This is a genomic window from Candidatus Thermoplasmatota archaeon (assembly GCA_018814355.1).
GTDB lineage: Archaea > Thermoplasmatota > Thermoplasmata > UBA10834 > UBA10834 > COMBO-56-21.
Genome location: JAHIZT010000037.1, coordinates 1 through 57,671 on the forward strand (window position 1 = coordinate 1; position 57,671 = coordinate 57,671).

Below are 57,671 nucleotides of genomic sequence, written 5' to 3' on the forward strand. Positions count from 1 at the left end.
GACATCTCCACGAAGGAACCTCCATTCGACGTCGCTGGAAAGGCTGACCATCATCCGTACTCGTACCTCAACGATGATTTCGTGCAGCCTGGCAATCTGTACAGAGATGTGATGACTGATCGAGACCGCGAGAACCTGGTGGGCAACATAGTGAGCCACCTGAGCGGAGCGCAGAAGCGCATACAGCTTCGACAGACCGCCCTGTTCTTCAAAGCAGACCCAGACTATAGTCGACGGGTGGCCAAGGGGCTTGGTCTTGACACGAAAGAAGTTGAGAAGCTGGCGCACATGTCTCAGGAGGATCGGGTGAAGGCAACCAAGTAACATTGCGGAGTTGCTGTTGCGTGTTCTGAGCCGCGACCTCTCTGGACACTCTCAGAAATCTCCTTGATTCAGCAGCTCTTGCGAATCCGCGCTCGAATGCTGGCGAATCTAATGGGCATGCGAAACACCCGTTTCTTCTCCTCATTGCCCTTCACTTTCCGAGAGTTCTCCTCTCATCAGCCGTCCTCGTACGGATTTCTTGCCGGGAAAGAATTCGCACCTGGCTTTTCAAGCTGGCATCTTCAACTACCGGTAGATTCCAGGCCATAATCCGGTCGCTCGCACATCATTGATCCATGGAACAGACCGATGCTCAAACCATAAGTGGCGCATTGAGCTGAGGGGGGAACTGAGGAATCTGGCCATTACGCGATGAGGCGACTTTTGCACTGAGATATGAATCCCTTCAGAAACTTCGCCGTCTTACTGGGATTACTGGTCTTCCTGATGGAAGACAATCTTTCCGCCAAGTATCGTCATGACAGGCCTGACCCTCGGGATCTCATTCACTGGTATGTTGAACAGGTTTTGCGATAGCATTACCATGTCCGCGAGCTTGCCTACTTCAATCGAACCCTTGATGCCTTCCTCGAAGGACGCGTAAGCCCCGTTTATAGTATATGCCTCGATCGCATCGTCAAGGGTGACCGTCCTCTCGGACTTGGACACACTCTCCCTCGTCATCGCAGCGTAAATCCCGCCGAGCGGGTCCATACTAGCGACTGACCAGTCGCTCGAGAACGAAAGTACCGCGCCCGACTGTCGGATCTTCCGCCACGGAAACGAGTTCAGGAATCTCTCTCTACCCAGCACGCGCGCGCACACAGAATCCATGGAAGCGTCTGCGTGCTCAGGCTGCATCGAGGCAATCGCCCCGAGCTTCTCGAACCGAGGGATATCGGCGTGGGACATGGTCTCAACATGCTCCACGCGATGCCTACTGTCCCGGCGACCATTGGCCAATGCCGCGTACTCGTAGGCATCGAGGACGGTTCGAACCCCCCTGTCACCGCACGCATGCGTGACCAATTGGAAACCTCGCCTGTCCAGTTCCCTCACGATCTCCCTGAATTCGTCCGGCTCGTACTTCAGTTCCCCTCTCGAATCCGGCCTGTCTGCGTATGGCTCGAGCATCGCCGCGGTGTGGGACTCCAGGACTCCATCAATGAACAACTTGACAGCTCCCGCATTGACCCATTCGTCCTTGTGGTCCTCCCGTGCACATTCGAACTGGTCAAGGTCCTTGGCGGTCATTTCCTTCCGGTACCCGAGCGCGCAGTAGACACGTGCCTTCAGCATCCCATCCTCCTTCAGGCGACGGAAGAGCGGCAGATCGTCTATCGCCACATAGGCATCATGAACGCTCGTTATGCCATACGACGGTGCCCGGGCAACGGCCTCCCTGATTCCTCCCATGACGTCACCCCTCACCAGCCTCGAGACCTCGCCACCGAGGTTGTGAACAACTGAAGAATCCAGGAACACGCCCGTGGCCTCTTGCGTCCTTGGATCCCGCTCCACCCCTGGGGCGGGGGGCCTGTTTGTAAGCTCCCGATCGATCAAGTCCGTGAGCTTGCTGTTCGCGAGGCACACCCAGCCGTCGAACGACTGGAGCAACAGATGTCTGTCGGCCACAACTTCGTCCAGCTCGCGCTTGGTCGGCAGCTTTCCGTCGACCAGCAAGGCCTCGTACCTCCAGCCTATGCCTCCCACTAGCTCCCGTTTAGGGTGCTCGCTAGCGTGCTTTGACAGGAGACCGTAGACTTCCTCACGGGACTTGATGGATCCAAGCTGGACCCATGTCATATCCATGTCGCCCATCGAGAGGTGGAGGTGGCTGTCGATGAACCCTGGGAGCGCCAGCCTCCCCTTCGCGTCTATGACTTCGGTGTCCTCACCCAAGTATGCCTCCAGATCCTGATCGCTGCCGACAAAGACGATTCTGTCCCCCTCGACGGCCACCGCTTCAGCCCACATCTGCGTCCTGTCGACGGTATACACGCTCGCGTTACGGATCGCTAGACTGGCTGAGCCCGCCATTGTTCACACCTGAGCGCCTCCGCGATGCGAGGACGAGATAAATAAGTATCGCAGAGGGCGGGTCTTTCGCCCTCGATTCCCTAGACAGGCAATCGTCCAGTTGCCCACAATCGTGCGGGAGAGAGGATTTGAACCCAGGTCGAGCTAGACATTCTTTCTATGATTTCAGTAGAAATGAAGAATGCAGAGTTGAATTCCGGATTGCGACTATTGCGCCGAGCCAAGTTCCGTCATCTCATAACGTTCTGGATTCTCATTTCGCAATGATTGCGCTCTCAGAGCCTCCGCTTCAGTCATATCGATGTGATTCGCAGGTGTTCGAAGCTCTCGTAGGCTGCGAGTATGATCTGCAGGGCACGGAAGCCATCTTCCCCCGTGACCTCAGGCACTTCATCATTCAGAATGCTCCGGGCGAAGGAGTCGATCTGAAGCCCAAACTGAGCCGGGTGGGGGCAATCCAAGACCTTAATCGGTTTCTGCTCGTCTTCCTTGAAATAGAACAGTTTGTTAGGATAGGGGTAGACTCTGAGCGCTCCCTCCGTGCCATGTATGCGAAGATTGACAGGATGCGGATCCCAAGCTGGCCCCCCAGCACCTTCGTATGGGCCCCAGCTGAACATCCCTTCGCCCGGCAAGTCGGAGAAGTAGGTGGCCTCGTTGCACACGAGTTGCCCGATCGCCCCGCCTGCGGACTTCATTGTCAACAACTCCGTAGCTGGCGGCTGACCTGCCCTGTTCCCCCGGCCGAACACCCATTCGACCTCGCTTGATGTGAACCATCGGAACAGATCCACGAGATGTATGCCGTGATCGGTCAGCCCCATCGGGCCTGCGCCAGGCGCTCCGCTCGGATAGATGTTGTATGCTTCGTAGTTCTTAGTCCCCGATCCGCCTACGAAGATCTCAAGGACCAAGGATACGTCTCCGAGCTGACCTGCATCAATCATCTCCTTCGCTTTCCTGCAGGTTGGGAAGAATCTGAACGACTCGCCATAGAACAGCTTCACTCCGTGCCTGGAACACACCTCTATCATCGACCTGGCATCCTTTAGGGTGAGGGCCATAGGCTTCTCGACGAGTACATCCACTCCAGCCTCAGCTACCTGCTCGGTCACTGCGCGAGAGAACCTGGGCCCGGTGGTAACGCAAGCGATGTCCAGGTCCTCCTTCCTGATCATATCCTGGAAATTCTCATAAGGTTTGATTCCCCACTTTTCGCAGACGCTCTCACGCAAGTCCATGCGCAACTCAGCCCCTGCTACAGTTTGAGCGTTCGTAGCTGTCTTCATCCCGGGTAGATGGCATGTCTGTGCGACGTGACCAAGTCCTATGAACCCAACCTTGAGTTTCCTCATCGGGTCATTCTCCCACCTGATTGTTCCTTGGCTCAAGAGCCGTCTACCGAATTCCCAGGAGAGTCCTCGCCTGCGTCGCTGACCCGACCTCCCTGCCGAGCTCGCGTGCGATCGTGGCGATCTTCCGTACTGCCTCTGCATTGCTCATGATTTTCTCGTCACGCTGCGGATACATCCAGAGATGGTCTTCCATGCCTACTCGGACGAAGTCGACTCCAAGTAGTATGGCGAAAGTCGTCATTGGGAGCCAGTTCCTCCCGCCAATGCTCACTCCGACCACGGAATCGGGAGGGACCATCTTCATCAGCCCAAGCAAGTAGAGCATCCCCCAGGGATCGGGATATGTCTCTGCCGAGTTATGCATGCCCGGTCCCAGAGAGATGAAATAGGGTTTCTTGAGAAGTCCTGGCCTTATGAGCCACTCCCTAACGTTCGAGATGCCTTCTCCGTCATGCGCCATGAATTCCGGTTTGATTCCGTGCGACTCGAGGTATGTGACAGTTTTGACGGTGTTGTCCTCGGTTGCGAGGCAGATTGACTCGTCTAGATAGTAGGAGATCGGTGTGAATATCGTTGACTGCATGTACCTCTTGTCGATGCCGTGCAGGGCCTCGACCATTGGCTCGATTGTCTCGTAGCTGTAGTCTCCCGACTGAGGGTTGTATCCCTCTGCAGAGCTCGGCTGGATTATCATGTCCGGGCATTTGTCCAGAATCGGCGCTAGAGTTTCAGTCAGGAGTTTCGTGTTGGACACAGACTCCCCTTTTTCGTCCCGGGTGTGCAGATGCGCCAAACATGCGCCTTCGGCATAGGATGCGATTGTTGCCTCTGCGATCTCCTTGGGACTGTATGGTTGGCTAGGGTTCTGCTTCCTGGAGAAGAGCGCGCCTGTCGGACACACAGTTATGAAGAGCGGTTTATCCATGGTGAGGTTCTTCTCTTGTCTCTCAACCATCTTCGCCCACGACAGCCCCTCGAATTCCTTGTCGGCCACGTTAATCACCAACCCTTCCTTGCAACGGATGGGCGAGGTAGGGTTTATGCCGACATAATCCTTGTCCTTGTCCATGAGCCCAGCGAGTGAGGTGAGGTCTTGCCAGAATACGATATTCTTGTTCGCGATTCTACCGTGATAGACGGCACTGGCAGGCCTTCCTTTCGCGCAGATGTTGGCGTAGTAGGCGAGATGATCTCTGCGGTCGGCCACGTCCAAGGGGATACGAAGCTGGAGATCGACGCAAAAGGGATGGTGCTCTGTCCGGGGTTCATCGATCCACACACCCACGGCGATATCGGCATCTTGAGGCATCCGCTCGCGGAGAACTTCGTGATGCAAGGGATTACTACCATAGTTGCCGGTCACTGCGGGGCATCGATGGCCCCATTGGTCGGGAACTGCCCCTCCGACCTCATAGATGCGAGTGACTGGTGGCAGGAGGTCGAGCCAGAATCAGAAAAGCCTCCAGTGCTGCTACCGCTGGACCGATACGGTGCCATTCTGAAGACGAAGCTGGGTTTTGCTGTCGATTGGACCAAGTTCGACGAGTTTCTGTCCAGAGTCGAGCAGATTAGAACCTCGGTGAACTTCGCCTCGTTCGTTGGCCACAACACATTGCGTGTTGCCGTCATGCGGGAAGAATTCAGGCGCGTCGCAAACAGCAAGGAAATCGATGAAATGAAGCAGCATGTGTCGGAGGCTCTTCAGGCCGGTGCTCTCGGCCTCTCGAGCACGACTGATCCTGGCCCAGGCGAATACGCGGATGTGAAGGAACTCGCAGAGCTTGCACGGGTGGTTGCAGATCATGGAGGGCTGTACGTCCCTCATACCAGGCATACGCAGAGCCAATGGCCTGCGGACTCACCCGACGAAATTGGCTACGGTATCTTTCACGGCCCGATGGAGGACGTATGGGTGGGACGATACCGGGGAGTCCAGGAGGCCATAGAAGTTGCCCGTAAGTCAGGGGTGTCGTTGCACATCGCCCATCTGTCGAACGTGTTCAAGATCCCACAGCCCCACCCGGATTACCTGGAGGAAGCCGCTGCAAGAGCCACCCTTGAAATCGTGGACGATGCCGTTCGCGAAGGACTCGATGTCACGTTCGACGTAGTCGCCTCTGCGAGCAGCATTTCTGCTGCGGCCCTTCTTCGAGAGGAGTTCAGCCAATGGATCGGGCAATCTGAAGGAGAAGGTCTTGCCGCTCGGGTGAGGTCGGCGGAATTCAGGAAGGAAGTCAAGAATGCTCATAGAATTGGAAGACTGAAGCTCGGTATGGTTCACACGAAAGCGGATCCATACTGGATGAACTGCTTCAGGATATTGAGATGCAGGAACCGCGAATTCGAGGGCAAGACAGTCGGGCAGATAGCCGCCGCCAGGGATCAGGATCCGATCGACGCGACTCTCGATATTCTTGCAGAAGACATCGACACGATTTGGGTACAGTTTCTCGACGACAGAGGGACCGAGACGGCCAACTCTGTTTTTCTCTCCCATCCCTCAGCCATGCCCTGCACCGATGCAGAAGTATACGGAGAGTTTAGGACAACGGACTCGATGCATCGGCCGCCGCCAACTGCCTATGGCATGTTTCCTCACTACATCAGGACCATGGTTCGGGAGAAGGGGATGCTGAGCATCGAGCATGCATTGATGAAGGCAACATACCTTCCGGCACGCAGGTTCGGATTGATGGACAGGGGGATTATCGAACCTGGTGCATACGCTGATATCGTTCTTCTTGACCCCAACTCCATCCGAGAGGTGAGCGACTTCATGGAACCTGTGAGACACCCGGAAGGGATCGAGCTTGTCGTAGTGAACGGCAAACTCGTGTCTCGACGACAGAGGCAAACAGAGGAGAGGCCAGGGAAGGTATTGAGATACAGAACAATCCGTCAGCGGAGTTGAGTATTCTCGAGGCAGGCCCAGCATCGGCTTGCAGAGTAGCCAAGTCGGTCTCGATTTGATTGATCGGAAGAGGGGATTTGAAATGAAGTTGGGCCAGACATTCCTTTCTTGACATCAATTAGCAGGGGATTGAGATGCCCAATGTTGGGCTTTGCGCCAAGTCTAATTCCTTACTAGTAGTATATGTGCCAGTTTTAGTCACCGTCAGATTCCGAGCCATAATCCGGGCCCTCGCGCATTGCTACTTCTCCTGACATACTAGCTCCAAAACCGTTCTTCACGCTGAACTCGAATGAGGAGCGTGACCGCACAGGGAGTCGTGTGTGAGTGCGAATCTTTCGTCAATCTTCACCTATGTAGTTCATGGTTCTCCCGCCTTGGGCCAGTTGTGCAACGGGCACATGGGCGGGGAGCCTCTTTTAGCATGCCATCAATCATAGGATCATTGCACCCAGTCAGAGTCCATTCCGTTTTTCGTCTCACCGTTATTTTCATCAAATGAGCAGTCCGGTTTGAGCCTGCAGGTTCGAGTCAACGCAATCAGGATGTTCTCTCAAGGGATGGGTTTGTGGTACCAAGTGAAATGCTTCACGACTCTGAACCCCATGCCCTCGTAGAGCCTCAGTGGGTCGTGAGGATTCTCGACTTCCATGCCCAACATAGCTTCTCTCATCCCCTTGTCCTTGAGGATCTTGAAGCTTCTCGCAAGCAGTGCGCGGGCCAGTCCTCTGCCCCTGTAATGCTCCCGGACGAAGACGTGTTCAGTATGCCCGCGCTTTCTTTCGAACTGCTGATTTTCCTCTTCTGCGATATAATTCAGGACCATTCCTGCAAGTGTGTCCCCGTCCCATGCTACCTGCCATAGATCAGGCTGGAAGCTGCTCGATTTCTTAAAAGCCTCAAAGTGCTCATCATCCCATTCGTTCTCGGAGAAGTCCCAGTCTTGCAGGCCGGCTTCCTTGTTCGCCTCCCATATCTTGCTGTATTGCCCGGGCACGACAGGGCGTATTTCGAAGCCAGCGGGGAGTGGCATCTGGGGGATCTCGTCTAGGCTTCGAACCATGTCAAGCTCGTGCTGGACGGGTCGATAGCCGTTGGCCAAGACAATTGACTTCCACTCGTTTTCTGAGTCGTTGGCCCAGAGCTCGAAGAAGCTCACACCCTGTTTGCCATCCTTTTTCGCTCTTCCCCGAATGTGTCTCTCATTGTACAGGAACAGCTCTTCACGGATCCCTCTGTCACGCCATTCCAGCAGAAGCTCCACTGAGTGGGCATACATCCTCTTGTCGTCTTCTCGATCTTCCCACCAAACCCTGGCGAGGGCGATCATCTTTCCCTCTGCCTCGGCAACGAGAATATCCGCTTGGGGGTCGAAGTCGAGAGGATTGTCGAATTGAGCTGTCAAATCCTCCTCTGTCGTTACATAATCGACGCCGTCGGCCTCTCTGCTGCTAGTCATAAGTGCAGCCATCGCAGGGAGCTCCTCCTTTCCTCGGTATCGGCGAAGCGTCAGTCCTTGGATTATGGGGAAGCCCGCGTCCTCAGTCCTATCAGAGAGTCTCTCTCCGTTTGTCATTTCATTCACAACGTGGTCGGATGCTCAGAGTGACCAGTCGTCTCCTGCCTGAACAAGGAATTGACAAGCTGTTCGGAGTTTTTGAAACTTCTGGGTTTCCCTCCAATCAGCAGCCCGATTTTGCGGGCAGCTTTGTGCATGCCACACGCATTAGGTCTTTTTCCATCCGAGGGCTATTGCAGCGCACGAGACCCTGTCCAAGTCTCTCTCTCAATATAGCGATATTGCTCTCTCCGGAGATCAACGATTTGAACGAGACAAGTCTTGTCCGTAGACCGAAGGAAGTAGTAGGCCCCTTGCCCTAGACAGCTCTGAGGACGTACATTCTTGTCAGGAACTGCCCTCTTCTGCTCTCTCTAACTTCTTTCATGCGACACTCATTCCCTCGGACGGTCCTCATATCCGAATTTTCATGGATGTTGAGAGTCAGGATCAAGCGGATTGTATGGATCTAGGGGCTTCATCGTTATGAGGGAATCGCCAGGCACGCCGTCGGTAGACACCAGCAGATGGCTATCTTATCAGGAGTCTGCATTCTCTCGTAGACTCCGTGAAGGCAAATGCTATATCTCTGTTGGCGGCTCACCTTCCGCGATGGGCCAGATACGGTACAGACACCCAACTGAAGCAGACGTTGGCTCGATTGTCCGGGCGTGGAACCTGTCTCGACGCGGGATTCCGCTAGAACGAGATTTCACAATCGGGGAGCTTCGCGCCGAAATATTCGATGACGAGGACTATGACATCAACGGGAGCTGGGTTGCCGAGGCGAAAGGCGAGATCGTCGGGTTTGGGTGCGGTACCGTTGAAAGGAGAAGAGTTGAATCTGGTCTGTTAGAAGGATTTGTTACGGTCGAGGTTGTCCCCGAGCACAGAGGACGTGGGATAGAGAAAGAGATAATGAACCGGGTGCTGGCTTATTTGCGGTCAAGACGCCTGGAGCGCGCTGAGCAATTCTGTCCAACGCTCACGGGATGGAGGAACACGCTTTCTGAAGAATATGGATTCAGAGGCGTAAGACATTTCTTCAGGATGGTGCGCAAGGGAGGCAATCCTCCGAAGGACATCAGGATTCCAGCGGGTGTGCGTTTTGAGAGGAAGATGTTCAAGGACGCAGATGAGGGGGATGTCTCTCTACTGGTAGCGACCTTTAACGACACATTTTCGGAGCACTTCGGTTTCTCACCCGTATCGGCGAAGAGGTGGCTTCGGCTAAGGGATGCGTATGAGGATGTCGGCATGATCACATTTGCTGTGCGAGAAGGTCGGACTGTCGGGATATGCTTCAGTGATGAGAGCGTCCTCTACAACAAGGAGCACGCCTCTGACGTCGGCTGGGTGTGGATGATCGGAGTGACGAAGTCGGAGAGAGGAAAGGGCATAGGACGCGCGCTACTTGCAGATTCCGTCGCATGGCTTGCTGGAAGAGGAATTGGCACGGTCTACCTGGGACTCGACGCTGAAAACAGGAAGGCTTTGATTCTCTACACCTCACTGGGTTTTGACGTAATCCATGAGAGTGTTTACTACAGACTTGTTCTATGACTGCGCAGTCTTTTCTTGCCGGAGGCAAACCTTCTGGAAGAAGCGTTTCCGCTGGGGCAGATTCCTACACTCGAAATCGTCGAGAGTTGATATTGATTGCCTGGGCAAACAAGATCCTGGCTGCTTACAGGCACTTGCAGCACAAGAGGCCTCGTCCGAGTCTCTTACTTAACATTTCCGGGATATCGGTCAGCGATTCTGCTCGGTCTAGAAACCTCTCTTCATCCCGAAGCCGGCGTGCACATCAACAAGAAGAGCAACCTCGATAGGCTGGTGAAGTAAGTGGAAGCAGGTTTCATGTTGTTCGGATTTGCAGTAGTGGTCATCGGAATGGATTCAGCGCTATCATGTGGTGCTCTAGATTCTCCGCTTAGTATTGAGCGTTAGTAGATGGATAGTCACTCCGATAGCTACGGCGAGCATGCCGATTCGAACGATTACGCTTTCGGTAGCGAACACAGCTGAGAACACAATGACGCCCCAGAGCACTGAAAGGGTTACGACCTTGGTCTTGATTGCCAGACCCTTTCCTTCCAGGTAGTCTCTCAGATAAGCGCCAAAGTACCTGTTCATCATCATCCAGTTGTACATCCGCATGGAGCCTCTGAGATAACACGCTGCTGCGATCAAGAGGAAGGGCGTCGTAGGCAGGAGGGGCAGGGGAATCCCAATCAGTCCTAGCGCGAGAAAGAGAGTTCCAACTGCATTCCAGAGAAGCCTGACGAGCTTGCTCTGGGCAACCGATATCCCTGGTGAGGGAGCGTCGGTCTGCGGCTCAGAAGAATCTCCTTCAATCATCAGTGACCTTGTCAGGACTGATTCACGAGGTATGATAAGTGTTTTTCTTGCATCCACTCGATTGGAATGATTCCTAGACCTAGTGCCGGAGAGATGCTATCCCAATCTCAGTGAGGAGTCTGCTCATGTCAACGTTCCTTCCATGACATTAGTCTGCTAGAGAGTACGAAGAAGACTGCACCCAGCACCATCAGTATCCCAAGGTTCGCCATTGCGCTCGCGGTGTTATCGAATACCATCGTGTCTCTGAGCCCGTTGTTGAAGTAGGTCAGGGGCATGAAGGCCGCTATCGCTCTGATGAAGGTCGGCATCGCCTCCAACTGGAAGAACGCACCAGAGAGGAACATCATTGGGAACCCAATCACGTTCGCAAGCGCCACACTCGACTCCGGGTCCTTCACTACTACGCCGATGAGCATCCCGAGGGACACGAATAGGAACGCCCCAGCTGGAATGAGGACAAGCGCCATCGGTGTCATGTTGGATCTCATGTCAAAGGCGATTCTGCCGACCGCGAAGGTGGCGAAAAGTGATACATACAACAAAGCGGAGTAGAACATGAATTTCGAGATCAGCCATTCGTGCTTCCTCAGTTTGGTCGTTGCCAGGAGCTTGAAGTATCCTCGTTCTCTATATGACGCGCAGATCGAGGACATCGAATATAGCGATGTGGTCATGACCGTGATGCCAACCACGCCTGGCAGGAAGAAGTCCATGTATGACATGCGCTCCTTAACAGGTTGAATGTCGAACGAGACCGTGGGCTGGGCTTCCTCCAGCACGTAGTTCAGGCCAGTAGTCGCCGCACCAAGTACCGCTTGTGCGGTCCCGAATGTCGATCCGGAGCTATCTCCGAAAAGTGTTACATTGACCAATCGACTGTGGTTCTGAGCCATTGCCCTCGCGACATCCTCGGTGAAATTGCGCGGTATGAGGAGCGCTAACGAGAGCGACTTGTCGCTGATGTACTTCGTCAGATTCTCATGCGGGGATATCATCTGAATCTTCACCACGCCTGTGTTGTTGAGCGACTGCAGCAAGGCCACCGAGTACGGACCGTCGTCCAGATTCTGAACCGGCATGGTCAATTCCGTACCTTCTGACGATGTGAAAATCGCCCCGAAGAGCAGTATCAGAAGTACTGGGAATGCAAAGGTGAAGAACGCGCCTATCTTGGACCTGAGATACTGCGTCGCAAACCCTTTCAGATCAGCGATTATCCTGCTCATTCCTTCAGCACCCCCTCTTCCATCTTTGCTCCTACAAGCCCAAGGAACACGTCCTCGAGGGTCTGCCTCCTGGTGTACATGTCCTTGACGTTCAGTTGAAGCGCCGAAAGCTTGGCGAAGACGGTCCTCATCTCAGAAGGATCTCTCACTGGAACCATCACGTCCCCTTCTTCCTCGGTCGCAGTGATCCCTCTCCGAGAGATCTCCCTCAGACCATCCTTGCCCACCCCGACCAGCACGACCACCGTCACCTTGCTGTATTTCGCTATGAGCTCCTCTGGGCTCCCTCGTGCGATGATCTTCCCTTTGTGCATGATGGCCACATCATCCGAGAGCTTCTCAGCTTCGTCGAGATAGTGAGTAGTAAGGAATACCGTGGTTCCTTTCTTCCTGATATCCTCCACCAATCGCCATAGGTCTCTACGCGCCTTCGGATCGAGACCAGTCGTGGGTTCATCGAGAAAGAGCAGCTCAGGGTTGTTGATGAGCGACAATGCAATCCCCAGCTTCCTCTTCTCTCCTCCGGAGAGCTTCTTGGAAATCAGGTTCTTTCTGTCGGCCAAGCTAACGCTCTCTAGGAGGTCGTTCACCTCCTTCTTGGACATCCTTATGTCGAAAAGCCCCGCCCAATACCTAACCGCCTCCGGCGGTTTGAGCTCGTCGAACGGTTCGAAGTTCTGAGGCAGGACACCGACTCTGCTTCGGATCTTGGTGTAGTCGCGAGTCACATCGACTCCGAAGATAGAGGCAGTTCCCGATGTCGGGCTCCTGAGCCCTTCGAGGATCTCCACGGTCGTTGTCTTGCCAGCGCCATTCGGGCCTAGCATGGAGAATATCTGCTTAGGTTTGATCATAGAAGAGATGTCATCGACTGCTTTCACATCTGGTGGATAGTGCTTAGAAAGATTCTCTACCTGGATGATCACTTCACTCAAGAGCGGTCACCGTTCTGGAGGAACCACATTGCATAACGAGTATAACTCATCTAGTGAGAACCCCCAGAGCTCCGCTGGCATTGTTCGTCATGTGCCAGATGAGAAGAAATCAAGCAACGGTTCTATCCTTTTCATTCGGAGACCTCCCAAGGTCCATCACCAGCCGAATCCCCATCGATCGATTCTTGTTGAAGTATGAAGACCAGTTGTCGTAGAAGACACCCGCCCGTTTGAAACCATAGTTCTCATAGAAGCGCCAATTGCTTGCCTGATCGTCAGCGTACACCGAAATCCTGGTAGATCCTTTCTGTTTGACGACGTCCACGAACCTGTCCATCAGGACGCTGCCTATTCCTTTGCCCCTGTACTTCGAATCGACGAGGAATAGCATGACCTCGGCATCCGCATCGGGCCGGTTTACCAACAACTTCATCTCGACCATCAGGAAGTTCCAGAGCACGGTGGGAAGCCTTTTGATCCTGCCATACCTGCCCAGGACGAGTTTGGCGCCTGCTTTCATCTCGGAATGGACTATCCTTGTAGGAAATCCCTTGACGTGTCGTCCCCTAATCTCCCCGAATATGAGCCCAACCAGTTCCCCGTTGTCGAGACACGCGACATCCGTCAAGTTGGACCACGAAACTGCGATTTCGACATACGCTTCCATGATGCGCCACCTCTCGAATCCTCCAAGGATGTGATCTTTGACCGGCCATGCTTCGGCTGCAAGCTTCGCGCATCTGATTAGGTCATTGGATGTGTACTCTCTGAAGTGCAGGTCCTTCAATGTATCGTTCGGGATGAATGCCCGATTCGGGCTTAAGCGTTCGCCAATATATGAGCAAAAAGCACCGAAAAGCGAGGCCACCTATTCCTCTTCAGGCATGAGGTCGAGCAACTTGGCGAGAGCTACAGTGTAATCCTCTAGTTTCACGTCAATCATGGATGGGTCAACGGGCACTTTGTCCTGTATCGCACACATCATGTGTATCAGACACTTAGGGCAGAACATGAGAAGTCTCTGCGCCCCAACTCTCTTCGCTTCGACCACACGGTCCACCTGGATTCTTTTCGCGTTCGCGTTGCAGTTGGACCACGCACTCACACCGCAGCATACGGCTTTGTCTCTCGTGTTCTCCATCTCGACGAACTTCGCTCCAGAGAAAGCCTTGGCGAGTTCCCTCGGCGAGTCATAGACACCAGAATGCCTTCCGAGCCTGCATGAGTCGTGATAGCTGAATGTGAACGAGGGCTTCCTGACCGCATCCAGCTTCAGGGCTCCTGAATCCGCGAGCTGCTTGACGTAGTCCGCCATATGAACAAGTTCGAACTCCAGGTCGCCTGACAAGTCCTGGTAGTCGCTCTTGAAGGTCCTGTAGCATTCAGGACATGTGAAGACCACCTTCTTTGCTCCCGACTTTCGGATGAGCGCGATGTTTTGCTCCATGAGTCTCTCAAAGTTTGCCTCGTCACCGGTCCAGTTCAGGTCATGACCGCAACATTTCTCTTCGTTGCTCACCACAGGGACTACTCCAGCTTTGTTCATTATTCTGACTGCGCTCTCGCAGATCCTCTGCAGTCCGAGGTCCTTTCTATCATAGAAGATCGCGTCGTAGTGCGGCAGGCAACCTACGAAGTAGAACACATCGCCTTTCTCTGCTACCTTCAGATCCCTACCAACCCAAGCGAGCCTATTCTGCTTCTGATCTCCCCTTGCCATCATCCTCTGGACGGAGTGGATCAGCCCTCCTTGGGAGCAGAGAGGCGCGGCGCCGAAACGTATCGCCTCCTCTCGCATTCCTCGGATGAATCCGGAATAGTCCACCTTGTACGGGCACATCGAGTTGCACTGTTCACATGTAGTGCATGTCCAGATGTCCTTGTCCTTGGCTATGTTGTCGACTATCCCCTCCATGGCCCTCATGACTACGGTCCTGGGCGCAAAGTTGGTATCGAGCGTCGCAATTGGGCAGACGGTCGTGCACTTCCCGCATTCGACACAATCGAAAGCGCCAGTGTCCTCGATCAGCTGCTTCACCATTGTTACGGTCTGCTCCTTGGTCCTGGTCTTCTTGACCTTCGTCTCCTTCAGAAGGGGCGACGGTCCCAGAGCCCTCACTTCCTCGACGAACTCCTTGACGGCCTTGGCGAACCTCACCCTCTCAGAGGCGTTTATCCACTCAGTCCTGAGCCTTCTAGAATCCAGTCCCATGATGTCGAAGAGTTTCTTCAGTGCGTCGATCCGTTCCTGCGCCCTCTTGTTCCCGGATACGTAGTGGCAGTTGTCCATCAGGCATCCTATCACCATGACCCCGTCAATGCCGTGTTCGAATGCGTCCATTATCGCTGCGGGCTCGACGCTTCCGCTGCACATGACCCTGACAACGGTCACATTCGGAGGATATTCGATCTTGTTGACACCGGCCAAGCTGGCCGATGGATAACCGCACCAGGTGCAAGCGAACGCGATGATCCTAGGCTCGAACTTCTCACTCATTGACATCCGCCTCCTCCGCGATAGCGCGAATCATCGCCTCGACCTGCTCAGGTCTGAAGTTGTTGACAGTGATTGCCTTGTTGCAGCAAGCGACGGCGCATGCCCCGCAGCCCTCGCACCTGATCTCATCGATCTTTGAAACGAGGATGCCACGTTTTGCGTCTTCGGTGACCTGGATGGCCTCGTACTCACAGGCCTTCTCGCACCTTCCACAGCCTCTGCATCTCTCCTCATCCACGAATGCAACGATTCTCGGGAACTTCGTCTTGCCCCTCTTCATGAGATCGATTGCGTTCGCGGCAGCCGCCTTCGCGTCTTCGATCGAATACCTAATCCCCTTCGGACCCTGCGCTGTCCCAGCGACATAGATCCCCCTTCTGAACTCCGACGGGAACATCGGGTTTATGTCCTTCAAGAATCTGTCGATGTCCGTCTGGATGTGCAGCATCTTGGCGAGCTTGTCGCTGCCATCCGCAGGTTCCTGGCCGACGGACAGCACCACGAGGTCGGAATCGATATTCAGAAGGGTGTCTGAATCGGTGTCAGCAGCCCTGACGAACAGCTTGTTCATGTCCTCAACCACCTCAGACACTCGTCCTCTGACGAAGTTGATGCCCTCCTCCTTGGCAGCCTGATAGAACTCCTCGAAGCCTCTGTACGGTCCTCTGAGATCGATATAGTGGATGTACACATTCGCATCCGGGTTCAGCTTCTTGATCTCCCTTGCTTGGCCTATGGCATATGTGCAGCAGACAAGTGAGCAGTGGAGATTGCCCTTGGTCTTGTCTCTGGATCCCACACACTGGATGAAGTTGACGGTCTTGGGGACTTTACCGTCGGATGGCCTTACCAGTCCCTCACCTTTCTCGCGCTGTGCCACGAGGATCTGCTCCAGTTCCACTGTCGTGATGACGTTCGGGTTCCCGTAGCGCAGCTCGGGTATGCGTTTCGGGTCGAAGATATTTGAACCAGTCGCGACGATTACCGTCCCGACATCGATCTCCTTCAGTCCTGACGGAGTCTTGATCTTCACATGCCTGTTTCCGAATCCTCCGCTCATCTCTTCGATTTCAGAGTTGAGCATGACCTCTATGTTCCGGGTCTGGAGCACATCCTCGATCTTCGGCGTGAACACACATTCCTTGCAGTACTGGATGCAGCAGATCCCGCAGTTGTGTGTCGGGAAGGTCATGCTCAGCTTGTAGGTCCTGCCTCCAAGCTCTCCGGTCCTCTCAACCAGATGGACCTTGTACCCTGCGCTGGCGATGTCAAGCGCAGCCTGCATGCCGGTCACCCCACCGCCGATGACAATGGCGGAGTCCCTGATAGGTATCTCGATGTCCTCGAGAGGAACAAGCTTCTCTACCCTTGCAACGGCTCCCTTGACAAGGCTCTTTGCCTTGTTGGTGGCAGCCTTTTTGTCGTGATGCACCCAGGCACAGAGCTCGCGTATGTTGACCTGTTCGAACAGGTACTTGTTCATGCCCATGTCCTCAAGGGACCTGCTCACTATGACTCCCAGAATGTTGGGGGAACATGCACCAACTGCCGCACGCTCGAAGTTCACTTTCTTGAACTGGTCCTGGAGGAACTTCTGCCCCTCCCGCGAGCAGAGAGCCTCGTGAACGCTGACTGAGACCACTCGAGGGTCCTTCCCAATCCCATCCGCGATCGCCTGGAGGTCCACGTGCCTTCCAATCTCGTTCCTGCACGAGCACAGGAAGACGGCGATCCCCTTTCGTTCCACAACCTTTTCCTCTGAGCGTTCAGCCATTGTGATCGGTCCCCGTTGATTGATATCGGCGTACCCTAGCAGATCATGATGTTGTCTTCGTAGTTGTCGGGTCAGTCATTCGTTAGGGAATGCACTAGCGACCGGTCATCAGATTCTTGTCGTATGCTTCGATTCCCCTGAAGTGCTCCCTTCCGGGCGACGCGAGAAATGGGCCAACAGACTCGTTCACCTCTTGCGAGCATAAACGTCCTCGTCTCCCCCGATGCACTGAGGGATATTGCTGTCACAATATAACACGATTATGATACATGGGTGTGTGGTCGCTGGCGCTAGAGTGCATCGAGTTTCCGAGTGGAAACCCCTGAGGTGAACATGCTGAGAGACCGCCATCTAGTATCGTGTTGACTAAGTCGATGCGCACCATGCTATGGGTAGTGCTAAGACGGCTCGACTGGTCTAAAGGTAATGGCGAACGCTTAATGTACGAAAATGTACGTTTACTTGACTGATGTTCCCAGAGCGCGTCTCTTCTCTGAAAGTGTCCGGGATTCGGAAGCTGTTCGAAGCAGCACCGCCCGGTTCAATCAACCTGGGCCTTGGAGAGCCGGACATACAACCTCCAAATGAGATGATCAAGGCATTCTGCGACGCGCTCCATAAAGGATACAACAAGTATGGTCCAAGCGCGGGCATCAAAGAGCTCAGGGAGGCGATTGCAGCTTATCTGAGGCAGTATCGGCGGGACGTATCCTATGAGAACATCATCGTGACTGCGGGAGCTACCGAGGGCATGAGGATTGCGTGCGAGACCATCCTCGGCGACGGTGACGAAGCCCTGGTGCCAAACCCAGGGTTCATCATCTACGGTCCGGATGTCCGTCTCGCTGGGGCTAAGCCGGTCGAGTACTCACTCCTACAGCGGAACGGGTATCTGCCGGACATAGAAGAGATCAAGTCGCTGATCACGCCGCGCACGAAGGCGATCATCGTCAACAGCCCGTCCAACCCGCTGGGGACGGTCTTTCCGAAAGAGACAGTGAAGGCGCTTAGCGAGTTGGCAAAGGACAACAAGTTGTACATCCTCTCAGACGAGGTCTACGACAACTACGTCTACGAAGGCGAGCATCTATCGTTTGCTCGTTTCCACAACGATACAATAATCGTTCAATCATTCTCCAAGTCCTTAGCAGCAACAGGATGGAGGATCGGATATGTCGCCACCTCCAAGGAGATCGTGCAGCAGCTCTCCAAGGTCCAGTACTACACACTCGCGTGTCCCCCGACGGCCACGCAGTACGGTGTCCTCGAGGGTCTGAAGATCCTCGACAGGTTCCAGGAGACCGTGCTCCAAGAGTTCAGGATGAGGCGGGAGATCGCCATGGAGAAGTTATCGGAGATCCCGAGTTTCACGACCGCGCCCGTGAACGGCGCGTTCTATGTCTTCCCCAGGTTCTCCCAGAAGATCAGCTCGGAGAAGTTCGCGTTGAAGATACTCGATAGGGGCGTCATATGCGCCCCGGGTTCGTCTTTTGGCTCCCACGGCGAGGGACACATGCGGTTCTCCTACGCGAATTCTCGAGACAACATCGCAAAAGGACTGGAAGTCGTGAAGGATGTCGCAGCCCAGCTGTGATTCGTCCTGACCAGCAGATTCATATTGCGTGCTATATGATAAGGGACTATGCCCGATGAGGGCTCTCGGGGAGCTTCCGGAAACCACAAGCTCATGAGCCCGAAGGCCGCGATTTCTGTTGTAAACAGCGTGGTCGGAGCGATACTGAGCACGGCCGCTCTGGTGTTCATTGCGAAGAACATGGGGCCGTCGGTCCTGGGCGTACTCGGATACGCGATGGCCACCGTCGGCATCCTGAGCTTCCTCTCAGACTTCGGAGTGGGCTCGGTCCACAAAAACCACATCAGGAGCGGGGAGGACCCTGCGAAGTGCGTCGGGGCTTATGCTGCCATCAAGCTGATCCTAGTCGCGATCTTCGCCGCAGTGGCGTTTGCTCTGATCGTGCTCTGGCGGAACGGCATGCTCGGGGGAGCTATGCCAGAGAGCTACTTCTTGATCGACTCTCTGCAAGTATTCCTCGTCTACTACGTATTGCTGGGGATAAGCCAGATCGCAACTCACACCTTCGACGCGCAGGGGGCCGCGGCAAAGGCCCAGATCCCGACTCTGCTCGAGCTGGTCGTCAGGGTCTCGTTCATCATCTATGTGGCGACCTCATCCTTCGGGGACTCCCCAGAGGGCCCGGCGCTGCTCGCGGCGTCGTATGCAGCCGGCATCATAGCCGCAACTCTTCTGGTGGCCATCCTCATGAGCCAGGTCAAGATATCAAGACCTGACCGCGGAATCCTGATGAAGTACATCAATTCCCTGACTCCAGTCTTTGTCGTGTCCATGATTATCATTCTCGACCTGTATCTCGACAAGGCCCTAGTGGGTTACTTCTGGGGCGAGACCGAGGTCGGTCTCTACTTTGGAGTTCAGAGAATGGCCATCTTCGTGGGCGTGTTCTCCCTTTCGGTCGCGACGCTCATCCTTCCGTCCGTTACAACATACTTCACGAGGAAGGACATCGCTGCGAGCTGGGATGTTGTGAACCAGGCTGAGAGGTATGTATCGCTGGTCGTCGTGCCAACTGCCGCCTTCTACCTCACATTCGGCTCTGACATCCTCACTGTCTTCCTGACACCCGAGTTCGCCAACAGCGTGAGCACGATGGACGTGCTTGTGATAGGAAGCGCCATCGTCGCCCTGGCGCTCCCCCTGAGGTCTGCCATAGCTGGTGTTGGAAGGCACAGGACTTTGTTCTATGTGGGTCTCGGAGGGATACTGCTCCAGCTCGGGACGATGCTTGTTCTTGTGCCCGATCAACTGCTTGGGATCAAGATGCTGGGCCTCAAGGGTTTTGGTGCCGCCTCTGCACTCCTCGTATCGTCCATATACTACTTCTTCATCCTCAGATACATGGCGTGGAGGACTGCCAAGATTGTCCCCAACTCACGTTCGTTCAGACACGTTGTAAGCGCGATCTTCATGGTCGGCGTAATCTACTCCATCGATTGGCTCCTCATTCCAACGGTCGATTGGCTGGCACTGATCACACTGGCAATCATAGGAGCCGTGACCTACGGAATCGCTGCATACATGATCGGAGAGCTGGAGTCTTCCGATTACAGATACTTCAGGTCCCTGTTGAATCCCCAGGACACATTCCAGTACGTCGTGAACGAGCTGCTCGGTAAGCGCGGCCATTGAGTTGGCTCGATTTGGTTATAAGCCCAAAGGCGGATTACAGAGTTATCATGACAGGCGACCTTCTGATACTCCACGCTTCAGAGCTTGTCACGCTGAAGGGGCCCAGGCGAGCGCGCGCCAAGGCGGAGATGTCCGACCTCGCAATCATCAGGGACGGCGCTGTGGTCATCTCGGGCGGGGTGATCCTGGACGTTGGGAGGACGGAATCGATCCGGAAGGAACACGAAGCTACGGGCATCGAGACGGTCGACGCCTCAGGCAAGGTCGTCATGCCTGGTTTTGTTGACCCGCACACACATCTCGTCTATGCAGGTTCGAGGGAGTTCGAGATCGAGTTGAAGGCCAAGGGAAAGAGCTACCTCGATATACTTCAGGAGGGAGGGGGCATACTGAGGACTGTGAAGGACACGCGAGCCGCCTCGCCAGAGGATCTCTTCCACGAATCCTCGCGCCGGCTGGAATCCATGATCTCTCACGGGTCCACCACGGTCGAGGCAAAGTCCGGATACGGCTTGGACAAGCAGGTCGAGCTGAGGATGCTTGAGACTATCAGGAAGCTGGGGAACGATTATCCTGTGACCCTGATCCCGACCTATCTAGGCGCTCACGCGGTTCCTCCCGAGCTCAAAGAAAACCCCGATCAGTATGTCGATTTCATGGTGAGCGAGGTCATCCCTGAGGTGGCCAAGCACAGGTTGGCCGAGTTCTGCGATGTGTTCTGCGAGAAGGGAGTCTTCGACGTCGAACAATCTAGAAAGGTGCTCATGGCCGCGAAGACGTTTGGAATGAAGCTCAAGGTCCACGCAGACGAGATTCATTCATCCGGAGGGGCCGAGCTCGCAGCTGAGGTGGGGGCGCTGTCGGCAGACCATCTTGCGAAGCCGACGGATGACGGGATAATGGCGATGGCCAGGAAGGACGTGGTCGGCGTCCTGCTTCCCGGAACCCCGTACTCATCGATGTCCAGAGAGTATGCCGATGGACGTCGGCTGATAGACCTAGGGGTCCCGGTCGCCCTCGGGAGCGACCTTAACCCGAACTGCTGGAACGTTTCCATGCAGTTCACGATAAGCCTCGCATGCCACAAGATGCGTATGACCCCGGCCGAGGCGATAACCGCAGGGACTATGAATGCAGCAGCCGCCCTCGGCCTGGAGAAGAAGATCGGCTCGATCGAACGCGGGAAGCACGCTGACTTGATCGTCCTGGACGTGCCCTCACACGGGCACCTGCCCTATCAGTTCGGAACGAACCTCTGCTCCCTCGTCCTCAAGGACGGCAAGACGGTCTGGGAGAAGCAGCCCTTCTGAACCTTTGGCAGAACGATACCCTGCGCGTCAGCGCCTATGCCAGCCCGCGTCTGGCGGATTCTTGTGACCTTCTGGCGGACCGAACCTCGGCCTTCATCTGGGTTACATATATATGCGCGGATTCGCATGGTCGCGCGAGCGTTTGACGGCCTTCAACAAGGCCTGGACTACGGGCATCGTGGCGCGTGATTGTTATGGTCTCGGTTTGCATGTTGACGGAGCTCGAGAGGTACCGGGCCATCATCCCGTTCAAGAACCCTGGCGGCATGGGGACCAATGTGCCGATGGTCGCGCGAGAGCTGGAGAAGGTGGGCGTTCGCGTGCTGCTCAACCAGCCGAAGGGCGAGTACGATGTCCTGCATGTCCACAGCCCTTTGCCTGATTCGTTTCTGTGGGCTTTGCGGCGTAGGAAGGAGGGCAAGCCTCTTGTCGTCCATGGGCGGCATCTCCCAGAACTCGTTAAGGGCGGCTTCAAGGGTGGTTCGTGGATCTATCCGTTCGTTCGCTCCTACTCGGTGAAGTTCTACAACCTTGGCGACGTCGTGGTTGGGGCGACGCCATACGTCGCGAAGTCCCTGGCTAGGGACGGAGTGCGGGGTCCGTTCAGGGTCATCCCCAACGGGGTCAGCAAGGAAGTGTTCAAGAGGAACGAAACGCTCCGCATTAAGTTCAGGGAACGCTGGGGCCTCTCAGAATCCGACAAGCTGGTGCTCAGCGTCGGCCTCCGCATCCCGAGGAAAGGCGTCGACACCTTCGTGAACATGTCCTCCAAGTTCAAGGACAGGAAGGATGTGAAGTTCGTCTGGGTGGGGGCCTCCGAGGCTCTGCTCAAGGACGCACTTGACCGGACGTCACCGGGCAATGTGATGTTCCCGGGCCATGTGCCGTTCGAGGAGATAGTGGGTGTGTACTCTGCCGCGGACGTATTCGTGTTCCCGACGAGAGCAGAGAGCTATGGAAACGTCATGCTCGAGGCTGCGAGCTGCGGTTGCCCGCTGCTCATCAGGGATATACCGGTCTACGAGGAATGGGTCCGTGACGGCCAGCACTGCCTGAAGGCTAAGGACGACGAGGATTTCTCCAAGAAGCTCGGTGCCATCATCGACGATGCCGGTCTCCGCAGGAGGCTGGTCGATGGGGCTGGTCAGCTGGCCAGTGAGCACGACATCAGGAAGACGGCATTGATGCTGAAGGAGCTCTACGAGTCGCTGTCGGCGGGAGGTGGAGCTGCACGTTCGACCTGATGACGGTGGGAAGAGACATCATCGACCTGTTCTCCGACCTGGGCGATGCCGGAATGCTACTTGCCATGATAGTGATCATCTGGATCGATGGCACCGCGTTCCCCACATTGCCCGAGGTCTGGATGGTGTTCATCTTCGGCGCGCACCCCGATTCCTTCATGTGGGGGTTCAGTCTCGTCCTGGTCGCGACCGTTGCCAGCCTCGCCGGCAACTTCACGCTGTACTCGCTCGTGAAGGTGGCGAGACTTCCCGGTTGGATCCAGAAGGGCATGAGGAAGTACACGGACTTCCTGATACTGAAGGACGAGAGGCTGTTGATTCTAAACAGATTCGCCCCGCTCGTCCCTTACACGGGAGCGTTCATAGCGGTGTGCAACTGGAACGTGAAGAAGTCCGCCATCTATCTCTTCGTGAGCGCATTGGCGAAGTTCTCGGCCTACACTATCATCTTCTGGCTGAGCTACGGCAACCTCAAGGACGAGGTCGCCCCCTGGGTATCCCTCGGGATAGTGGTGACCGTGATCACGGCCAGCCTAATAGCATCGGTCATCTACAAGAGGCGAGGCAAGACAAGGGGTGAGCCAGCACGATCTCCGTAGTGGTCCCGACCTACAATGAGAAGGACAATCTCGATGACCTCGTCCGGAGGATCACCGATGCCTGCTCAGGCGCTGGCATCGACCCCGAGATCGTCATCGTTGATGACAACAGCCCAGATGGGACTGGGAACCGCGCTGAGGAATTGGCTAAGACCCACAGAATGAAGGTCATCCACAGGACTGGGAAGATGGGCCTTTCCTCCGCAGTCATAGAAGGGTTCAGGGTCTCGTCTGGTTCCATCTTCGTCGTAATGGACGCTGACCTGAGCCATCCGCCGGAGAAGATACCGGATATGGTCAAGATGATACAGTCTGGAGAGGCGGAGGTCGTGGTGGGCAGCCGGTACGTCGAAGGTGGCAGTGTCGAGAACTGGCCATTCTATCGGAAGGCCATCTCCAAAGGCGCCACGTTTATTGCCAGAGGACTCACCAAGGTAAAGGACCCGATGTCCGGCTTCTTCGCTTTGAAAAAGGAGGTCCTAGGCGGCGTGGAGCTAAACCCTGTGGGCTACAAGATCGGTCTCGAGATACTGGTCAAGGGCAAGTACTCCAAGGTCGTCGAGGTGCCGATACGCTTCGCGGACAGGAAAGCGGGGAGTAGCAAGCTCGGAGGCCAGGAGATGCTGAGGTACGTCGACCATGTCTCGATGCTCTACGAGCATCGCAGGTTCTGGCTCGGGAAGTATCTCAAGTTCGCCTTCATCGGCGGCATAGGCGCCATCATAAACCTGGCGGTATTCTGGACGGCCCATGAGATATTCTTCTTAGTCCCGTTCTGGGCCATCGCGATAGCATTCGTCGTCGCGGACACCAACAACTACATCTGGAACAGGCTCTGGACCTTCAAATCGAAGAGTCAGATCAAGTTCCAGTATCCTCAGTTCCTCATCGTGAGCTTCATCGGCCTTGCCCTCAACGAGCTGCTCTTCGATGTGATCGTATACGACCTCTTCCCGGAACTGAACATCACCACGGACAAGGCCAGCGCACTTCTGGTGGTCGTGCAGGCGCTCTGCATCTTCGTTGTCAGCATATTCAATTTCCTGGCGAATTCGGCGTGGACCTTCAGGCACGACATAAGGCGCAGCAAGAAGCTACAGTAGCTTCAGATGCTCCAGCCCTCGGTCGGGAGATTGAAGGCTTCGATAATGTCGTCCCTCACGAAGACCATCGGCGCATCCACATTCTCGAAGGCCCCGAATGCGGATTCAGACCACACACCCATGAAGTCAGATGAGACCTTGCTGTACCCGAGGCCCTCCAGGAAGATGGCAACGTGAAACAAATCGTTCTCGACGAACCGGTAACTGAACAAGAAGACTGCCGGACGGTATTCAAAGACGGCAGCGTAGATATCATCGCCGGTCAGCTCGGGGTACACACGGGTGCCCACGTTGACCATGCTCGGAGGTGTGAGTCTCTTGGCGTAAGAGGTGATGAGCGGGTCTCCACTGATGATCCAATCGTTGGGTGTGGTCCACGCTGCTATCTTCTCTCCGTAGGCCAGTTGACCCGGCTTCTCTTGTGCTGCGAGTCCGTACGATGCCAACCCCGCGGACACGAGGATCCCAACCAGCAGAACGGCCATAACGGCCTTGGATTCATATGTCCTCTTTTTCCTATCAATCATCTCAATCTTCTCTATGAACAGCCCCTTTTTAGTTTCATATCCATGCGCTATGAACATTCCGGAGAGTATGGCCAACCCGGGGCTCATCAACACCATGTGATGAAGGAATACCAGAGGCTGCAGGACGAAGTCTGCGAGTAGCACCACGGTCAGGATGAGCAGGAACCTCGCCTCCTTCGAATGCGACCATACTCTGCGGGCGTACACGAGGGGGAGCGCGTACGCGAGGTTCAATCCGAAGAAGACGGGTATCGAGAGCTTCATTGCGAGGTCGAATTCCCGGTGCCCCTGGTCGAACAGCATACCGTTCAACATGTCAGAGGGGCCTAGGGCCAGAATCAAGACGGCCAGTGGCACCGCCGCTGCCCCTAGTAGAATGACAAGGTCGATGATCGTCCTTGTGGCTTTCTTGTTCTCCTTGTCGCCCTGCCAGAACTGAAGTAGCATGAACAGGAGCATCCCCAGGAGGGCGACTCCACCGAACAGCTTCGAGGCTGTCGACAGTCCCACGAGCAGCCCGGCCAAGATGAGCGCGGCCCTGGAACCTTTCCTCAGATAATGCAGGAACAGCGGCAGCGAGATCGCGAGGAAGGAGGTTGAGATGCCATCGAGCGAGAAGAGCCTCGACTCACGGAGCAGGGCGAAATCGATCGCTAGCAGAACGCCAGTCACCAGCATCGCAACATTGCCATGCTGCTTCTTTGATGCGAGCATGCAGGCAGCGATGGCCACAAGACTCAGGGCGGCGGTCAGGGCCCGCAGGACAACGACATCGCCGTCGAACACGGAGCCGATCAGGAACACCAGGGGTGCCTGGTCGCACGGAAGCTCTGTGTAGAGCCCGTACCCTTGGCTGACCATCCTGGCCCTCTCCAGCATTATGCCTTCGTCGACACCGTTGTTCGAGAAGCTCCAGTTGATGTTGTAGAACCTAAGGAATGCTGCAGCCGCCAGAATCAGCACCACCGCAATGAGAACCTTCCTCTTGTCGGTGGTCAGGTTCTCCAGCAGCTTCATGGGTCCCGCTTCCCTAGTCGGGAACAGCGACGGGGCTTATTGATTCTGCCGGAAGGTCATAGGAATTCCTGGAACTCCTTGACCAATTCGGGGTGCTTCGTCTGGATGGCCTTGAGTATTGCGAATGTGGACATCTTCTCCACACCCACCTGGTTGAGGGTCATGATGATCTTGTTGAATGCATCGTCCGTCAGCGTCACGAGCTTCTCCTTGGCCATCCAGTTCCTGTACAGGTTGTTCTCCAGGAGGTCTCTCCAGCCCTTCTCATAGCGCTGGAGCGACTGGGCGCTGAAGTTCTTCTCCGTGGTGGCCTTGGCCAAAACCTCTCCCGCGACCTTGCCAGCCTTGCAGCTGTTAGAGATTCCTCCACCGGTGATGGGGTCTATCTGCCTGGCAGCGTCCCCTACCAGTAGCACGCCGTCCCCGACGGTCTTGTCGATGGGGGCACATATGGACACTGCCCCGCTCACTAGTTCAAGAGGTTTGCCCTTCTTCAGCCTGGGGTCCGCCAGTACGAACCTGTCCAGGTGTTTCTTGACGTCCGCCGGGTCCTTGAGCTTCGTCAGTTGCATGCCTATGCCGACATTCGCCGTGTCCTCGTTCTTTGGGAATATCCAGATGTACCCGCCTGGGGCTTTGCTGCCGAGAACGAACTCGCAGTAGTCAGGATCGTAGTTGATGTTGGTGAGCCTGTACTGGAAACAGGTCGTGATGTCCCTCGGCGCGAGGTTGGTGTTTATGCCTGCCCATCTTCCGACCTGGGACTCGTATCCGTCAGCACCGACCACGCATCCGCATTTGATGTCCTTCGTCTCACCGAAGGATTTGATCTTGACGCCGGTGACCTTGTTGCCGGACTTGAGAAGCTTGATGGCAGAGGTCTTCAGCACCAAATCGGCGCCGGCCTTCGCGGCGTCGTGGGCCAAGAGCTTGTCGAAGAAGACGCGGTCGAGCACGATCCCAACCTCGTTCCCGGCCATCTTCTCGGAAAGGTAGAACGACGTTCCGTTCGGGGCCACGATATTCGCGCCCTTGACTTCCCTGGCCACGCTCTTGGAATCCAGTTTGACCCCTACCGAGTCAAGCCAGGGGCGGGATATGCCCTCTCCGCATCTCACAGGAGAACCGATCTCCTGTCTCTTCTCTATCATGAGAACGCGGGCGCCGCCCTTGGCCGCCCACTTGGCGGTCATCGAGCCGGCTGGTCCCGCCCCGACCACAACGACATCGTAGTCTGGCATCTACTTCTCCCCCGCGATCTTGATGGCGCCCACAGGGCAGACCTTGATGCAGCGCATGCACATCGTGCAGTCGTCGTTGAACTCCAGCACGACCTCGTTCAGGTATATGGCATTCACGGGGCACGAGCCCACGCACGCACCGCAGTGCATGCATCTGGGTATGTCCACATCGAACTCGTCCAATTCCTTGTCCATGATTATCAACTCATGTGTACTCTTCGCCGTGCTTCTTTCTCCACTCGGCCAGCGGCACCGAGAACTTCTTCTCGACCTCGGTCCTGTAGACCGGGCCGGAGTTGTATGCGCAGAACGGGATGATCTTCCCATCCGGCGTTGTGTAGTGTATCATGCACCTTTTGACCCGCTCGATATCGTAGTTGTACGAGTCCATGAAGTGCATCGCGCCGACGTACATCATCTTCCAGCTGAACCTGGCTAGCTCGCTCTTGGTATCCTCGGAGATGATCCCTTTCAGGGACCTCAGGAAGTCCATCTTGCTCATGCCCTCGGGGAGCTCGTTCTCCCTGACGTACTTCTTCAGCAGGTTGTACGCCTTCACCTTGGACAGCAGCTTGACCTTCTTCCCCTCGGTCTTCTTGGCAAGCTCGTAGACCTCGGTGAACAGGTTCTCGACATCCACGAACCTCGTCACGGGTACCACGTGGTCCGCATCCTTGACGAACATGTAGGTGGCCATGCCGCAGTGGACGTGCGTGGTCAGCGTGACCTTCGGGTCACAGTACAGAGCCGCCCATAGCTCCGAGACGGAGGCAACGGTCGGGACGGGGTACCAGTCGGTCGTCTTGATCATCCCTTTCGACTGCTTCTCTATGTCCTTCGCGAGGTCGGGGATCGTGTACCTACCCTTCTCCAACTCCTCGTTGCTGATCCTGCCGGTGAACGCCACGGGTTGGAAGTTCACACCCCTGACGACGTCCATGTTCTCAAGGGCGTAGTGCAGTATCGGCCAGACCTGGTCGTCGTTCAACCCCTTCACGATGGTCGGGACGAAGACGATCGACGGATGCCTCTTGACCTTCCTGCAGTTCTCGATGACCTTCTTCTTCGTGTCGAGCAGGTCCGCGCCCCTGGCGCGCTTGTAGATCTCCGGTCTGAGGCCGTCGAACTGCAAGTAGACCGTGTTCAGGCCAGCATCGCTCGCCTTCTGGAAGAAATCCACATCCTTGGCGAACAGGATGCCGTTCGTGGCCACCTGGACTTGTGCGAACCCCAGGTCATGGGCCGCCTTGATGATGTCGATGAACCTCGGATGGATGGTCGGCTCGCCCCCGGAGAACTGCACGGCAGGCGTTGGGACAGGCCTCTGGGCCCTGAGGACCTTCAGCATGCCGACGACCGTGTCGTAGTCCGGTTCGAACACATATCCTGCCTGGTTCGCGTTCGCAAAGCAGATCGGGCACTTCAGGTTGCATCTGTTGGTGAGGTCGACATTCGCGAGTCCAGTGTGAGAGAGATGGAGGTTGCACAGGCCGCAGTCGAAGGGGCATTGCCTCGCATTCGGTATCAGGGGCTCGCGGACACCTACACCATCCTTGGCCCACTTCTCGGCCCTCAGATACATGTCCACATCGGACCATACTATGTCCCTGAAGTTGCCGTGTTTGGGGCAGTTCTTCTCCATAACCACCTTGCCCTTGTCCTCTCGTATGGTGGCGGGTATGATCATCAAACATTCCGGACACAGGCTCTCCGTCTTCTTCGGAAGCCCCAGCGGAATAGCGGATTCCCTGGTCAGCATTCTATCGCGTCCTTGGTATACGAATCCGTGCGAATCATTTAAACCTTGTGTAGCTCATACAGCTACATATGGACATGAAGAAGGCCGTAGAGATGCTCGGGGGCGACTATGAGAGGCTGGCGCAGGACTATGCTCAGGTATCCAGTGTGTTGGTTGGGATGGGGCTCTCCGACTACGAGTCGCGCGCCTACATCGCGCTCGTCGCCTTGGGACCAGCATCTGCTAATCCTGTAGCTGACATCGCGAACATACCGAGGACATCTGCATACAAGGCGTTGAGAGCTCTGGAGAAGAAGGGGTTCGCGATTGAGAAACCCGGACGGCCAAGGTCCTTCGCCCCAGAGGACCCTTCCGTGCTCTCGAAGCAACTCGTCTCGCGGGTGGAAGAGGCCTTCGCCAAGTTGTCCAAGCTCAAAGACCTGCTCTCGCAGAAGGGAGTCCCACAGCTCATCTACACCATCATGGGGAAGGAACGCGTCGTGGACAAGATCGGCGAGATGCTCGACAGGTCAGAACACACATTCGTGATGTCCTCTCCGACCCTTTCGGAGATAAGGAGAAGGCTGGGCAAGCGCTTCTCGAATGCGGCTGCCAGGGGAGTGTCGGTCTCGATCATGACGAGCCCGTTCGTGAAGGCGCCAAAGGGCGTTGCCGTGGTAAGAAGAAAGGCGCTGATAGCAACCGATGTGATCAGCGACGGAAAGACGGCGCTAATTGCCGCGCCCGACCTCTCGGCCTGCGGATACACGGACAACGAGGCACTGTCCAAGCATCTCGAGGATTTCCTGAACATAATGTCCGAGAGGCGTGACTAGGCTCTAGATTATCAGCACGAAAATGAGGACGTTGGTCACAATCATCGTGACGATCGTCGCCGGTATGGCTACCTTGCAGTACTGCGCCCAGGTGAACTTGATGCCGTGCTTCTCGGCGACGGCCAGCCCGACCACGTTCGCTGAGGCCCCGATGGGCGTGGCGTTTCCTCCCACATCGCACCCCAACGCCAGCGTATACGCAAGCGAATTGAGCGGTATGCCTGTGTCCGCGGAGATTGTCTGTATCACTGGGATCATGGCCGCAGAGAGCGCGACGTTGTCCAGCAGGGCCGAGAGCAGGGCCGAAATCCATAGGACGACTAGGATCACGAGAACGACGCTGTCCCCGGTGAAACCCACGAGAGAGTGCGCGAAGCTAGAGAGCACACCGCTGCTATCTAGTCCCCCCACCATCACGAACAACCCGCCAAGGAAGACGATTGTGTGCCAATCGATCTTGTCTATCAGGTGGTCCATCTTCCTCCCGCCGAGGAACAGGACCAGCGTTGCCCCGAGAATCGCTGCGTAGGCCACGAACATGTCGATCGCGCTGTGCAGGGTCAGGAGAGTTACCGTGAAGATGAAGACTATGAGCGCAATCCTCATCAGCCTGAGGTCCTCGATTGCACTGAAGGGGTCCAAGTCCTTGTGCTCCTCCATTATGTCCTTGACGTCGTGGTGCTTTCTGTTGAGAAGCTTCTCGTAGATTAGCCCAAAGACAAGGATGTTGACTGCGAAGGCAATCATCGCGATCGGGCCCGTGTTACTGGCGAAGTCGGAGAAGGTGAGGTTGAGCGCGGTCCCGATTATCACGTTGGGAGGGTCGCCAACCATGGTCGCGCTGCCTCCTATGTTCGCCGAGCAGATCTCGGCGATGAGGAACGGTATCGGCGGCACCCGGAGGATGGTGCAGACCTCGATAGTGAGCGATGCCATGAACACCATCACGGTTATGCTGTCCATGAATGCTGCCAGGAACGCCGACAGCCCGCAGAATATGATGAAGACCTTCAGGGTCTGGAACTTGGTCGCCTGGAGCGCCAAGAGCCCAATCCATCTGAAGAAACCGCTTTCTTTTAGGGCAGCCACGAGCACGAACATGCCGAAGATGAGCCCGAGTGCCTCCCAATGGATGTATTGGATGACCTCTTTCTCGCTCAGGATTCCCAGGCCGACCATCGTGAGCGCCCCGAACAGGACCGCGACGGTCCTGTCGACAAGGTCGAAGACCATTGCGACATACACCGCCGCGAATATGAGTATGGCTAACGAGCCCTGCTCCACGAGTGCATCCCGAAGGGTCTAATGCCAATGCGGTCTAAGAACATTTCTACGTGCTCTGCTCGGCGCCGGCGGTTCTTTGAAGAATCTCGTTCGGCCAGATGTACGCTGCATGTAGCTGATACCATTTACCCTCTGGAGGCCGGTCGCGAAGCTGGTATGGCTATGAGTATCAGGACCGTCGGGCTGGGAAGCAGTCTTTCGAAGCTCAGAAGCATGAATAGGGACAGGGCGGGACAGGTCTCATTCGCTGTCATCGCGGTCGTTCTGCTGACCGCCTCTGCGATAACCGGAACATACATGGCAAAGAGCCAGCTGGATCGGGCCCAGGATGAGAGGCGACAGAAGCTTCTGGACGCCATGGAGGACGCCGCTGGGGATGTCATCCAGGAGCTGAGCTTGTGCGGTGCATCAAAGGCCCACGAGACAGTCTCCTCATGGACCAGGTTTCCGGTGAACGAGTCCGATATCTCGGACGCTTACTCGGACAAGGTGTCGATGTACATAGGCACGAGCTATCCGCGATCCGAGGGGAAGTTCGCGGTCGAGGTCTCCAACTGGACGGGGGGACTATTCTTCATCGAGCGAAAGACGCTGGACCTCGTCCCTCAGGAGGCCAACGGCACAGAGGAATTGGAAATCGACGGTATCAAGATGGACTACGAGAAGCTTCCATCGCCGTCCGCAGAAGTGATGGGCGAGACGACCGCGAACCCGTACTACGTGGCTCTTGGCAACTTCTCAATCAGGGTGTCGGTCAAGAACGTCGCGCTCGTCAAGCAATCGTCGTTCCAGAGACCGATTGTGTCCGCCCTCCCATTTCTGGAGTCCAAGCTTAGGGCGTTCGAGGGGGCATCCGATGGCGAGCTTTCCGACCTGGGTCGACTGCTCGGGTACATGCTGAGCACTCTCTGCGAACTGAGGGTGCTCGAGGGCTATGGCCAGCCGATGTACTCTGGCAGGGAGACCTCTCAAGTGCTCACGGAGGACGATGTGTACCGCGCGGTCGCCGTCGGGCTGCTCCTCGAGCAAGCTAGGGTCTTCAGGACTGTGGACCATGGATTCGCGGCCCAGGTCGCGGATGCCTGCGGAGGCGGGTATCCCGGCATCGACGCCTTCCTAAGTCCCAAGGAGCGAACGCTCGACGCAGCCGAACTCTTCCTGTGGTTCTTGGGAATCACCAAGCCTCAGATCGATTCTCGGATGATCATCGCCCAAGCGGTCTTCGGCTTGTCCGATGCGCTCGCGCTAAGGATCATGGACTACATGGGCTGGCTAGGTCAGCTGGACTTGGCTAAGGGCCTGTTGGACTCCATGCACAGCACGATCGATTCGTTCGTCTCGTTCCTAACGGGCGTCGACAAATCCTGGATCGCCGTCGTGTCATGGATAGGCAAGACGCTGAAGATGACTGGGGCCGACCCAAGGGCGTACTCGGAGTTGTTCTCCTCGCCCGAGGACTTCTCAGTACTCGTGCCGGAGAGGCAGTACTTCGTGGAGGACGCCTCTGGGAACCTGTATCCTGTCTGGGTCGGGAACATGTCGTGCCCTGTGAACGTCCCGCAGTACGACCTCCTTTCTTCAGCCAAATGGAAGGACTTCTATGCTTCCTACAAGGAATGCCAGGCGAGTTTCAGAACGCAGCTGGCGGACGGCATCACAAGACTGGCGTTCGACATCGCCGACCTCGCTCAGCTCGACATGAATGAGACCGTCGTCGACCCCACTGACGGCCGGGACATTTTCGAGTCGCTGGTTCACGGTTCGGGGGAGGTCGACCTTAGATTGGAGCGGACATCACTTGCCCAAAGAGGGAAGAATCTTCCTATGTTCTCGTCGAACTATCAGCTGGCCACGAGGTTCGGCCAGTTCGTGAATGCGAACGGCCTTTCGCTCGTGAACCGGACAGGCCTGCTCCAGGCGACCTATTCCGACCTGGCAACCTCCGTGGCCGCCTCCGCAAGGTACGCCTACATACCCGACCTTGTCGTTCCAGTCGAGCAGCAGATCGAGGACATTGTGAGGCACGACGTCGAGCTGGACGCGGGCTGGGGCGTGGGCGCGGCGACCGCCTCATTTCTGGATGGCATCTCTGCAAGGGACCTCGAACGGCTTGTGGCCCTTGTCAACATGTCCATCGTGAAGGCTGATGACGGCTTCATGGGTCCGTTGGTGGATTCGGTCGCAAACATGATAGCCTGGGGCACGGACACGCTCCCCGGCCTGGAGCAGCTGGTGGAGATGCAGCTCTCTGCATTTGCGCGGCAGGTTCTGGAACAGAAGGAGTTCTCCGCCCACAAACGGCATGTCCAGGTAGGGTTGGGCGGAACCTTCGAGTTCTGGGAGGGCGACAAGACCTCCGCCGCAGGAAATGCCCGGGTCATGAACGAGTCGTTGAACGTGTCCGTCCAGTCCGGGCTGCCGCCCATGCAAACGGTGCCTTTCGACGCATCCGCAGGATACGATTCTCTGGAAAACCTGTTCCCAACGGACAACATGCTGGTCCAGGTCAAGGGACCTTGGGACTTCGATTCAAGCATCGCCTCATATCCCAACCTCCATTTGACATCGGCCGACAATGAGACTCTGAAACCGTACTCGACCCAGTGGACTGTCTCCGTCCTAGGAGTCCTGAGCCTGGCGCTTTCGACGCACAACTCCGCTATGCAGTCGATCCTATCCGATGGAGGAACGGAATCGAGGAGGAGCATACGGATAGAAGTATGCGTCCCAGTTGTTGTGCATTCCGCATGGCCTCTCCAGGGTGTGGTCTACAATCCCACCAACACCGCGCTCGCTGACGGGCTGGCTGCAGCGAGGGTGTGCTACGATATCCTCTGGGACAAGCTCGGGCCGGTGCTTGGGTGGGTCAAGGACGGCATGGAGATGATCTACAAGTTCGTCTCCGATGCGTTCGATGTCCTTGCGCGTTTCGCAAATCGCATGATAAAGTACATCACAGAGGCCATGCAGACATTGATCGAGAACCTCCAGGAGTACATACAGAAAGTGGCGGACTCCGCGCTCGGAAAAGCCATCAGATGGTTCATCGACATCACTGGACGGGTCGAGTTCAGGTTCTCCATGTACGGCTTCCTGATAATCGTTCAAACGAACCTTCCGGACCTGATCTACCGGAACGGGAACGACATGCTGAGGATAATCGTCTGCACTGATAGGTTCGGTCCAGGCATCGCTTTCGGCGTGCGAATCGCGAGGCTCACGGACGGCAGCTATGACATACTCGCGAACGCCACACTGGTGCTGAAGAACGGTGTGGTCAACGTGCTCATCGACCCGCTCATGCACATAATGAGGCGCCTGGTGGAGGTGCATTGCACCGCCAAGACATGGGGCATGGACATCGTCATGCCGGAGGTCGAGCCGTACGATCTCGCAAGCGTGAGCACGTCCCAGATCCCTGGTGTAGGGACTTTCCTCTCCAACATACCTATTCCAATCCTTGGGCTCTCGGCATCCATCGAAGCTGGTATGGAACTCAAGTACTCGCCGCCATTCCCGACCGATGTCGTCGTCAACGAGTTCGAGTCGAACCCGCACGGGGACGATTCAGGAAAGGAATGGGTGGAGCTCTACAACCCTCTAGGGGTGCCCAAATGCGTCGACGGCTGGATGGTCTCCACGGTCCACGGCAGGAACAGCGCCATGAGGATATCGGGCACGATAGCTCCAAACGGGCTCCTGACCTTCGCGTTCCCCGAGACATCGGTGGACAACGGCGAACCTGGGGATCCGTTCAACAACGGTGACTCGATAGTCCTCACGGACCCAGCCGGGGTGCCCGTCGATTCAACGCCAATGCTGAGAGACGGGGGCAATGACGAGAAGACGAACCAGCGCAGTTGGGACGGCGGCCCCAAGTGGGTTTTCAGGCAAGGGAGCAAGGGCGGCTCCAACGGAGTGCCCGTCCTTCTGGCCAGCGAGGACTTCATCGTCAAGGCGTTGTTCGAGGCGTTCAAGGAGGCCTTTATACAGACACAGCTGCAGGAGGTCTCCGCCTCCCTGGACTTCGTCTTGCTGTTCGCGAAGCGCGTGCTGAACAACTTCATAGAGAACCTGCTCTCCCTGGTCAAGGAGATCATCCACGCGGTGATCTTCTATGTCAAAGTAGTACTGAGCGACGCCTCGGGGACGGCAGGGGTCGGGATGAGGCAGTCCTTTGTCGTCACGGGCGAGGCCATCGTCGATCTGCTCCGATGGCTCGTACATACGCTCGCCACCTTCATAGTGAACCTTGGCAGGCCGAGCAACCCGATCGTCTATCCGACCTTCCCGAAGAGCATCTTCTCTGAGCTGTACCTCTCCTTCGAGGTGCTGTTCACGGTGGGCATGCCAAAGATGGTCCGCGTCCTGGGCGCGGTTGGGGACTTGGGCCACGACTTCACGATGGCGGTGTCGATCTCCCCCAACATCCCAGCGCTGGGCAAGGTGATGGGAAGGAACTGGGGCAACTGGAGCGTCGAGTTCGGAGCTTACCTAGAAGGAGTGCCCGCAGGGTTCGCAATGGGGTTCCTCGTTGTCGAGGCTGGGAAGTACATCGATTTTTGGCTTTTCAAGGGGAGAGTGTATGGTCTCTGATGTCCCACAAAAAAAATAAATGTCCAAGATGTATCCGCTGACTGGTCATCCATGGACATATCACTGGCATCGATATTGGACAACATGCTCTCGGATGTCTGGTTCCAGCTCACGTTCCTCCTAGTGGTATCGCTGTTCGCGAGCTTGATCTTCGCACGGTTCGGCCAGCCCAAGGTTATCGGATACATCGTTGTGGGCGTGGTCATCGGACCGAGCGTTCTGGGCATAATAACGCCCGCTGCGGGCGAGGTCTCGGGCCTCCCCGAGGTCATTCAGATGCTCGCGCTGCTCGGGTCGATCATCCTGCTGTTCATGATAGGGCTCGAGTGCGACCTGAAGGAGGTGTACACGAAGCGCTCGATAGCGATCGCCGTCGGTGGTGTCCTCCTTCCGTGGTTGGGCGGATTCCTCGTCGCGGGCCTGTTCGGATACGACACGATTGATGCGGTCTTCATCGGCACGGCGCTCGTGGCCACAAGCGTGGCCGTCACCGCGGGCGTGACTTCTGAACTTGGCATGATCGGCACCCCCGTGGCCTACGCCATCATCGGGGCGGCAGTGGTGGACGATGTTCTCGGCATGGTCGCCCTCTCGATCTCGAAGAACTTCCCCGAGGGTGCGATCGACCCGTTGAGCATACTGCTGTTGGTCGGAGGCGCGGTCCTGTTCATCGTGCTGGGCTCCTGGATAGGCTCCAGGTTCCTCACGAAACTCGTGTTCAACGTCCAGGTCTCAGGATATCGCCGAAAGCTCCCCATGAGCGGGTTCGTCCTCGCCCTTTCGATCGCGTTCCTCTATTCCTTCATCGCTGAGACCATCCAGATATCTGCAGTCGTTGGGGCGTTCGTGGCCGGGACGGCCTTCTCTGGATCCGTTCTCAGGGACGGGTTCAGGAAGGGAACGCAGTACCTCGAGGCGCTTTTCGTGCCCATATTCTTCGTCTCGCTCGGGGTCGTAGTGGATATCAGCGGCATGCTGGATGCCATATTGTTCGGTGTGGTCCTCACAGTCGTCGCCGTGCTCACCAAGATCGTTGGATGCGGCCTTCCGGCCAGGTTGACGGGCATGAAGTTCTGGGACTCGATGGCGGTCGGCGTGGGAATGACTCCCAGGCTCGAGATCGCATTCATCATTGCGTACGTGGGGCTGTCAAGCGGGATGATCGGACCCGACGTCTATTCCGTAGTTGTCTTCATGGGACTCGTGACCGCCCTCTTCGCCCCGTTCCTGCTCAGGAAATCTCTTGAGCGGGGAGGGCACGTAATGCTTCCATCGTGACGTTGGCAATTGAACCGATGGGAGTCAAGTCAGTTCTCTGCGGTCGCATAGCTCTCGCCGTAGGGTCTGCCCTTGGCAAGGTTCTGCCCGTTCTCCGGCTCGGGTCCATCCATGCCTAGCGCGAGTAGAAAAGCTCGGCCGAACGCGACCGCTGAGTCTCTATTCCCGATGCTCGTCTCGTACAGGAACGCCCTGCCCACGAGCACTGCGAAATCCTTGTTCTTCATCATACTGACCATTTCGACATGATGACTATCCTCTTGCAGAGGTTATATAGAGGTCAGTGGTGGCAATCACGGCTGATTCTCAGTAGTGAAAAACGACATTGGTCATGGTCTACGTCACCCGATGGTCTGTTGTCCTTTCATGTACGGCTTGAGGACTTCTGGTATCGTCACCGTGCCGTCCTTGTTCTGGTAGTTGTCGAGGACGGCTATCATAGTCCTAGGGAGCGCGATCCCCGAACCGTTCAGCGTGTGCACGAACTCGCTCTTGAGATGCGGCTCCCTCCTGAACTTGATCATCGCCCTCCGTGCCTGGAACTCCTTGAAATCGCTGCACGAAGAGACTTCCAGCCATTGGTCCATGGCAGGGGCGTACGCCTCGATGTCGTATGTCTTCGAAGAGTGGAACCCTGTGTCTGCCGTGCACAGGAGCCTGACCCTGTAGGGCAGCTTCAGCCCTTGTACGACGGCCTCAGCATCTGCGAGAAGTGTCTCCAGTTCCTGCTGCGAGGTCTCAGGGAGGACGAACTTGACGAGCTCGACCTTGTTGAACTGATGGACACGAGCGATACCCTTCGTCTCGATATGCTTCCCCGCCTCCCGTCTGAACGAAGGCAGATAGGCCGTGTGGTAGATCGGCAGTTGCTCCCTCTTGAGTATCTCGTCCGCGTAGAGGTTCGTGACCGGGACCTCCGCAGTCGGGTTGAGGTACATGTCGTCTCTCTCGATCCAGTACATGTCGTCGTGCATCTTCGGCAGCTGTCCCGTGCCGACGCACGCCTTCCTGTTGATCACGATTGGCGGGAAGAGTTCCTCGTATCCTTGGTCGTGGTGAAGATCGAGCATGAACTGTATCAGCGCCCTCTCCAGCCTCGCACCGTCTCCCTTCAGTAAGTAGAATCCAGTGCCGGCGACCTTGGCCCCTCTCTCGAAGTCCAGGATGTCCAGCTTCTCCCCTATCTCCCAGTGGGAGAGCGGTTTGAAATCGAACTTCCTGAGGTTCCCCCATGTCTTGACTATCTTACTGTCGTTAGCGCTCGTGCCGACCGGGACGCTCGGGTCTGGTATGTTCGGCATGTTGAGGAGCGTGTCGTCCCTGTCGGCCTCCAAACCCTTTACAGAACTCTCGATGATTCGAATCCTGTCCGCTATGGCCCTCATCTCGGTTATCACAGTCTGCTTCTGCTCTGTGCTCAGCTTAGGGACCTGCTCGGAGACCTCGTTGCGCTTCTTCCTGAGGGCGTTCCCCTCCTCTGTGAGGGCTCTCCACTTCGTGTCAAGCTCCAAGAACTTCTCGAGAACGGAGAGGTCGTAGTTCCTGTTCTTCAGTGATTGTCGGACCAACTCCTCGTTGTCCCGGATGAACTTGGCGTCGAGCAATCCCTACCACTCTCTTCGTTTTGACAATAATCTAGTCGATATTTAAAGTGTGGTCACGGCATGGCCAGGGGATCATTCCTTGGCGAGCACGACCGTCCGGCCTCTCACTTCCACCATCGTGGAGGATGTGGCCTCTGCTAGCTCCTGACCCGAAGCCTTCCTGTCGCCTTCCACGGCCGGCAGCAGCCTCACTTTCACGAGCTTGTTCTTCTTGAGCTGCATGGACAGTTCCTCCAGAACCGTGTCGGTGACGCCTTCCTTTCCGATATGGACCGTGCAGGGCAAGGACTGCGCCTTGCCTCGGAGCTCGATTATCGTCTTCTTGTCCGTCGCCATCATCTCCTGCCCTGGCTCAACGGGTACCTGAGGACATTGCCACAGCCGAGACACGTCATGGCTATCCTCCCAGACCGGGTCCTGACTCGGACGTTCTTTGGCGGCAGGAAGAATACGTGGCAGGCCGGACAATAAGTGCGCTTGTGACCCGTGCGGACCTTGTGCCTTTCTCCCATCCTCAGGGCAAGTGATACATATCTCTTGGCCCTCTCATCGTGTCCCGAGGCCGTTTCCTGCTGCGCGAGCTCGAACAACCGATCGATTCGCTCGCGGGCGATGTCCTTTGCATCTCGCTTGGCAACGTGTCTTCGTCCCATTCTTTGTCCTAATCATGCTGAGCGTAGATAATGATTGGCGGGAGGTTGGTGCATGGCCAGCTCGGAAACCAACGCCTAGCGCTCCTCAGTGAGGTTTAAATACAGCCACAATTATCTCCGCAAACCTGAGATAGGTACCTCTGGTGTTCATATGTCCCGCAAACCTGGAAGCATGTACAGGGAGATCAAGGGGCAGGCCTACTCCCGAAGGGAGTACATGGGTGGAGTCCCTGCAAGTCGGATTACCCAATTCGAGCACGGCCAGAAGGGGGACTACGCAGTACGCATGACGCTCCGAGTCGTTGAGCAGTGCCAGATCCGGCACATTGCTCTAGAGTCCGCACGCATATCGGCCAATAGATATCTAGCCAAGAAGATCCCTCAGAATTCGTATCACCTCAAGATCCGCGTCTATCCGCACAATGTTCTAAGGGAGAATAAGATCGCCACGGGCGCTGGTGCAGACCGCATATCGAGTGGAATGAGACATGCATTCGGCAAGGCCATCGGAACTGCCGCCAGGGTGAGCCACGACCAAGAGGTCATCTCCATCGAGACTACGCAGGCTTATTTCGCTGATGCCAAGATGGCATTGAAGAGGGCATCTATCAAGTTGCCGTCCCCGTGCTACATCGAGATCGAGCGCGGCCGACCGACCGCCGCTTGAGACGACTTTGGACCCCTAGGTGCCGCACAACGTTCTTTATCATTGTTCTCTTTACTCTTATAGCCCCGCTGAACGGTGTCACACCTAGGATGCCGGGGAGCGCAAGGTTGGCCTTTGGAGAATGTACGACATAGATCTCACCAGCGCGATATCCGAAATCAAGCGGCTGAAGGCGAGGATAGTGGCTCTTCAGGTGCCTGAAGGACTCAAGAAGCGCGCCTATCAGCTTGCTGAGGACCTCGAGAACAAGTCCGGGGCTGAAGTCCTGGTTGTCGCAGAACCGTGCTTCGGGGCTTGTGATGTCCCGAGCTCGCTGTTCGACATGGTGGATGCTATTGTCAATGTCGGCCATTCACCCATCCCCTGTTTGAAGTTCTCCAAACCTCTCATATTCGTCCCCGCGCGTTCCAAAGTGCCGCTTGGCGATCAGTTGAAGAAGTCTGTCGGGATGCTCCAGGAACCTGTCGGAGTGCTCGCTACATCGCAGCATTTGACAGAGCTCGATGATGTCATCGATGGTCTTGAGAGCATGGGCATCAAGACCAGGATAGGCGAGGGGGACAGCAGGATATCCCATGCCGGCGAGGTCCTTGGATGCAACTACACATCCGCGATTTCTGTCGCGAAGAACGTGGGGAGCTATCTTCTCATAGGCAGCGGAACTTTCCACGCACTGGGCGTGCACCTTGCCACGGGCAAGAAGGTCGTAGTGCTCGACCCCAACTTGGAGGAACCTAGGGAGATAGATCAGGCCATGGACAAAATACTCAGGCAGAGACATGCCGTGATAGAGAAGGCCGAGAAGGCCCGGACCTTCGGGATAATCGTGGGAGAGAAGATTGGGCAGAGGAGGATGAGGCGGGCAAAGGAGCTGCGGAAACTGCTTAGATGGAAGAAGAAGGATGCCGCTCTTATCCTCATGGACAAGTTCGACCCGGAGAAGCTGAAGTCGCTCGGGTTCGACGCGTACGTCTCGACCGCATGCCCGAGAATCGCGATAGATGACATGGCTATTTATGACAGGCCCCTACTGACCCCCCAGGAGCTGGAGATAGTGCTTGGTGTTAGGAAGTGGGAGAATTACTCATTTGACCAGATGACCGAGGATGAGCTCTGAGGGTGGCGGTTCGGAATGATAGATGTGAACGCCCTGCTATCTGTCGGTTGTCGCTCCAGGATCGCAGTCGGCATAGGGCTTCAAGAGGCACAGTTGTCACTCACCCAGCAGAAGCTCTCGTCCCTCGGATGCAAGGTTCGCCTGAAGCGGTTCAACGACTCGCATGAGCTGGTGATGTCGTTGCGGGACGGCGACATAGATGCGGCCGTTAGAGGGACTCTTGGCTCCTCGAGAACCATCCAGGAGCTGAAAGCCTCGTTCGGCGTGAGAGAGATCATGCGCACGGCGGTCCTCGAAGATGCCAATGGGAAGCAGTTCCTGCTAACCCCGGTCGGGATCGATGAAGGGACTGACAGACAGTCGAGGATAGCGCTGGCCCTAGCATCGGTTACGTACTTCTCATCATCAGGCTGGTCGATGAAATGCGGGGTGCTTTCAAAGGGCCGAACGGAGGACTCCGGAAGAGGGTCGGATATCAGAACGAGCATCGAGGACGGTGACAGAATAGTCGACTCCCTGAGGGCGAAAGGACATGCAGCAGAACAGTACGCGATCCTGGTCGAGGATGCCGTCAGGGACTCGGATCTGGTGATAGCTCCGGATGGAGTCTCGGGAAACCTGATTTTCAGGACCCTCCATTTCGTAGGTGGGTGCAAAGCCTATGGCGCTCCGGTGGTGAACCTTTCGAGGGTCTTCGTCGACACTTCGCGATCGAAGTCGGACTTCTCGGATTCGGTCTTGTTGGCTGCGGGGTTGGTTGAGACAAGGAGCAAGACCGTCAATCGCCCCTGAAACTATTATAGTGACCTTGTCTTATCCCTTGGATGATGAGGCTGCAGATCAATGGCTGGACTTCAAAGATAACATTCTCCGCGACGCACATCATTCCGGGCCACTCCAAGTGTGGCAGGCTTCACGGACACGACTACGCGATTAACGCCAGCATCGAGGGCGAAATGGGTCCCGACGGTGTGATAATGGACTTCATTAGCGTGAAGGAGTTCCTCAGAGAGGTGGCCAATGAGCTGGATCACCGTGTCCTGATTCCGGCCAAGGACAAGGGTGTGCGAGTGGGAAAGGATTATGTTGAGTACAAGCTCGGCGACAAGGAGCTCAGATTGCCGAGATCGGACTGCATACTGCTCGAGATCAAGGTCGCTTCAGCGGAGACGCTTGCCAATTTTGTGCTTCAGAGGATGCTGGACAAGGTCAAGTTCCCCAAGAACGTCACGCGGATCGAGATCGGCGTGGACGAGGGCAGAGGCCAGGGAGCTTGGACAGGCGCCGATCTCTAGGCCGATGGTGCATACACATGGCAGAGGCGGTCGTCCTTCTTTCTGGCGGTTTGGATTCATCGACGGTCCTTGCGATGGCACTTGAGCGAGGATTCGAGGTAGTCGCCCTGACCTTCGACTACGGACAGAAGCATCGGAGAGAGCTTGACTCCGCGACAAGAATCGCCAAGCATTATGGCGCGAAGGAACACATCGTTGTGCCGCTAGATCTCGGTCGATATCTGAACAGTTCCTTGACCCAGGATTCGATCTCGATACCTTCCGGGCGGAGCAAAGCGGAGATTGGTGCAGAGATTCCCAGCACATACGTCCCAGCAAGGAATATCGTTTTCCTCAGTATCGCTTCATCGATCGCCGAGAGCAGAGGCGCGGCCTCCGTTTTCATCGCGGCCAACGCAATCGACTTTAGCGGGTACCCAGATTGCACGCCGGAGTTCATGGACGCCTTCCAGAAGATGCTTGATGTGGGAACCAAGGCTGGAAGAGACGGACATGGTATCAAGATTGAAGCGCCGCTCCTCAGAAAGTCGAAGTCCCAGATCGTCAGAGATGCGATCCGGCTAAGAGTGCCTCTGGGGCTCACTTGGAGCTGCTACAGGGGAGGCGCAAAGGCGTGCGGCGAGTGCGATTCGTGCCGTTTGCGGCTTGAGGGGTTCGAAGCCGCTGGCGTCAAGGATCCGCTCGAATACGAGGTGAAGTGATGAAGATATACTCGATATTCAAGTCCCTCCAGGGAGAGGGCCTGACCATAGGAGCTCCGACGGCATTCGTCAGAATGTCTGGATGTCCGCTAAGATGCACCTACTGCGACACACCCCAGGCTTTCGACAAGGGCGAGCAGATGACCATAGACGAAGTGATGGGCAGGATCGCGAAGCTCAAGTGTGCTCATGTGTGCCTCACGGGAGGCGAGCCTCTTGCTCAGAAGGATGCGCCGAAGCTGCTCAAGAGGTTGCTCGACGAAGGATACCAGGTCGTACTTGAGACGAATGGGGCAATGCCATTGGACGATATGCCATGCTTCGAGAACCTGACCATAAGCATGGACATCAAGTGCCCGTCCTCGGGTGAAGCCGACAAGATGCTCTTCGAGAACATCGAACTACTCGGCCCTACGGACCAGCTCAAGTTCATAATCTCCGATGACACGGACTACGAGTATGCAAAAGAAATGATCGAGAAGCACTCGCCAAAGTGCGAGATCATCCTCACGCCCGTGGGGGGGAAAGATCTGAAGGCGCTTGCGGAGAAGGTCCTGAAGCAGGGCCTGAACGTCCGTGTCCTGCCACAACTGCACAAGTTCATTTGGGGAGACGAGGACAACCGCTGACCGAATTGCTCATCCTCTGAACGCCGGCCGCTTGGACAGAAGTTTGGGCAAGGGCAACCTTGCCTTTGGATATCCCTTCGAGAGCTTCGCAATCTCCTCATTCAGCTGCTCCAAGGTCATGAGAATCTGCTCCCCGCTGCGCATCCTCACAGGCAACTTGCCTGAGCCCTTCTCTTTCTCGCCGACGACGATGATCATGTTGATCCACTCCATCTCGGCGTTTCGGATCTTCTTGCCCACCTTGTCGTCCATGTCGTCGACGTCGACTCTGGCATCCACCCCGTCCGCTATCTTGAGGCAGTCTTCCACGAACTCCTGGCCCACCGGTATCATCCTAATCTGAGTCGGAGAGAGCCAGAACGGGAGCGCAGGTTTGTCGTGTTTGAGCGCCTCCTCGAGAAGGACGTAAATCCACCTCTCTATCGATCCTATGGATGAGTGGCAGATGATGCATCCTTTCTTCTTGCCGTCGGTGTAGGTGTAGACTATCCCATATCTCTCTGCATCATCGACGTCAAGCTGTACAGTACTGAGCTGCACAGCACCTCCAACCGAGTCGATCCCCTGGAACTCGTGCTTCACCGCCCAGTAATGCTTCATCTCGGACAGGACCTCAATGAGCGCGGGTCTCTTCGAGTATCTTAGAAGCTCAATGAGGTTGCTCTTGTACTTGTTGTAGAACTCCTTCACAATCCTGAATGCGACTGCATACTCGACGCCTGTGGCGTCCGCAAGATCGGAGTAGTTCCTGTAGAGCATCATGTACTCCTTCCAGCCGTCCTCGATGTCCTTTGTGAAGCAGTGGACGTCGGGCATGTGGAAAGCTCTCAGTCTCTTCAGTCCAGTCAGCTCACCGCGCTGTTCTAGCCTGAAGCTCTTAGAGAACTCGTAAACCCTGAGGGGCAGATTCCTGTAGCTGAGCGTCGCCCCCTTCATCATCCTGAACAGTCCGAAATCCCCAGCGAAGCGCAAGACAAATTCGCGGTTCTCTTCAGTCTTGAGTGTGTAGTGTCTCTCGTGGAAGGACATTCCCTGGCTCCTGATGTCCGGGAATGACCAGTCGTACAAGATCGGCGTGTCTATCTGGATGGCGCCAATCCGGTCCACCGCTATTGCCTGCGCCCAAGCCTCAAGAAGGCTGAAGACCAGATGTCCCTTCGGGAACATCCTGAAATGCCCTCTGTCGCTGGCCTCCTCGTAATCCACCAGCTCCAGTTTCTGCATGGCCTTGATCGATGGTGGCTCTTTGCCTTTGCCACGTCCAATCTCCTCTGAGAATATGAAAGTCTTTAGCGACGGATACTTCTCCAGGACCGCAAGGGAGTCGATGTCCCCCATGTCAATGGGGTATTCCTCACCCTCGGGAGTCAGTATGTAGAAATCGTGGGAGATCTTCTCCACGACTTCCTCCCTGGTCATCTTCTTTTCCGCTGTGAACTCCCTGGATAGCTCGGAGAGTGGGTGCCCCTTGCACTTGATTTCGAAACCCTTGTACCATCCGAAGGGCGACCTGTGGACCTCGATTCCCTTTGCCTTGATCGCCTCCTCTGTCGCCTTCAGCACGTCAACTGCCAATTTGGGGGATGCAAGGCTCCGACTCAAGTGGGCATACGGATAGAGAACCATCCTCTCTGCTCTGACCTTTGTGAACACGTCCTGGAAATCCGCGGCCGCAGCCTCCGCTATTGCGACCATGTCATTGTCTGAAGACTCGATTGTGGAGAACGCCACCAGTACTTCCTTGAACGAATGCACTTTCGGGTGATTCTCAGGCAGCGGCTCAGCCATTTTGGTGGGTTCTTTGATCTCGTATTCGAACTTGTCAGCATGTATGAGGAGTACCCTCATGGGACATCGCCGTCGAAATGGATGGAAGAGTATTAAAAGGGTGCACAGAATGGCCAATGGCTTGTCATCCTAGGCCCACCGCGAAATAATAAGGTCGACTGGTTCATACGGGTCAGGATAGAACAGAGATGTAGGAATAGGAGGGACCCCAATGGAGCAGAGGGAGAGGAAGCTGGCTGTGAAGGACCAGCCGCCGATTCAAGAGTCAGCGGCAAGATCAGTGCCCAACAAGACCGCAGAGAGCTGTGATCTCAAATCTCCGCGAGCCGTGTGCGTTGCCCTTCCACATTCCGGAAAACCGGTCAGGGTCCTCGGGGACTCCCCGACCGAGTTCATTTCCACGCTCCAGAAGTCGACCCTCGCCTGGATTAACTTCACTGTCACGGACCTCGGCAAGGATGGCTCTGAGATAGCGACCATGCTGGGGTTCAGTGCATCTTTGGTGCCCGAGGTGCTCAAGGGTTACCACGCGGACTACGTTGACAGAGAGACTGAGATCGGCATAATGGTCCCAGTTGTGAAGATTCAGAAACTCGATCTCAAATCGTACCCCCTCCTGATATTGGTCAGGAAAGATCTCATAGTGACGATACACAGCCAGGAGGTCATAAGACTCGTCCAGTTCTCCAGGTATGCCGACGTCTACATGAGGAAGCTGCCAGAGAGCATGCCCCTCGAGGACAAGCTCACAAGGATGCTCGTCCGGATACTGGACGAAAACAATTCGAGGAACTTCGAGTACCTTAGGGAGATTGAGGAGCAAGGGGACGGCATGAGCCAGCTTCTCCTTGATCCTGCCACCCCAAGGTTGGAGATCGGGAAGAAGATCTACGAACTCAAGCACACTCTGATCACGTACCTGAACACTCTCTGGCGGACCTTGGATGTCCTTCACTCATTGAGATACGGTGATGCCGCCCTGGTCTCAGACAATCCCAAGACCCTGGCTCAGATCACGCTATTGGTCGAAGATCTCAACAGACAGATATCCTTGAGCGAGCACATGTCTGAGGTGCTCGCTTCTGGGCTGGAAGTGCTTCAGGCCTTGTACAACAATCAGCTCCAGATCCTGAACAACAGGATGGCGCTGACAATAACCTGGCTGACGGTTCTGGGCACCGCTGTGCTCGTTCCCAACACGCTAGCAACAATATTCGGTTACGTGTTCAACCTAGAAGGGAGGTGGCAGATATGGACGCTCTCCGTGTTGGCGTTCGCCACGGTCGGCTCCACATTCCTTGCGTACTGGTGGGTCAAGCGCTGGGTACAGCTGCCCAGAAGCCAGGAGTAGTCTTGCAGGTAGCTGGCCCGAACCACACATCGAAACTCTTTTTATTCTAGTCCCTTCATAGGGGAGTAGAGTGTGTGACTTTGAAGGAATTCGATGTCTACGTCCAGAACAAGCCAGGAGAGCTGGCAAAGGTCTGTGAAATGCTCGGCAACCACGGAGTGAACATCAAGGCAATCGCGAGTGAGCGTGGCAACGCCCGGCCTATGATACGCATCGTCACAGACGATGAGACGACTGCAAAGTCGACGCTGGTGCGCTCAGGGCTCTCCTACGACCTGAGGGACGTCATAGCCGTCAAGATGACCGACAGGCCGGGGGAACTGGGGAAGATTGCCAGGAAGCTCGCCAAGGCGATGGTCAATGTTGACTCGATCTACATCATTGGAAAGGATGGTGGCACGACCGACATCGCTTTCACAGTCGACAACATCCAGAAGGCTGAGAATGCCCTGAAATGAGGTTTCTGTTCCTGGGGAACTGCCTCGTCAATCCAAGCTCTTTACTCGTCTGACCAGGATCTCCTCTAGGATGTTCCGGGCATCTCTCACTTTTGCCAGTTCCTCGTGAGTAAGGTCTAGCCTAAGGAGATGTGACCAGATCTTTGAGAGCGCGTGGTATGACTCCATTATCAATTCGATGTCCTCATCGGACTCCTTTGGAGTTTCCGGTTTCTCATCCTCGATTGGACGGTAGAAGACGTTCCTCCCGATCTTCGTTCTGGTCACTGCGGCTTTCTTCTCAAGCTTCTGCAATGCCTGGGTGGCGCCCGATTGGGTGATTCCAAGCTCAGCGGCCAGCAACGTTGGCGAATGGATGCCCTTGCGGAGGACATCTAGTATCTCCATCTCTCTCGGAGTGAGCATGCTCTACATCCATAAGTCATGTATTAGTATGTGCTAATGTACGCTTATGTTTCCTTATTGGTCAACTTAGAGGTTGTTAAAGTCTTCAATCATAATATACCTTCGCACATCTCACTGGCCTTGTGAATCCATACACCTGAACCTTTATGTCAGCGATACTAATGTGTCCCATGCAAAGGATAGCTGCCAAGATGCGGCCTATTGTCGACCTCCCTTGTCCCGGAAAAACCAAGTCTATTCGTTCACCATACGTTTGTCTATCCCTATGTGGAACGCATCCTTCGGAAATCCGTTGTTGTCAATGCAAGCCTGAGCGATGTCTGGAGGTCTTGGACTACGTCCAAGGGCGCGGAGACGTTTCTTGCACCCAAGGCCAGGATATTGCTGAACATGGGCGGAGAATACGAGATACTCTTCGATCCAGACGCCCAACCTGGGTCCCGAGGAGCTGAGGACCTTAAGATCCTCAGCTATGTCCCGGAAGAGATGCTTTCCTTCGAATGGAGGGCCCCTCCGGAGTTCTCGGAGATCCGAAAGGAGAAGAGCTGGGTTGTGGTGCAGCTGGATGAGGTTGGCAGGAAGAAGGTACGAGTCACGCTCTCGCATCTCGGTTGGAAAGAAGGCGGCGATTGGAATGCGGCTTACAAGTACTTCGATCGTGCGTGGGACTTGGTCCTTGCTCGTCTGAAGTACTCGTTCCCGCACGGCCCGTTGGATTGGAGAGATCCCTACAGGCCTCGCAAACAAAGAAAGTAATCGCTAGTCGAGGAGGACTAGTCCGGTCCACCTGACCTTCGCTTTCGATGACAACTTGACCGGTATTCCCGCCTTCTCGCAGGTCTTGATCACGTCTATCCCCATTGCTTGCATCGATGGTCTGGCTTCAAACGGGTGCCTACACGGTCGGGTTCCTTTCTGTGATACGCACTCCTGGCAGAGCAGGCATTCACTTCCAATGAAGCCAGCTGCCAGGTAGCAACCCTCTTTGAACGCCGCAGCCTCAGCTCGATTGACAATTTCATGAAGGCGAAGCTCACATCTGTCGGTGCTAGTCCCGCTCTTCAACTCCTTGATAAGGTCCTTTCCAAGGGGCTTCTTGGATTTGTCAGTTGAATCAATCTCAGATTCCAGCTGGATCAAGAGCGCGCGCTTGTACCGACTCAAGGCATCCTGGAATTCCTCGACTGACATGAGGTTTGGGGGACAGAGCAAGTGTTTGCCGAAGTTCTCGCAGATTGGGACCATGCACTTCAATCTCACTCTCCTGTCCACCACTATGTCCTTCGATGGAATGATCTTGGCATTCGTGGCTCCGCGGTCCCTCACGATTCTGACAAGACGGTCCAATTCTCGGTCTGCCTTCCTCAACAGCCATCACCATCCATCAGGTCAGAGTGGTCGCTCTGGACTACAACTCATTCAGTTTCCTTGGGCTTGTCCTCGGATGCCTCTTCTTTTGCTGGTTGCTCTGCTGGCCCGCTGATAGCTGCAAGAAGCTCCTCGGTCTCCATCCTCTTCTTCTTCGGGATCGAGCCTGGTACGAGGATGTCCATGAACTTCTCGAAGTAATTCTTCTCTGTGAGTATCTCTTCTCTAGTGAGCTCCAGGCCGGCCACTGCTGCTATCGATTCAGTGCCGAGCCCGAATGACTGCGCTCTTAGGTTGACCAGATCCTTGCCGAGGCGCTTCTCGTGCTCATCGAGGATGTTCCCTATCCTCTCGAATGCGAGGTCCTTCAGCATCTTCTCTAGGAACACTATCTGCTCTTCCTTGCTCTTCTTCGAGAGAAGCATCAAGGCCGCTTCGTGTTTGAAATCCAGCCTCGCACCAGCGTGGTCTTCATCCGTCCTTGATATCCAGAGGAGCGGGTGCTCAGGCGCGTTGAATATCACCTTCTCGGGAACCAGTGAGTCGGCTGATATCTTGACTGCTGGATCGCCCGAGGAGTGGTAGACCGCATAGAAGCTCATCCTCTCCAGGAAGTTGATCTCCAGGAAGTCCTTCCTGTTCTTCTCCACGATCGTCGGGTTCTCCTTTGCGACCTGCTCCAGGATGGAGGCCGGAGATGCGTCAGGTTTCTTGTCGCCCAGGTAGCGCGAGATTCCCATGACGCATCTTAGCGGTTCGTATGTGCGCGTCATCCAGAAAGAGGGCGGAAAGCTCATCCAAGACTTCTTCTTGCCTGGTTCCTCTTTCGTCAACTTAAGTTTCGAGAACGAGAAAGTGGAGAACTGATACCTGATCAGCTCCTTGTCCTTCTCGAGCACCCCGGCAGGAATGCCCTCCTTAGCTACGATCCTGTCGGCCCAGAAGCCGAGTTCAGACCTCAGCTTGGGCCTGCTCGTGGAGCCCTCCACGCCGATGTGACTCAGGATCTCCCTCCTTGTAGGAGTGATTAGCCAGCTGAGCCACAAAACAAGCGATTTCGGGGTGTCGATGTAAGGCACCGGCAAGATGGTGTGGTCCGCCGCCGTCCCCCAGCCAGGCAGGACTGCCTGCCCGGGGGTGTGAGAGTATGATCTGTCCAGATAGGCGATCAGGGCGACATCTTCCGTCTTCTCGAATGGTTCCCTAATTGGCGCCGGTTCGATCCTGAGATCCGAGTTGAGGAAGTAGTAGTTCTGTCTCTTTGAGTTAATTGGGATGAGGACTCCGCAATCAACTCCCTTACCGAGGAGGGTCCGCATCTGGACGCTGCTCTTGTCTTTCAACTGTCTTGTCTGAGCGCTCAGAGACAATCTCCTCATGGAATCTGTCAGCGGGCTCTTCTCAATCTCCCGTCTTGTGAGCGGCTGCTTGTGCAGCAGAGCGTATACGACCGCTCTCGAGACGTTGTTCGTCAAGAACTCACCGATCTCTATTGTCTTCTCTTTCTGAAGAGGTGTAATTTGCTGAGTCATCCCATCCACCCGGCTGTCCCTATTTGGTTCAAATCACTTTATGTCTACTTATAACTATGCTCAAAAAGCGACTTGGATGTCTGCATGTGCTTTCTTTGCTCCGTCCCTCATCCCAGCATTGATCGAATCAGATCCAAGAGCAACGGCCAACCCAGTCCGTGTGACCTTGGTACTCATCATAGCATGTGCGGCCTGTAGCTCAGCCGTTGGGTTGATTGGAGCCTGCCAGATCGACGCGAAGCTACCGGGTTGATGCTGGTCGCCAATGAACTGAACGACGAGCCGAGATCAACCTGAGGCGACAACGTCCGCGACTGCATTCCCGACCTTGGACGTAGGTGTCTTCCCACCGATGTCCGGGGTCTTGAACTTCCCGGTCTTGAGCACGGTCTGAACGGCCGTCTCGACATCCTTCGCGGCCTCCTTATGGCCGAGCGTCTCAAGCATCAGACCAGATGCCAGTATGGCGCCGACCGGGTTGGCCATTTGTTTTCCCGCTATGTCAGGGGCTGAACCATGCACGGGCTCGAACATGCTCACACCCGAGGGGTTTATGTTCCCCGAGGGCGCAAACCCGAGCCCTCCCTGGAGTGCGGCACCGAGGTCCGTCAATATGTCGCCGAACAGATTGGGCGCGACTATGAGCTTGAACCTTTCTGGGTTCCTCACCATGTGGAGAGCAACGGCATCGACGTACTGGAACTCCTTGTCGATGCCATGTTTCTTCGATGCCTCATCTGCGGCCTCTCGCCACAGGCCATAGATCTCTGTCAGGACATTCGCCTTGTCGACGGAGGTCACGAGGTTGAATCCCTTGCTCTTCGCCAGCTGGAATGCGTACTCCATGATCCTCCTGGCGCCCTGCCCAGTGATTACACCTATCTGGAACGCGAGCTCTTCCTCGTCCTTCAGGTCGATGCCAACATCGAACCTGGCCTCGTACGCCCGCCTGATCATTGACAGCGAGGTCTTGGACAATCCCTTCTGGACTCTTCCTCCTATGCCGACGTAGAAATCCTCGGTGTTCTCGCGGACGAATTGGATGTCGATTCTCTGCTTCTGATTTGCGAGAGGTGATGGTACCCCCTCGAGCAGTTTGATTGGTCTTAGGTTGACATACTGGTCGAAGTGGAACCTGAGCCGGAGAAGGATCCCTTTCTCCAGGATACCTGGTCTGACCCTCGGGTCGCCCATGGCGCCGAGAAGGATCGCGTCCTTCCTCGAGAGCCTCTGGATGGTTTCATCCGAAAGGATCTCCCCGGTCTTGAGATAGTGGCCTGCGCCCAGCGGGAACTCCTCGAACTCGAGATCGAGGCGCCTCTTCTCAGACACAGCGTCCAGGACTTTCCTCGCCTCCCCGATCACTTCCGGGCCGACGCCGTCGCCCGGGATGACCCCTATTCTCTGCAACCCAACATCTCCTTCGTGTACGGGACCAGGCCACCCTTCTCTATTAGCATCATGACGAAGGGTGGGTACTTCGCGAACACAGCACTGTTTCCAGTGGTGAGGTTGTCCACGGACCCGTTCTTCAGGTCCACAGCGATGATGTCTCCATCCGAGGCATGGATTGATGCCTCTATGACTGGCAAGCCTATGTTGATAGCGTTCCTGAAGAAGATTCTGGCGAACGATTCGGCGACGACGCAGGATATCCCGACACCGATGAGCGCCCTCGGGGCATGCTCCCTGCTGGATCCACAGCCGAAGTTCCTTCCCGCGACCAGGACGTCTCCTCGATTGACTCTTTTCACGAACTGAGGCCGCGCATCCTCGAACGCATGCTTCGCGAGCTCAGCATTGTTCATTGTGACCAGGTACTTGGCAGGGATTATCTGATCCGTGTCCACATTGTGGTCGAAGACCCAAGCCTTCCCCTTGAAGGAATCGTTCATCGGGCCACCTCCGACGGATCTGCGATTCGGCCCTTGATCGCGCTAGCAGCGACGACAGCTGGGCTCGCAAGGTAGACCTCCGATTCCTTGTCTCCCATCCTTCCAACGAAGTTCCTGTTGGTGCTGCTCACGCACCTCTCGCCGGGCGCGAGGACTCCCATATAGCCTCCAAGGCACGCACCGCAGGTTGGTCCGGAGACGAACGCTCCAGCGTCCGAAAAGACCTTGACAAGCCCCTCCTTGATTGCGAGGTCGAACACCTCTTTCGTCGCCGGTACAACGATCATCCTGACTCCGTTGTGCACCTTCTTGCCCTTCATGATTCTCGCGGCGATCCTGAGATCCTCGATTCGCCCATTGGTGCAAGATCCAAGATACGCCTGGTCTATCTGGACCGTGACTTCGCTCGCAGGCGCCACGTTGCTGGGTAGGTATGGTTTCGCCACTACAGGAACGATATCGGAACCGTCGTACTCTCTTACGGCCGAGTACATTGCGTCCTCGTCCGCAAGCACGCTTCTGTACTTGCCCTTCACGCGTCCTCTCAGATACTCGTCGACCTTCTTATCAGGAGGGACAATGCATGCCTTCGCCCCAGCCTCGATTCCCATGTTGGATATCGTGATCCTGTCCGAGACTGGAAGTGATGAGATGGAACCTCCCTGGACCTCCATAGACGCATAACGGGCGCCTTCGACTCCGATGTCGCCGATGATCGTGAGTATGATGTCCTTGCCGGAGACGTGCTTTCCAAGCTTCCCGTCGATTGTGAACTTCATGGACTCTGGCGCCTTGAACCAGAGCACCCCCCTGGCGAAGACCGTGGCAGCCTCGGTGCTCCCGATTCCGGTCGCGAACGCACCAAGCGCCCCGTACGAGCAGGTGTGAGAATCCGCTCCTACGATCAGCCGTCCAGGCGCCACGAAGCCTTGTTCGATCATGAGCTGATGGCACACGCCTCCGCAGCCTACCTCGAAGTAGTTCTTGATGCGATGTTTCTTCGCGAAGTCCCGCATCTTCTTGGCCTGTTTGGCCGACGCGATGTCCTTGTTGGGGACATAGTGGTCCGGTATCAGAACGACCTTTTTCCGGAGAATCGGCGCGCAGAGTCCTTCGAATTCATCGAACGCGGCCGGTCCAGTTATGTCATTGACCATTACATAGTCTACTTCGGCTTCGACAATCTCTCCAGAATGGACATCTTTCCCGGACTTCGCGGACAGCACCTTCTCGGCTATGGTCTTCCCCACTTGATTCACCCCGTCAAGTCCCGAGCGGGCTCAGTACGCCCGCTTCTTCTCCACGCCGTTGCTCACGCTGAGCTTCCGAACCCACAGTCTGTTCAGGCCTTCGATCATGGCATCCACGCTCGTAGTAACGATATCCGAACCGACGCTCTTCCCCAGCGATAGCAATTGTGCGTCCTCGCAGTCCCCAAGCTTCACTGTCACCTCGCAAAGGGCGTTCGATCCGCCCGTTATGGCTTCTAGCCTGTACTCATTGAGAACGATGTTCTTCGATACTGCCGCCTTGATGGCACACACGCTCGCGTCAATCGGGCCGACACCCGTTTCTGAAGCCCTGCGGGTCTCTCCATCTATGTTCAGCACGACAGTTGCAGTTGGCGTGAAGTTTAGTCCTGTGAAGACGGTGAACTCCTCGAGCTTGATGGCGGGCTCTGCCTCTTGACCCATGACGTCGTATGCGACCGCGAGCAGCTCCGCATCGTCCAGCTTCTTTCCGGATTCGGCCCATTTCTTCACCCTCGTCACGACCTCTTTCATCTGGTCCTTGTCAAGTTCGAGCCCGTACTCCCTGAGCTTGTTGTCGACTGAGTGAGCGCCAGAGTGCTTGCCGATGACGAACTTGCGCTCTTTGCCCACTATCTCCGGCCTCATCGGCTCATATGTCGAGCACTCGCTCATCACACCGTGAACGTGAATGCCTGCTTCGTGCGAGAAGGCGTTCTCTCCAACGATGGCCTTGTTCGGTTGGACCGCTACACCTGTCAGTTGAGAGACCAGCCTCGAAACGAACGCCATCTTCCTTGTATTGATGTTCGTCCTGACGTTGTAGAACGCCTGGAGTCCCATCACGACTTCCTCAAGGGCAGCATTGCCTGCGCGTTCCCCGAGACCGTTGATTGTGCAGTGAACCTCCTCAGCTCCACCGAGGACTCCGGCAAGTGAGTTCGCGACTGACATGCCGAAGTCGTCGTGACAGTGGACAGCCAATGGGACTTTCACGCTCTTCTTGATCTCCGCGACGAACTGGGTCATGGCAGTCGGTGTCATGACTCCTACCGTGTCCGCGATGTCTATTCTATCAACGCCCACTTCCTGGATCGCCTTGTGAACCACGTCGAGGAACCCAAGCTCGGTCCTGGTGCCATCCTCGCAGCTGAACTCGGCGATCAATCCATGGTCCTTGGCGTACTGAACGGCCGCGACCGCTTTGTCCCTTGCTTCCTCTTGTGTGATCTTGAGCTTCTTCTCCAGGTGGGTTTTCGAGGTCGCCAGGAAAATGTGGACCGAATCGACATCGCATGCGAGTGCGGCGTCTATGTCCCCTGGGCTGGCCCTGCAGAGTGCGCATATTTCGGCCTTCAGGCCAGCACCTGCGATCCTGCTCACTGCATCGGCCTCGCCCTCAGAATTGATAGGGAATCCCGCTTCAATGATGTCCACGCCGAGCTCGTCCAGCGCCTGCGCGATTTTCACCTTGTCCTCGCTGGATAGGGCCACGTTTGGCGTCTGCTCCCCGTCTCTCAGAGTGGTGTCCAGGATCTTGACCCTCTCAGGCATCCTTGTGGCCGAGAAGATCTGTTTGTTGTATTCACTGACGAACACTCCCGTATCGGGTATCCTGAGCGCGGGTTCCGCTGTCTGTTTAGCATTCTCACTCGGAGCTTGTGTTGGCATCAATACACTCTCCAAAAATCCTTCACTGCAGCCCTCAGGCTAGAATACGCAGCCCCAAGGGCAGAATAGGCAGACCGTTGCTCATGTGCGTCATTCCTCGCCTCTGTTCGCAGTGGAGTCATACCTTGATAAGGCGTGACAAGTCTCCTCATGGCCTGGACCGATATAAATCTTTGCTGAGCCATTGTTATTGGTCCGGTAGGATTTCATCTGGACACATCTGTACAATATGGACTCCCTGAACATGCTCTTGGAAGGTTAGAAATACGTCAATCAAGGTACTGCGCGTGATACTCTTGAGCAAGGAGCCGCTTGTGGCATTCCAAGGTGAGAAGGGGGCGTACTCCGAAGACGCTTGCTTCAAGTACTTCGGGTCTAGCGTTAAGACGAGACCCTTCCTCGATTTCCTGTCTGTGTTCGAGGCGGCGGAGCAGGACAAGGCAACGCATGCAGTGGTCCCTGTCGAGAATTCCATCGAAGGGAGCGTGGCTCAAGTGAACGATCTTCTCCTCGACCATGACCTCGCCATCTCGGGCGAGATCATCGTGCCTGTGAAGCATTACCTCATGGCCTACGATGACGCGACTATTGATTCGATAAAGGAGGTCCTGAGCCATCCGCAAGCTCTAGGGCAGTGCCGCAAGTTCTTGGCCAATCATGAGGACTGGAAGGTCATTCCATCTTACGACACGGCCGGCAGCGCGCGGATGGTCGCGGAGCGGAAGCGGAAGGATGTCGCAGCCATCGCCAGCAAGCGTGCAGCTACCGTATACGGTCTGAAGATACTCAAGGAGGACATCCAGAGCGAGGTCGTCAACTACACGCGATTCTTCGTCCTCGAGAAGAACCCAGGCCCTATCCAAGGAGTCAACAAGACCTCGATCGTGTTCGCCACCAAGAACGCTCCGGGGGCGTTGCACAAGTGCCTGGACGAGTTCGCGTCGAGGAACGTCAATCTGAGCAAGCTCGAGTCGAGACCAAGAAAGAACAAACCTTGGGTTTACGTCTTCTACACGGATTTCGATGGTAGCATGGACGATCCCAACTGCCACGCCGCCATAGGGGGCTTGCTGAAGACAGGGGCTTTTGTCAAGATACTCGGGTCCTACAAGAAGGCAGAGATCTGAGGACCTATTCGTCCGTCCAGGCACTGACCATTGAATTCATGGCCACCACTGCCCTGGGGCTGTAGATTATGATCTTCCATAGACCGTCAGGAAGGACACTTGTCGTGGAACCATAGAGAACGAACAGCTTCGAAGAAGTCCGGAGGTCTACTGGATGAGAGTGATTCAAGCCATCATGCAGGAATCCCGGCTATTCTGGACTCCTTCTTGAGCTCATCTACGGCGCCGGTGCCACTAAGGACCTTTCTGTCTCGCTCTAGGAGTGCCAGATCCCTCTCCTCGAACGCCTTCGGGTTGACTGCCAAGAGCAGGCGCCCTTTCGTGACCCAAGCAGTCTCGTTGAGGGAGTCTAGCGATCTCAGCACCTTCCTGAAGTCGTTGTACGTGACAATGTATTCGATCCCCTCGACAACGACTATGCTGTTCGGATTGGATTCCATGAAGCGGATGATTGTATCTGTGAGGACTGCGAGGCTGGTCGGTGCGATCCTTCTCTCTCCCGGAGATTCGGTCAGCCAGATTATAGGAGTCACCTGGAGGTTGTGCCTCTTTCTGATGCCTTCCGGGAACTCCCTAGTAACGACTAGTCCGCTAGGAATGAGGAACTGCAGGGTCGCGGCCGCGGACTCCTCTCTTCCAGGGATCTCAGCATCAGGCCTAAGGGGCATTGTGACGAGCTCCGAGAAGAGGCTCAAAGCAGCGTCTGCCTTCTCATCATAAACCAGGTACACTCCCCTGGGGATGTCGTACGATCTGAATCCACCCATCTTGGCGGTTTCCACTTCTGGATCGACGACGATCGCCATGAGCTGAGATGTGAATGTGGCCCTCATCAGGGTTGCGAAGAGTAACACGAGGATCCAGTTGTGCGGGTTGAGATTTTCCCAGCTTCTTCCTACTCCTAGGACGAGGTCGAATACGAACTCAACAGCCGGAGTTCCAAGCCATGCGACTGTGAACAAGGCCAGGCTGATCCTTGTCTCCCTGGTGATTCCAGATACACTCCCCCTTGTCATCCATTTCGCCGAAAGGAGGAGGTTGCTTGCGATCATTGCGAGAATGTAGATCGACACCAGAACCATCAGCCAAAGCTGACTCTCCAGTATGGTTTCTGGGCTCAGGTCCGATGCCCATGTCATCGCCACAAGCACAATGCCGAGTATCCCCCATGCGCTAA

The 57,671-nt window shown here is 55.8% G+C and carries 50 protein-coding genes (1 of these 50 running past the window's edge); 22 read left to right on the forward strand and 28 right to left on the reverse strand.

The features are described from left to right. The coding region (locus tag KJ653_01940) for a catalase (GenBank protein MBU0684597.1) at positions 1 to 324 on the forward strand (324 nt) is incomplete at its 5' end. A 432-nt stretch (positions 325 to 756) separates the two neighbouring features. Here the strand turns inward: KJ653_01940 and KJ653_01945 are convergent. The 3 genes from KJ653_01945 to KJ653_01955 all read right to left on the reverse strand — a co-directional run bounded on the left by KJ653_01945 (position 757) and on the right by KJ653_01955 (position 4,788). Beyond that, complete coding sequence (locus tag KJ653_01945) at positions 757 to 2,364, reverse strand: amidohydrolase (GenBank protein MBU0684598.1); 1,608 nt, start codon at positions 2,362 to 2,364, stop codon at positions 757 to 759. Between the two features lie 293 nt (positions 2,365 to 2,657). Next, a complete protein-coding gene (locus KJ653_01950; protein MBU0684599.1) occupies positions 2,658 to 3,719 on the reverse strand; it encodes a Gfo/Idh/MocA family oxidoreductase in 1,062 nt (353 codons plus the stop codon). A gap of 43 nt (positions 3,720 to 3,762) precedes the next feature. Continuing rightward, a complete protein-coding gene (locus KJ653_01955; protein MBU0684600.1) occupies positions 3,763 to 4,788 on the reverse strand; it encodes a 3-keto-5-aminohexanoate cleavage protein in 1,026 nt (341 codons plus the stop codon). A 24-nt stretch (positions 4,789 to 4,812) separates the two neighbouring features. On the opposite strand from KJ653_01955, the gene KJ653_01960 reads away from it, so the two are divergent. Then, positions 4,813 to 6,630, forward strand: a complete 1,818-nt coding sequence (locus KJ653_01960) for an amidohydrolase family protein (GenBank protein MBU0684601.1) — start codon at positions 4,813 to 4,815, stop codon at positions 6,628 to 6,630. 553 nt (positions 6,631 to 7,183) lie between these two features. On the opposite strand, the gene KJ653_01965 is transcribed toward KJ653_01960, so the two are convergent. Next, positions 7,184 to 8,206 (reverse strand): GNAT family N-acetyltransferase, encoded by a 1,023-nt coding sequence (locus tag KJ653_01965; GenBank protein MBU0684602.1) that lies wholly within the window; start codon positions 8,204 to 8,206, stop codon positions 7,184 to 7,186. A 594-nt stretch (positions 8,207 to 8,800) separates the two neighbouring features. Between KJ653_01965 and KJ653_01970 the strand changes: the two genes are divergently transcribed. Next, complete coding sequence (locus KJ653_01970) at positions 8,801 to 9,751, forward strand: GNAT family N-acetyltransferase (GenBank protein MBU0684603.1); 951 nt, start codon at positions 8,801 to 8,803, stop codon at positions 9,749 to 9,751. 357 nt (positions 9,752 to 10,108) lie between these two features. Here the strand turns inward: KJ653_01970 and KJ653_01975 are convergent, their stop codons facing one another. The 6 genes from KJ653_01975 to KJ653_02000 all read right to left on the reverse strand — a co-directional run bounded on the left by KJ653_01975 (position 10,109) and on the right by KJ653_02000 (position 16,984). Further along, positions 10,109 to 10,549, reverse strand: a complete 441-nt coding sequence (locus KJ653_01975) for a YbaN family protein (protein ID MBU0684604.1) — start codon at positions 10,547 to 10,549, stop codon at positions 10,109 to 10,111. 128 nt (positions 10,550 to 10,677) lie between these two features. Further along, a complete protein-coding gene (locus KJ653_01980; GenBank protein MBU0684605.1) occupies positions 10,678 to 11,778 on the reverse strand; it encodes an ABC transporter permease in 1,101 nt (366 codons plus the stop codon). Continuing rightward, entirely contained in the window at positions 11,775 to 12,713 is a 939-nt protein-coding gene (locus tag KJ653_01985; protein ID MBU0684606.1) for an ABC transporter ATP-binding protein, read from the reverse strand. The genes KJ653_01980 and KJ653_01985 overlap by 4 nt, the downstream gene beginning before the upstream one ends. A 109-nt stretch (positions 12,714 to 12,822) precedes the next feature. After that, positions 12,823 to 13,500 (reverse strand): GNAT family N-acetyltransferase, encoded by a 678-nt coding sequence (locus tag KJ653_01990; protein MBU0684607.1) that lies wholly within the window; start codon positions 13,498 to 13,500, stop codon positions 12,823 to 12,825. Between the two features lie 81 nt (positions 13,501 to 13,581). Beyond that, entirely contained in the window at positions 13,582 to 15,210 is a 1,629-nt protein-coding gene (locus tag KJ653_01995) for a hydrogenase iron-sulfur subunit (GenBank protein MBU0684608.1), read from the reverse strand. Further along, a complete protein-coding gene (locus KJ653_02000) occupies positions 15,203 to 16,984 on the reverse strand; it encodes a CoB--CoM heterodisulfide reductase iron-sulfur subunit A family protein (GenBank protein MBU0684609.1) in 1,782 nt (593 codons plus the stop codon). The genes KJ653_01995 and KJ653_02000 overlap by 8 nt, the downstream gene beginning before the upstream one ends. A gap of 469 nt (positions 16,985 to 17,453) precedes the next feature. Here KJ653_02000 and KJ653_02005 point away from each other — a divergent pair, with 469 nt between their 5' ends. The 6 genes from KJ653_02005 to KJ653_02030 all read left to right on the forward strand — a co-directional run bounded on the left by KJ653_02005 (position 17,454) and on the right by KJ653_02030 (position 24,466). Beyond that, on the forward strand, positions 17,454 to 18,578 hold the full coding sequence (locus KJ653_02005; GenBank protein ID MBU0684610.1) for a pyridoxal phosphate-dependent aminotransferase: 1,125 nt from the start codon (positions 17,454 to 17,456) through the stop codon (positions 18,576 to 18,578). Positions 18,579 to 18,626: 48 nt separating this feature from the next. Continuing rightward, positions 18,627 to 20,210 (forward strand): polysaccharide biosynthesis C-terminal domain-containing protein, encoded by a 1,584-nt coding sequence (locus KJ653_02010; GenBank protein MBU0684611.1) that lies wholly within the window; start codon positions 18,627 to 18,629, stop codon positions 20,208 to 20,210. A 47-nt stretch (positions 20,211 to 20,257) separates the two neighbouring features. Next, positions 20,258 to 21,520 carry an imidazolonepropionase gene (gene hutI, locus KJ653_02015; protein ID MBU0684612.1) on the forward strand — a complete coding sequence of 421 codons (1,263 nt, stop codon included), beginning with the start codon at positions 20,258 to 20,260 and terminating at the stop codon, positions 21,518 to 21,520. A gap of 194 nt (positions 21,521 to 21,714) precedes the next feature. After that, on the forward strand, positions 21,715 to 22,764 hold the full coding sequence (locus KJ653_02020) for a glycosyltransferase family 4 protein (protein ID MBU0684613.1): 1,050 nt from the start codon (positions 21,715 to 21,717) through the stop codon (positions 22,762 to 22,764). Then, complete coding sequence (locus KJ653_02025) at positions 22,764 to 23,363, forward strand: hypothetical protein (protein ID MBU0684614.1); 600 nt, start codon at positions 22,764 to 22,766, stop codon at positions 23,361 to 23,363. Before KJ653_02020 ends, KJ653_02025 begins: the two co-directional genes overlap by 1 nt. Next, positions 23,363 to 24,466, forward strand: a complete 1,104-nt coding sequence (locus KJ653_02030; GenBank protein ID MBU0684615.1) for a glycosyltransferase family 2 protein — start codon at positions 23,363 to 23,365, stop codon at positions 24,464 to 24,466. Before KJ653_02025 ends, KJ653_02030 begins: the two co-directional genes overlap by 1 nt. 2 nt (positions 24,467 to 24,468) lie before the next feature. Here the strand turns inward: KJ653_02030 and KJ653_02035 are convergent, their stop codons facing one another. Genes KJ653_02035 through KJ653_02050 form a run of 4 tightly spaced genes read right to left on the reverse strand, consistent with a single transcriptional unit; the run spans position 24,469 to position 29,010 of the window. After that, positions 24,469 to 26,010 (reverse strand): glycosyltransferase family 39 protein, encoded by a 1,542-nt coding sequence (locus tag KJ653_02035; protein MBU0684616.1) that lies wholly within the window; start codon positions 26,008 to 26,010, stop codon positions 24,469 to 24,471. 56 nt (positions 26,011 to 26,066) lie between these two features. Then, complete coding sequence (locus KJ653_02040) at positions 26,067 to 27,251, reverse strand: NAD(P)/FAD-dependent oxidoreductase (GenBank protein MBU0684617.1); 1,185 nt, start codon at positions 27,249 to 27,251, stop codon at positions 26,067 to 26,069. Continuing rightward, positions 27,252 to 27,446, reverse strand: coding sequence for a 4Fe-4S binding protein (locus KJ653_02045; protein MBU0684618.1), 195 nt, complete (start codon positions 27,444 to 27,446; stop codon positions 27,252 to 27,254). A gap of 10 nt (positions 27,447 to 27,456) precedes the next feature. Continuing rightward, positions 27,457 to 29,010, reverse strand: coding sequence for a radical SAM protein (locus KJ653_02050; GenBank protein ID MBU0684619.1), 1,554 nt, complete (start codon positions 29,008 to 29,010; stop codon positions 27,457 to 27,459). Between the two features lie 68 nt (positions 29,011 to 29,078). Between KJ653_02050 and KJ653_02055 the strand changes: the two genes are divergently transcribed. Next, on the forward strand, positions 29,079 to 29,825 hold the full coding sequence (locus KJ653_02055) for a TrmB family transcriptional regulator (protein MBU0684620.1): 747 nt from the start codon (positions 29,079 to 29,081) through the stop codon (positions 29,823 to 29,825). A 3-nt stretch (positions 29,826 to 29,828) separates the two neighbouring features. Here KJ653_02055 and KJ653_02060 read toward each other — a convergent pair whose 3' ends face one another. Next, positions 29,829 to 31,109 (reverse strand): ArsB/NhaD family transporter, encoded by a 1,281-nt coding sequence (locus KJ653_02060; GenBank protein MBU0684621.1) that lies wholly within the window; start codon positions 31,107 to 31,109, stop codon positions 29,829 to 29,831. Positions 31,110 to 31,265: 156 nt separating this feature from the next. On the opposite strand from KJ653_02060, the gene KJ653_02065 reads away from it, so the two are divergent. Beyond that, complete coding sequence (locus KJ653_02065; protein ID MBU0684622.1) at positions 31,266 to 35,705, forward strand: lamin tail domain-containing protein; 4,440 nt, start codon at positions 31,266 to 31,268, stop codon at positions 35,703 to 35,705. 51 nt (positions 35,706 to 35,756) lie between these two features. Next, positions 35,757 to 36,983: a cation:proton antiporter gene (locus KJ653_02070; protein MBU0684623.1), complete on the forward strand. Its 1,227-nt coding sequence runs from the start codon at positions 35,757 to 35,759 to the stop codon at positions 36,981 to 36,983. Positions 36,984 to 37,012: 29 nt separating this feature from the next. Here KJ653_02070 and KJ653_02075 read toward each other — a convergent pair whose 3' ends face one another. The 4 genes from KJ653_02075 to KJ653_02090 all read right to left on the reverse strand — a co-directional run bounded on the left by KJ653_02075 (position 37,013) and on the right by KJ653_02090 (position 39,240). Further along, positions 37,013 to 37,222, reverse strand: a complete 210-nt coding sequence (locus KJ653_02075; protein MBU0684624.1) for a hypothetical protein — start codon at positions 37,220 to 37,222, stop codon at positions 37,013 to 37,015. A 102-nt stretch (positions 37,223 to 37,324) separates the two neighbouring features. Further along, entirely contained in the window at positions 37,325 to 38,587 is a 1,263-nt protein-coding gene (gene serS / locus KJ653_02080) for a serine--tRNA ligase (protein MBU0684625.1), read from the reverse strand. A gap of 72 nt (positions 38,588 to 38,659) precedes the next feature. Further along, positions 38,660 to 38,923, reverse strand: a complete 264-nt coding sequence (locus tag KJ653_02085; GenBank protein ID MBU0684626.1) for a YhbY family RNA-binding protein — start codon at positions 38,921 to 38,923, stop codon at positions 38,660 to 38,662. Then, positions 38,923 to 39,240 carry a hypothetical protein gene (locus KJ653_02090; protein ID MBU0684627.1) on the reverse strand — a complete coding sequence of 106 codons (318 nt, stop codon included), beginning with the start codon at positions 39,238 to 39,240 and terminating at the stop codon, positions 38,923 to 38,925. The genes KJ653_02085 and KJ653_02090 overlap by 1 nt, the downstream gene beginning before the upstream one ends. A 151-nt stretch (positions 39,241 to 39,391) precedes the next feature. Between KJ653_02090 and KJ653_02095 the strand changes: the two genes are divergently transcribed. The 6 genes from KJ653_02095 (at position 39,392) to KJ653_02120 (ending at position 43,649) form a co-directional block, all read left to right on the forward strand. Beyond that, complete coding sequence (locus KJ653_02095) at positions 39,392 to 39,907, forward strand: 50S ribosomal protein L16 (GenBank protein ID MBU0684628.1); 516 nt, start codon at positions 39,392 to 39,394, stop codon at positions 39,905 to 39,907. A 121-nt stretch (positions 39,908 to 40,028) separates the two neighbouring features. Continuing rightward, the gene (gene dph2, locus KJ653_02100) at positions 40,029 to 41,024 is read left to right on the forward strand and encodes a diphthamide biosynthesis enzyme Dph2 (GenBank protein MBU0684629.1); all 996 of its coding nucleotides are present in this window, start codon (positions 40,029 to 40,031) and stop codon (positions 41,022 to 41,024) included. Positions 41,025 to 41,039: 15 nt separating this feature from the next. Next, positions 41,040 to 41,816 carry a methanogenesis marker protein Mmp4/MtxX gene (mtxX, locus tag KJ653_02105; GenBank protein ID MBU0684630.1) on the forward strand — a complete coding sequence of 259 codons (777 nt, stop codon included), beginning with the start codon at positions 41,040 to 41,042 and terminating at the stop codon, positions 41,814 to 41,816. Positions 41,817 to 41,848: 32 nt separating this feature from the next. Then, the gene (locus KJ653_02110) at positions 41,849 to 42,319 is read left to right on the forward strand and encodes a 6-pyruvoyl tetrahydropterin synthase family protein (GenBank protein MBU0684631.1); all 471 of its coding nucleotides are present in this window, start codon (positions 41,849 to 41,851) and stop codon (positions 42,317 to 42,319) included. 17 nt (positions 42,320 to 42,336) lie between these two features. After that, on the forward strand, positions 42,337 to 43,020 hold the full coding sequence (gene queC / locus KJ653_02115) for a 7-cyano-7-deazaguanine synthase QueC (protein ID MBU0684632.1): 684 nt from the start codon (positions 42,337 to 42,339) through the stop codon (positions 43,018 to 43,020). Beyond that, positions 43,020 to 43,649, forward strand: coding sequence for a radical SAM protein (locus KJ653_02120; protein MBU0684633.1), 630 nt, complete (start codon positions 43,020 to 43,022; stop codon positions 43,647 to 43,649). The genes queC and KJ653_02120 overlap by 1 nt, the downstream gene beginning before the upstream one ends. Before the next feature lie 9 nt (positions 43,650 to 43,658). Here KJ653_02120 and KJ653_02125 read toward each other — a convergent pair whose 3' ends face one another. Further along, positions 43,659 to 45,497 carry a hypothetical protein gene (locus KJ653_02125; GenBank protein ID MBU0684634.1) on the reverse strand — a complete coding sequence of 613 codons (1,839 nt, stop codon included), beginning with the start codon at positions 45,495 to 45,497 and terminating at the stop codon, positions 43,659 to 43,661. Positions 45,498 to 45,648: 151 nt separating this feature from the next. On the opposite strand from KJ653_02125, the gene KJ653_02130 reads away from it, so the two are divergent. Further along, positions 45,649 to 46,788 (forward strand): CorA family divalent cation transporter, encoded by a 1,140-nt coding sequence (locus tag KJ653_02130; GenBank protein MBU0684635.1) that lies wholly within the window; start codon positions 45,649 to 45,651, stop codon positions 46,786 to 46,788. 74 nt (positions 46,789 to 46,862) lie between these two features. Next, complete coding sequence (locus tag KJ653_02135) at positions 46,863 to 47,246, forward strand: ACT domain-containing protein (GenBank protein MBU0684636.1); 384 nt, start codon at positions 46,863 to 46,865, stop codon at positions 47,244 to 47,246. Between the two features lie 27 nt (positions 47,247 to 47,273). Here the strand turns inward: KJ653_02135 and KJ653_02140 are convergent, their stop codons facing one another. After that, entirely contained in the window at positions 47,274 to 47,651 is a 378-nt protein-coding gene (locus tag KJ653_02140; GenBank protein ID MBU0684637.1) for a helix-turn-helix domain-containing protein, read from the reverse strand. A 267-nt stretch (positions 47,652 to 47,918) separates the two neighbouring features. Between KJ653_02140 and KJ653_02145 the strand changes: the two genes are divergently transcribed. Then, complete coding sequence (locus tag KJ653_02145) at positions 47,919 to 48,407, forward strand: SRPBCC domain-containing protein (protein MBU0684638.1); 489 nt, start codon at positions 47,919 to 47,921, stop codon at positions 48,405 to 48,407. Positions 48,408 to 48,410: 3 nt separating this feature from the next. Here KJ653_02145 and KJ653_02150 read toward each other — a convergent pair whose 3' ends face one another. From KJ653_02150 to KJ653_02175, 6 genes are all read right to left on the reverse strand, one after another. After that, the gene (locus KJ653_02150; protein MBU0684639.1) at positions 48,411 to 49,019 is read right to left on the reverse strand and encodes a DUF2284 domain-containing protein; all 609 of its coding nucleotides are present in this window, start codon (positions 49,017 to 49,019) and stop codon (positions 48,411 to 48,413) included. A 47-nt stretch (positions 49,020 to 49,066) separates the two neighbouring features. Further along, a complete protein-coding gene (locus KJ653_02155; GenBank protein MBU0684640.1) occupies positions 49,067 to 50,551 on the reverse strand; it encodes a hypothetical protein in 1,485 nt (494 codons plus the stop codon). Between the two features lie 288 nt (positions 50,552 to 50,839). Then, complete coding sequence (locus tag KJ653_02160) at positions 50,840 to 51,961, reverse strand: isocitrate/isopropylmalate dehydrogenase family protein (protein ID MBU0684641.1); 1,122 nt, start codon at positions 51,959 to 51,961, stop codon at positions 50,840 to 50,842. After that, positions 51,949 to 52,446, reverse strand: a complete 498-nt coding sequence (locus KJ653_02165) for a 3-isopropylmalate dehydratase small subunit (protein ID MBU0684642.1) — start codon at positions 52,444 to 52,446, stop codon at positions 51,949 to 51,951. Before KJ653_02165 ends, KJ653_02160 begins: the two co-directional genes overlap by 13 nt. Continuing rightward, on the reverse strand, positions 52,443 to 53,696 hold the full coding sequence (locus KJ653_02170; GenBank protein ID MBU0684643.1) for a 3-isopropylmalate dehydratase large subunit: 1,254 nt from the start codon (positions 53,694 to 53,696) through the stop codon (positions 52,443 to 52,445). The genes KJ653_02165 and KJ653_02170 overlap by 4 nt, the downstream gene beginning before the upstream one ends. A gap of 30 nt (positions 53,697 to 53,726) precedes the next feature. Continuing rightward, positions 53,727 to 55,250 carry a 2-isopropylmalate synthase gene (locus tag KJ653_02175; GenBank protein ID MBU0684644.1) on the reverse strand — a complete coding sequence of 508 codons (1,524 nt, stop codon included), beginning with the start codon at positions 55,248 to 55,250 and terminating at the stop codon, positions 53,727 to 53,729. 431 nt (positions 55,251 to 55,681) lie between these two features. Here KJ653_02175 and pheA point away from each other — a divergent pair, with 431 nt between their 5' ends. Then, positions 55,682 to 56,494: a prephenate dehydratase gene (gene pheA / locus KJ653_02180; GenBank protein MBU0684645.1), complete on the forward strand. Its 813-nt coding sequence runs from the start codon at positions 55,682 to 55,684 to the stop codon at positions 56,492 to 56,494. A 173-nt stretch (positions 56,495 to 56,667) separates the two neighbouring features. Here the strand turns inward: pheA and KJ653_02185 are convergent, their stop codons facing one another. Further along, positions 56,668 to 57,671, reverse strand: partial view of a DUF835 domain-containing protein gene (locus tag KJ653_02185; GenBank protein ID MBU0684646.1) — the 3' portion only. It continues 349 nt past the right edge of the window; only the last 1,004 of its 1,353 coding nucleotides appear in the window; the start codon falls outside the window, past its right edge — the gene reads right to left on this strand; the stop codon is at positions 56,668 to 56,670.

Coding starts and splice junctions, on each gene's coding strand:
- KJ653_01945 (MBU0684598.1), bottom strand. CDS start 2,364: ATGGCGGGCTCAGCCAGTCTAGCGATCCGTAACGCGAGCGTGTATACC.
- KJ653_01950 (MBU0684599.1), bottom strand. CDS start 3,719: ATGAGGAAACTCAAGGTTGGGTTCATAGGACTTGGTCACGTCGCACAG.
- KJ653_01955 (MBU0684600.1), bottom strand. CDS start 4,788: ATGGACAAGGACAAGGATTATGTCGGCATAAACCCTACCTCGCCCATC.
- KJ653_01965 (MBU0684602.1), bottom strand. CDS start 8,206: ATGACAAACGGAGAGAGACTCTCTGATAGGACTGAGGACGCGGGCTTC.
- KJ653_01970 (MBU0684603.1), top strand. CDS start 8,801: ATGGGCCAGATACGGTACAGACACCCAACTGAAGCAGACGTTGGCTCG.
- KJ653_01975 (MBU0684604.1), bottom strand. CDS start 10,549: ATGATTGAAGGAGATTCTTCTGAGCCGCAGACCGACGCTCCCTCACCA.
- KJ653_01980 (MBU0684605.1), bottom strand. CDS start 11,778: ATGAGCAGGATAATCGCTGATCTGAAAGGGTTTGCGACGCAGTATCTC.
- KJ653_01995 (MBU0684608.1), bottom strand. CDS start 15,210: ATGAGTGAGAAGTTCGAGCCTAGGATCATCGCGTTCGCTTGCACCTGG.
- KJ653_02000 (MBU0684609.1), bottom strand. CDS start 16,984: ATGGCTGAACGCTCAGAGGAAAAGGTTGTGGAACGAAAGGGGATCGCC.
- KJ653_02005 (MBU0684610.1), top strand. CDS start 17,454: ATGTTCCCAGAGCGCGTCTCTTCTCTGAAAGTGTCCGGGATTCGGAAG.
- KJ653_02010 (MBU0684611.1), top strand. CDS start 18,627: ATGCCCGATGAGGGCTCTCGGGGAGCTTCCGGAAACCACAAGCTCATG.
- hutI (MBU0684612.1), top strand. CDS start 20,258: ATGACAGGCGACCTTCTGATACTCCACGCTTCAGAGCTTGTCACGCTG.
- KJ653_02020 (MBU0684613.1), top strand. CDS start 21,715: ATGGTCTCGGTTTGCATGTTGACGGAGCTCGAGAGGTACCGGGCCATC.
- KJ653_02025 (MBU0684614.1), top strand. CDS start 22,764: ATGACGGTGGGAAGAGACATCATCGACCTGTTCTCCGACCTGGGCGAT.
- KJ653_02035 (MBU0684616.1), bottom strand. CDS start 26,010: ATGAAGCTGCTGGAGAACCTGACCACCGACAAGAGGAAGGTTCTCATT.
- KJ653_02040 (MBU0684617.1), bottom strand. CDS start 27,251: ATGCCAGACTACGATGTCGTTGTGGTCGGGGCGGGACCAGCCGGCTCG.
- KJ653_02045 (MBU0684618.1), bottom strand. CDS start 27,446: ATGGACAAGGAATTGGACGAGTTCGATGTGGACATACCCAGATGCATG.
- KJ653_02050 (MBU0684619.1), bottom strand. CDS start 29,010: ATGCTGACCAGGGAATCCGCTATTCCGCTGGGGCTTCCGAAGAAGACG.
- KJ653_02055 (MBU0684620.1), top strand. CDS start 29,079: ATGGACATGAAGAAGGCCGTAGAGATGCTCGGGGGCGACTATGAGAGG.
- KJ653_02065 (MBU0684622.1), top strand. CDS start 31,266: ATGGCTATGAGTATCAGGACCGTCGGGCTGGGAAGCAGTCTTTCGAAG.
- KJ653_02070 (MBU0684623.1), top strand. CDS start 35,757: ATGGACATATCACTGGCATCGATATTGGACAACATGCTCTCGGATGTC.
- KJ653_02075 (MBU0684624.1), bottom strand. CDS start 37,222: ATGGTCAGTATGATGAAGAACAAGGATTTCGCAGTGCTCGTGGGCAGG.
- KJ653_02085 (MBU0684626.1), bottom strand. CDS start 38,923: ATGGCGACGGACAAGAAGACGATAATCGAGCTCCGAGGCAAGGCGCAG.
- KJ653_02090 (MBU0684627.1), bottom strand. CDS start 39,240: ATGGGACGAAGACACGTTGCCAAGCGAGATGCAAAGGACATCGCCCGC.
- KJ653_02095 (MBU0684628.1), top strand. CDS start 39,392: ATGTCCCGCAAACCTGGAAGCATGTACAGGGAGATCAAGGGGCAGGCC.
- dph2 (MBU0684629.1), top strand. CDS start 40,029: ATGTACGACATAGATCTCACCAGCGCGATATCCGAAATCAAGCGGCTG.
- mtxX (MBU0684630.1), top strand. CDS start 41,040: ATGATAGATGTGAACGCCCTGCTATCTGTCGGTTGTCGCTCCAGGATC.
- KJ653_02110 (MBU0684631.1), top strand. CDS start 41,849: ATGATGAGGCTGCAGATCAATGGCTGGACTTCAAAGATAACATTCTCC.
- queC (MBU0684632.1), top strand. CDS start 42,337: ATGGCAGAGGCGGTCGTCCTTCTTTCTGGCGGTTTGGATTCATCGACG.
- KJ653_02120 (MBU0684633.1), top strand. CDS start 43,020: ATGAAGATATACTCGATATTCAAGTCCCTCCAGGGAGAGGGCCTGACC.
- KJ653_02125 (MBU0684634.1), bottom strand. CDS start 45,497: ATGAGGGTACTCCTCATACATGCTGACAAGTTCGAATACGAGATCAAA.
- KJ653_02130 (MBU0684635.1), top strand. CDS start 45,649: ATGGAGCAGAGGGAGAGGAAGCTGGCTGTGAAGGACCAGCCGCCGATT.
- KJ653_02140 (MBU0684637.1), bottom strand. CDS start 47,651: ATGCTCACTCCGAGAGAGATGGAGATACTAGATGTCCTCCGCAAGGGC.
- KJ653_02155 (MBU0684640.1), bottom strand. CDS start 50,551: ATGACTCAGCAAATTACACCTCTTCAGAAAGAGAAGACAATAGAGATC.
- KJ653_02165 (MBU0684642.1), bottom strand. CDS start 52,446: ATGAACGATTCCTTCAAGGGGAAGGCTTGGGTCTTCGACCACAATGTG.
- KJ653_02175 (MBU0684644.1), bottom strand. CDS start 55,250: ATGCCTGAGAGGGTCAAGATCCTGGACACCACTCTGAGAGACGGGGAG.